General features: G+C 70.8%; 57 protein-coding genes (2 of these 57 running past the window's edge). 31 read left to right on the forward strand and 26 right to left on the reverse strand.

The window, feature by feature from the left end:
• The 11 genes from OG509_RS23970 to OG509_RS24020 all read left to right on the forward strand — a co-directional run.
• Positions 1-249, forward strand: the 3' portion of a protein-coding gene (locus tag OG509_RS23970) for a TadE/TadG family type IV pilus assembly protein (protein WP_406184530.1). It extends 156 nt beyond the left edge of the window; 249 of the gene's 405 nt are visible here — the last part of the coding sequence; its start codon lies off the left edge, out of view; the stop codon is at positions 247-249.
• Position 250: 1 nt separating this feature from the next.
• The gene (locus tag OG509_RS23975; RefSeq protein WP_406184531.1) at positions 251-619 is read left to right on the forward strand and encodes a TadE/TadG family type IV pilus assembly protein; all 369 of its coding nucleotides are present in this window, start codon (positions 251-253) and stop codon (positions 617-619) included.
• Positions 616-1,962: a CpaF family protein gene (locus OG509_RS23980; RefSeq protein WP_030159511.1), complete on the forward strand. Its 1,347-nt coding sequence runs from the start codon at positions 616-618 to the stop codon at positions 1,960-1,962. Before OG509_RS23975 ends, OG509_RS23980 begins: the two co-directional genes overlap by 4 nt.
• The gene (locus OG509_RS23985) at positions 1,959-2,897 is read left to right on the forward strand and encodes a type II secretion system F family protein (RefSeq protein WP_406184532.1); all 939 of its coding nucleotides are present in this window, start codon (positions 1,959-1,961) and stop codon (positions 2,895-2,897) included. The genes OG509_RS23980 and OG509_RS23985 overlap by 4 nt, the downstream gene beginning before the upstream one ends.
• A gap of 13 nt (positions 2,898-2,910) precedes the next feature.
• Positions 2,911-3,804, forward strand: coding sequence for a DUF5936 domain-containing protein (locus OG509_RS23990; protein ID WP_406184533.1), 894 nt, complete (start codon positions 2,911-2,913; stop codon positions 3,802-3,804).
• 3 nt (positions 3,805-3,807) lie between these two features.
• Positions 3,808-5,010 carry a sensor histidine kinase gene (locus OG509_RS23995; RefSeq protein WP_406184534.1) on the forward strand — a complete coding sequence of 401 codons (1,203 nt, stop codon included), beginning with the start codon at positions 3,808-3,810 and terminating at the stop codon, positions 5,008-5,010.
• Entirely contained in the window at positions 5,007-5,693 is a 687-nt protein-coding gene (locus OG509_RS24000) for a response regulator (RefSeq protein WP_385579963.1), read from the forward strand. Before OG509_RS23995 ends, OG509_RS24000 begins: the two co-directional genes overlap by 4 nt.
• Positions 5,694-5,803: 110 nt before the next feature.
• A complete protein-coding gene (locus tag OG509_RS24005) occupies positions 5,804-6,004 on the forward strand; it encodes a hypothetical protein (protein ID WP_406184536.1) in 201 nt (66 codons plus the stop codon).
• Positions 6,001-6,642 (forward strand): pilus assembly protein TadG-related protein, encoded by a 642-nt coding sequence (locus OG509_RS24010; RefSeq protein ID WP_406184537.1) that lies wholly within the window; start codon positions 6,001-6,003, stop codon positions 6,640-6,642. The genes OG509_RS24005 and OG509_RS24010 overlap by 4 nt, the downstream gene beginning before the upstream one ends.
• 28 nt (positions 6,643-6,670) lie before the next feature.
• On the forward strand, positions 6,671-7,258 hold the full coding sequence (locus OG509_RS24015) for a hypothetical protein (protein WP_406184538.1): 588 nt from the start codon (positions 6,671-6,673) through the stop codon (positions 7,256-7,258).
• A 4-nt stretch (positions 7,259-7,262) separates the two neighbouring features.
• Complete coding sequence (locus OG509_RS24020; protein WP_406184539.1) at positions 7,263-7,910, forward strand: OmpA family protein; 648 nt, start codon at positions 7,263-7,265, stop codon at positions 7,908-7,910.
• Here OG509_RS24020 and OG509_RS24025 read toward each other — a convergent pair.
• Positions 7,907-8,461 (reverse strand): TetR/AcrR family transcriptional regulator, encoded by a 555-nt coding sequence (locus OG509_RS24025; protein ID WP_406184540.1) that lies wholly within the window; start codon positions 8,459-8,461, stop codon positions 7,907-7,909. The two genes, OG509_RS24020 and OG509_RS24025, sit on opposite strands and share 4 nt — an antisense overlap.
• 96 nt (positions 8,462-8,557) lie before the next feature.
• Here OG509_RS24025 and OG509_RS24030 point away from each other — a divergent pair, with 96 nt between their 5' ends.
• The 3 genes from OG509_RS24030 (at position 8,558) to OG509_RS24040 (ending at position 11,241) form a co-directional block, all read left to right on the forward strand.
• Positions 8,558-8,983: a nuclear transport factor 2 family protein gene (locus OG509_RS24030; RefSeq protein WP_406184541.1), complete on the forward strand. Its 426-nt coding sequence runs from the start codon at positions 8,558-8,560 to the stop codon at positions 8,981-8,983.
• 88 nt (positions 8,984-9,071) lie between these two features.
• Positions 9,072-9,896, forward strand: a complete 825-nt coding sequence (locus OG509_RS24035) for an alpha/beta fold hydrolase (protein WP_406184543.1) — start codon at positions 9,072-9,074, stop codon at positions 9,894-9,896.
• 274 nt (positions 9,897-10,170) lie between these two features.
• Complete coding sequence (locus tag OG509_RS24040) at positions 10,171-11,241, forward strand: beta-propeller fold lactonase family protein (protein WP_406184544.1); 1,071 nt, start codon at positions 10,171-10,173, stop codon at positions 11,239-11,241.
• Positions 11,242-11,432: 191 nt separating this feature from the next.
• On the opposite strand, the gene OG509_RS24045 is transcribed toward OG509_RS24040, so the two are convergent.
• Together OG509_RS24045 and OG509_RS24050 are read right to left on the reverse strand one after the other, a co-directional pair.
• The gene (locus tag OG509_RS24045) at positions 11,433-11,630 is read right to left on the reverse strand and encodes a hypothetical protein (RefSeq protein WP_406184545.1); all 198 of its coding nucleotides are present in this window, start codon (positions 11,628-11,630) and stop codon (positions 11,433-11,435) included.
• A 9-nt stretch (positions 11,631-11,639) separates the two neighbouring features.
• Positions 11,640-12,491, reverse strand: coding sequence for a DUF5753 domain-containing protein (locus tag OG509_RS24050; protein ID WP_406184546.1), 852 nt, complete (start codon positions 12,489-12,491; stop codon positions 11,640-11,642).
• A gap of 207 nt (positions 12,492-12,698) precedes the next feature.
• On the opposite strand from OG509_RS24050, the gene OG509_RS24055 reads away from it, so the two are divergent.
• A complete protein-coding gene (locus OG509_RS24055) occupies positions 12,699-13,217 on the forward strand; it encodes an ATP-binding protein (RefSeq protein ID WP_406184547.1) in 519 nt (172 codons plus the stop codon).
• Positions 13,218-13,273: 56 nt separating this feature from the next.
• Here the strand turns inward: OG509_RS24055 and OG509_RS24060 are convergent, their stop codons facing one another.
• Together OG509_RS24060 and OG509_RS24065 are read right to left on the reverse strand one after the other, a co-directional pair.
• Complete coding sequence (locus OG509_RS24060; protein ID WP_406184548.1) at positions 13,274-14,281, reverse strand: SGNH/GDSL hydrolase family protein; 1,008 nt, start codon at positions 14,279-14,281, stop codon at positions 13,274-13,276.
• A gap of 159 nt (positions 14,282-14,440) precedes the next feature.
• Positions 14,441-15,019: a TetR/AcrR family transcriptional regulator gene (locus OG509_RS24065; RefSeq protein WP_406184549.1), complete on the reverse strand. Its 579-nt coding sequence runs from the start codon at positions 15,017-15,019 to the stop codon at positions 14,441-14,443.
• Between the two features lie 118 nt (positions 15,020-15,137).
• Between OG509_RS24065 and OG509_RS24070 the strand changes: the two genes are divergently transcribed.
• From OG509_RS24070 to OG509_RS24085, 4 genes are all read left to right on the forward strand, one after another.
• Positions 15,138-16,727, forward strand: coding sequence for an MDR family MFS transporter (locus tag OG509_RS24070; RefSeq protein WP_406184550.1), 1,590 nt, complete (start codon positions 15,138-15,140; stop codon positions 16,725-16,727).
• A 293-nt stretch (positions 16,728-17,020) separates the two neighbouring features.
• Positions 17,021-17,863, forward strand: coding sequence for a polysaccharide deacetylase family protein (locus OG509_RS24075; RefSeq protein WP_406184551.1), 843 nt, complete (start codon positions 17,021-17,023; stop codon positions 17,861-17,863).
• Between the two features lie 163 nt (positions 17,864-18,026).
• Positions 18,027-18,347, forward strand: a complete 321-nt coding sequence (locus tag OG509_RS24080; protein ID WP_406184552.1) for a nuclear transport factor 2 family protein — start codon at positions 18,027-18,029, stop codon at positions 18,345-18,347.
• Between the two features lie 91 nt (positions 18,348-18,438).
• The gene (locus OG509_RS24085; protein ID WP_406184554.1) at positions 18,439-19,065 is read left to right on the forward strand and encodes a hypothetical protein; all 627 of its coding nucleotides are present in this window, start codon (positions 18,439-18,441) and stop codon (positions 19,063-19,065) included.
• Positions 19,066-19,289: 224 nt separating this feature from the next.
• On the opposite strand, the gene OG509_RS24090 is transcribed toward OG509_RS24085, so the two are convergent.
• The 3 genes from OG509_RS24090 to OG509_RS24100 form a co-directional block, all read right to left on the reverse strand.
• On the reverse strand, positions 19,290-20,576 hold the full coding sequence (locus tag OG509_RS24090; protein WP_406184556.1) for an ABC transporter substrate-binding protein: 1,287 nt from the start codon (positions 20,574-20,576) through the stop codon (positions 19,290-19,292).
• Between the two features lie 271 nt (positions 20,577-20,847).
• Positions 20,848-21,465, reverse strand: coding sequence for an SMI1/KNR4 family protein (locus OG509_RS24095; RefSeq protein ID WP_406184558.1), 618 nt, complete (start codon positions 21,463-21,465; stop codon positions 20,848-20,850).
• Between the two features lie 59 nt (positions 21,466-21,524).
• Positions 21,525-21,902: a DUF192 domain-containing protein gene (locus tag OG509_RS24100; RefSeq protein WP_406184560.1), complete on the reverse strand. Its 378-nt coding sequence runs from the start codon at positions 21,900-21,902 to the stop codon at positions 21,525-21,527.
• Positions 21,903-21,972: 70 nt separating this feature from the next.
• On the opposite strand from OG509_RS24100, the gene OG509_RS24105 reads away from it, so the two are divergent.
• A complete protein-coding gene (locus OG509_RS24105) occupies positions 21,973-22,722 on the forward strand; it encodes a prepilin peptidase (protein ID WP_406184561.1) in 750 nt (249 codons plus the stop codon).
• Positions 22,723-22,853: 131 nt separating this feature from the next.
• Here OG509_RS24105 and mgrA read toward each other — a convergent pair whose 3' ends face one another.
• Positions 22,854-23,891 (reverse strand): L-glyceraldehyde 3-phosphate reductase, encoded by a 1,038-nt coding sequence (gene mgrA, locus OG509_RS24110; RefSeq protein WP_406184562.1) that lies wholly within the window; start codon positions 23,889-23,891, stop codon positions 22,854-22,856.
• A 127-nt stretch (positions 23,892-24,018) separates the two neighbouring features.
• Between mgrA and OG509_RS24115 the strand changes: the two genes are divergently transcribed.
• From OG509_RS24115 to OG509_RS24135, 5 genes are all read left to right on the forward strand, one after another.
• Entirely contained in the window at positions 24,019-24,780 is a 762-nt protein-coding gene (locus OG509_RS24115) for an isoprenyl transferase (RefSeq protein ID WP_030159549.1), read from the forward strand.
• Positions 24,781-25,098: 318 nt separating this feature from the next.
• Positions 25,099-26,415 carry a PhoH family protein gene (locus OG509_RS24120; protein WP_406184564.1) on the forward strand — a complete coding sequence of 439 codons (1,317 nt, stop codon included), beginning with the start codon at positions 25,099-25,101 and terminating at the stop codon, positions 26,413-26,415.
• A gap of 426 nt (positions 26,416-26,841) precedes the next feature.
• The gene (locus OG509_RS24125; protein ID WP_406184565.1) at positions 26,842-27,543 is read left to right on the forward strand and encodes a transglycosylase SLT domain-containing protein; all 702 of its coding nucleotides are present in this window, start codon (positions 26,842-26,844) and stop codon (positions 27,541-27,543) included.
• A gap of 108 nt (positions 27,544-27,651) precedes the next feature.
• Positions 27,652-29,064 carry an AI-2E family transporter gene (locus OG509_RS24130; RefSeq protein ID WP_406184566.1) on the forward strand — a complete coding sequence of 471 codons (1,413 nt, stop codon included), beginning with the start codon at positions 27,652-27,654 and terminating at the stop codon, positions 29,062-29,064.
• Entirely contained in the window at positions 29,048-29,731 is a 684-nt protein-coding gene (locus OG509_RS24135) for a hypothetical protein (protein ID WP_406184568.1), read from the forward strand. Before OG509_RS24130 ends, OG509_RS24135 begins: the two co-directional genes overlap by 17 nt.
• Before the next feature lie 72 nt (positions 29,732-29,803).
• Here the strand turns inward: OG509_RS24135 and OG509_RS24140 are convergent, their stop codons facing one another.
• Together OG509_RS24140 and OG509_RS24145 are read right to left on the reverse strand one after the other, a co-directional pair.
• Complete coding sequence (locus tag OG509_RS24140; RefSeq protein WP_406184569.1) at positions 29,804-30,343, reverse strand: alkyl hydroperoxide reductase; 540 nt, start codon at positions 30,341-30,343, stop codon at positions 29,804-29,806.
• Positions 30,344-30,346: 3 nt separating this feature from the next.
• Positions 30,347-30,901, reverse strand: coding sequence for a peroxiredoxin (locus tag OG509_RS24145; protein WP_030159560.1), 555 nt, complete (start codon positions 30,899-30,901; stop codon positions 30,347-30,349).
• Between the two features lie 247 nt (positions 30,902-31,148).
• Here OG509_RS24145 and OG509_RS24150 point away from each other — a divergent pair, with 247 nt between their 5' ends.
• On the forward strand, positions 31,149-32,096 hold the full coding sequence (locus OG509_RS24150; protein WP_406184571.1) for a hydrogen peroxide-inducible genes activator: 948 nt from the start codon (positions 31,149-31,151) through the stop codon (positions 32,094-32,096).
• Positions 32,097-32,162: 66 nt separating this feature from the next.
• Here the strand turns inward: OG509_RS24150 and OG509_RS24155 are convergent, their stop codons facing one another.
• The 5 genes from OG509_RS24155 to OG509_RS24175 all read right to left on the reverse strand — a co-directional run bounded on the left by OG509_RS24155 (position 32,163) and on the right by OG509_RS24175 (position 37,021).
• Positions 32,163-34,520 carry an FtsX-like permease family protein gene (locus tag OG509_RS24155; RefSeq protein WP_406184573.1) on the reverse strand — a complete coding sequence of 786 codons (2,358 nt, stop codon included), beginning with the start codon at positions 34,518-34,520 and terminating at the stop codon, positions 32,163-32,165.
• Positions 34,517-35,212 (reverse strand): ABC transporter ATP-binding protein, encoded by a 696-nt coding sequence (locus tag OG509_RS24160; protein ID WP_406184575.1) that lies wholly within the window; start codon positions 35,210-35,212, stop codon positions 34,517-34,519. Before OG509_RS24160 ends, OG509_RS24155 begins: the two co-directional genes overlap by 4 nt.
• Positions 35,209-35,733, reverse strand: coding sequence for a PadR family transcriptional regulator (locus OG509_RS24165; protein WP_406184577.1), 525 nt, complete (start codon positions 35,731-35,733; stop codon positions 35,209-35,211). Before OG509_RS24165 ends, OG509_RS24160 begins: the two co-directional genes overlap by 4 nt.
• Positions 35,734-35,840: 107 nt before the next feature.
• Positions 35,841-36,116 carry a hypothetical protein gene (locus OG509_RS24170; RefSeq protein WP_385580035.1) on the reverse strand — a complete coding sequence of 92 codons (276 nt, stop codon included), beginning with the start codon at positions 36,114-36,116 and terminating at the stop codon, positions 35,841-35,843.
• Positions 36,113-37,021, reverse strand: a complete 909-nt coding sequence (locus OG509_RS24175) for an SPFH domain-containing protein (protein ID WP_406184579.1) — start codon at positions 37,019-37,021, stop codon at positions 36,113-36,115. The genes OG509_RS24170 and OG509_RS24175 overlap by 4 nt, the downstream gene beginning before the upstream one ends.
• A gap of 233 nt (positions 37,022-37,254) precedes the next feature.
• Between OG509_RS24175 and OG509_RS24180 the strand changes: the two genes are divergently transcribed.
• On the forward strand, positions 37,255-39,495 hold the full coding sequence (locus OG509_RS24180) for a transglycosylase domain-containing protein (RefSeq protein ID WP_406184581.1): 2,241 nt from the start codon (positions 37,255-37,257) through the stop codon (positions 39,493-39,495).
• Between the two features lie 95 nt (positions 39,496-39,590).
• On the opposite strand, the gene OG509_RS24185 is transcribed toward OG509_RS24180, so the two are convergent.
• The 3 genes from OG509_RS24185 to OG509_RS24195 all read right to left on the reverse strand — a co-directional run bounded on the left by OG509_RS24185 (position 39,591) and on the right by OG509_RS24195 (position 44,496).
• The gene (locus tag OG509_RS24185; RefSeq protein WP_406184582.1) at positions 39,591-42,041 is read right to left on the reverse strand and encodes a SpoIIE family protein phosphatase; all 2,451 of its coding nucleotides are present in this window, start codon (positions 42,039-42,041) and stop codon (positions 39,591-39,593) included.
• Positions 42,042-42,293: 252 nt separating this feature from the next.
• Positions 42,294-42,989 carry a DUF402 domain-containing protein gene (locus tag OG509_RS24190; RefSeq protein ID WP_406184583.1) on the reverse strand — a complete coding sequence of 232 codons (696 nt, stop codon included), beginning with the start codon at positions 42,987-42,989 and terminating at the stop codon, positions 42,294-42,296.
• 103 nt (positions 42,990-43,092) lie between these two features.
• Positions 43,093-44,496: a class II fumarate hydratase gene (locus OG509_RS24195; RefSeq protein WP_406184585.1), complete on the reverse strand. Its 1,404-nt coding sequence runs from the start codon at positions 44,494-44,496 to the stop codon at positions 43,093-43,095.
• Between the two features lie 105 nt (positions 44,497-44,601).
• Between OG509_RS24195 and OG509_RS24200 the strand changes: the two genes are divergently transcribed.
• Positions 44,602-46,131, forward strand: a complete 1,530-nt coding sequence (locus tag OG509_RS24200) for a ricin-type beta-trefoil lectin domain protein (RefSeq protein ID WP_406184586.1) — start codon at positions 44,602-44,604, stop codon at positions 46,129-46,131.
• Between the two features lie 71 nt (positions 46,132-46,202).
• Here OG509_RS24200 and OG509_RS24205 read toward each other — a convergent pair whose 3' ends face one another.
• Entirely contained in the window at positions 46,203-46,973 is a 771-nt protein-coding gene (locus OG509_RS24205) for a glycerophosphodiester phosphodiesterase (RefSeq protein ID WP_406184587.1), read from the reverse strand.
• A gap of 175 nt (positions 46,974-47,148) precedes the next feature.
• Complete coding sequence (locus OG509_RS24210) at positions 47,149-48,816, reverse strand: fumarate hydratase (protein ID WP_406184589.1); 1,668 nt, start codon at positions 48,814-48,816, stop codon at positions 47,149-47,151.
• A gap of 160 nt (positions 48,817-48,976) precedes the next feature.
• On the opposite strand from OG509_RS24210, the gene OG509_RS24215 reads away from it, so the two are divergent.
• Together OG509_RS24215 and OG509_RS24220 are read left to right on the forward strand one after the other, a co-directional pair.
• The gene (locus OG509_RS24215; RefSeq protein ID WP_406184591.1) at positions 48,977-49,660 is read left to right on the forward strand and encodes a DUF1707 domain-containing protein; all 684 of its coding nucleotides are present in this window, start codon (positions 48,977-48,979) and stop codon (positions 49,658-49,660) included.
• Positions 49,661-49,867: 207 nt separating this feature from the next.
• Complete coding sequence (locus tag OG509_RS24220) at positions 49,868-50,266, forward strand: WhiB family transcriptional regulator (RefSeq protein ID WP_390786554.1); 399 nt, start codon at positions 49,868-49,870, stop codon at positions 50,264-50,266.
• A 104-nt stretch (positions 50,267-50,370) separates the two neighbouring features.
• Here OG509_RS24220 and glpX read toward each other — a convergent pair whose 3' ends face one another.
• Positions 50,371-51,402: a class II fructose-bisphosphatase gene (gene glpX / locus OG509_RS24225; protein ID WP_030159594.1), complete on the reverse strand. Its 1,032-nt coding sequence runs from the start codon at positions 51,400-51,402 to the stop codon at positions 50,371-50,373.
• Positions 51,403-51,626: 224 nt separating this feature from the next.
• Between glpX and OG509_RS24230 the strand changes: the two genes are divergently transcribed.
• Positions 51,627-52,154, forward strand: coding sequence for a DUF4245 domain-containing protein (locus tag OG509_RS24230; protein ID WP_387282146.1), 528 nt, complete (start codon positions 51,627-51,629; stop codon positions 52,152-52,154).
• 79 nt (positions 52,155-52,233) lie between these two features.
• On the opposite strand, the gene OG509_RS24235 is transcribed toward OG509_RS24230, so the two are convergent.
• The 4 genes from OG509_RS24235 to OG509_RS24250 all read right to left on the reverse strand — a co-directional run.
• Complete coding sequence (locus OG509_RS24235; protein WP_406184592.1) at positions 52,234-52,824, reverse strand: malonic semialdehyde reductase; 591 nt, start codon at positions 52,822-52,824, stop codon at positions 52,234-52,236.
• A gap of 119 nt (positions 52,825-52,943) precedes the next feature.
• A complete protein-coding gene (locus OG509_RS24240) occupies positions 52,944-53,180 on the reverse strand; it encodes an exodeoxyribonuclease VII small subunit (RefSeq protein ID WP_406184593.1) in 237 nt (78 codons plus the stop codon).
• A 61-nt stretch (positions 53,181-53,241) separates the two neighbouring features.
• Complete coding sequence (xseA, locus tag OG509_RS24245) at positions 53,242-54,462, reverse strand: exodeoxyribonuclease VII large subunit (RefSeq protein WP_406184594.1); 1,221 nt, start codon at positions 54,460-54,462, stop codon at positions 53,242-53,244.
• Between the two features lie 45 nt (positions 54,463-54,507).
• Positions 54,508-55,836: the 3' portion of an APC family permease gene (locus OG509_RS24250; protein ID WP_406184596.1), read on the reverse strand. The gene runs 54 nt beyond the window's last position; the window shows 1,329 of its 1,383 coding nt (coding positions 55-1,383); the start codon falls outside the window, past its right edge; it ends in the stop codon at positions 54,508-54,510.

Here is a 55,836-nt window from a genome sequence, read left to right on the forward strand (position 1 = left end):
GCGTTCTCCCTGGCGGGCAACGCGGCGGACGAGGCGGCGCGGGTGGGCGCGGTGCACGGCGGCGGGGCGTGTGACGCCGCAGCCCGGCGGCACGTCGGGGGCGCCTGGAACATGGGCGTGGAGTGCGGTGAGGCGGGCGACGTCTACAAGGCGACCGTCAAGCTCAAGCTCCCGGTCTTCTTCCCGGGCCTCGACATCGGCATCCCGATCACGGGCGAGGGCGGCTCCGCGAAGGAAGAGGAGGACTGAGGTGAAACGAGACCGGGACCGGGGCCAAGTGGCCCTGGAGTACATCGGCTTCATCCCGATCCTGCTGTTCGTCGCACTGTGCGGGATCCAGCTCGGCTGGGTCGCGTACGTGGAGCAGCAGGCCGACACGGCCGCCCGTACCGCGGCCCGCGTGGAGGCCCGCAAGGGCGAGGGCGGGGAGGCCGCCGGCAAGGCGGCGATCCGGCCGAGCCTCGCCTCGCTCGCGCAGATCGACGTCGCCGCGTCGCGCGACGCCGTCACCGCGACGGCCCGCATCACCGTCAAGTCGATCGTGCCCGGCCTGGACTCCTACACGGCCGAGCGCACGGCCGTCATGCCCAACGACGACCCGAGCGGAGCCCGTCCATGAGCCTGCGTTCCCGGGTCAACACCCCCGACGACCGGCACAGTCCGCGCGAGGACGGCCGGCTGGTCTCCGCGTACCGGGCGAAGCTGCTGGAGGAGATCGACCTCGCCGAGATGTCGGCGCTCGCGCCCGCCGAGCGCCGCGCCCGGCTGGAACGCGTACTCGGGCACATCATCAGCCGCGAGGGCCCGGTCCTGTCCACCGTCGAGCGGGCGCAGCTGATCCGCCGGGTCGTGGACGAGGCGCTCGGCCTCGGCGTGCTCGAACCGCTCCTCGAAGACGCCTCGATCTCCGAGATCATGGTCAACGGCCCGGACCAGATCTTCGTCGAACGCGCCGGCCGCGTCGAGCAGCTGCCCCTGCGCTTCGCCTCGCACGAGCAGCTGATGCAGACCATCGAGCGCATCGTCTCCACCGTCAACCGCCGTGTGGACGAGGCGAATCCGATGGTCGACGCCCGGCTGCCCAGCGGCGAGCGCGTCAACGTGATCATCCCGCCGCTGTCCCTGACCGGGGCCACCCTCACGATCCGCCGCTTCCCGCGCGCCTTCACCCTGCACGAGATGATCGGCCTCGGCTCGCTGGACGCACAGATGCTCCTGCTGCTGTCCGGGCTGGTCCAGGCGAAGATGAACGTCATCGTGTCCGGGGCCACCGGCACCGGGAAGACCACGCTCCTCAACGCCCTCTCCGGTCTGATCCCGGAGGGCGAGCGGATCATCACGATCGAGGACTCGGCGGAGCTCCAGCTCCAGCAGGCCCACGTCATCCGCCTCGAATCCCGCCCGGCGAACGTGGAGGGCAAGGGCCGGATCACCATCCGCGACCTCGTACGCAACTCCCTGCGCATGCGCCCCGACCGCATCATCGTCGGCGAGGTGCGCGGCGGCGAGACCCTCGACATGCTCCAGGCGATGTCCACCGGCCACGACGGCTCCCTGGCCACCGTCCACGCGAACAGCGCCGAGGACGCGCTCATGCGCCTGCAGACCCTCGCCTCGATGTCCGAGGTTGAGGTCCCCTTCGAGGCCCTCCAGGACCAGATCAACAGCGCGGTGAACGTGGTCGTCCAGCTGACCCGCTTCGGCGACGGCTCGCGCCGCCTCACGGAGATCGCCATCCTCGACTCGCACGGTCGCGAGCCCTTCCGCATCACCACCGTCTGCCGGTTCGCCGCCCAGCCGATGAGCGCCGACGGCCGCGTCCACGGCCACTTCGAGTACCACCCGCTGCCGCGCCGCATCGCGGACCGCCTCTACATGAACAACCAGCCGATCCCACAGGCCTTCGGGGTCGCCATGTCCGACGACCAGCTCGCCACCCGCATCACCCGGACCGTCCTGTGAACCCACTGATCCTCCTCACCCTCGGCGTCACACTGCTGGCCTGCGTCCTCGTGGTCGCGGGCGTCCAGGCGTACGCCGCCGGCCGCGCCCAGCGCGCCGCCCTCATCGAACGCCTCGCCGCGGAAGGCGCACCGGAGCAGGCGGGCCGCAGGCGCCGCTTCCCCGGGGTGGACCGGCGCCTGCGCCGGACCGCGCTCGGCAAGCGGATCGAGGTGAAGCTGGCCGTGACCGGCCTGGACCTCACCCCCGGCGAGTTCTTCGTCTACGTGCTGATGTCGGTCGCCGGGGTGTGGCTGGTCGCGGCCAGCTTCCTGGCCCCGTTCTTCGGCCCGGTGGCAGGCCTGATCGGCCTGTGGGCGGCCGACGCCTTCCTCAACTGGCAGCGGGCCCGCCGCAACGAACGCTTCATCAACCAGCTGCCCGAGCTCGCCCGCATCCTCGCCAACGCCACCCAGGCCGGGCTGGCCCTCCGTACGGCCATCGCCATAGCGGCGGACGAGCTGGAGGCACCGGCGGGCGAGGAACTCTCGCGCGTCGCCGACCGCCTCGCCGTCGGCCACTCCATCGAGGAGGCGCTGGGCGAGATCGCCGAACGGCTGCCCTCCCGCGAGCTCGTCGTCCTGGTCTCCACCCTCGTACTGTCCGCGCGGGCGGGCGGCGCGATCGTCGGCAGCCTGCGCAACCTGACCGTGACGCTGGAGCAGCGCAAGGAGACGCGGCGCGAGGTCCGCACCCAGCTCTCCCAAGTGACCGTGACGGCCTATCTGGTGCCGGCGATCGGGCTCGGCTCACTGCTGCTGGTGAACGCGATGATGCCGGGCGCCCTGGACCGGATGACCGGCGCGTTCATCGGCCAGACGGCGGTGCTGGTGGCGATCGGGCTCTTCACGCTGGGCTTCGTACTGATCCGCCGGCTCTCGAAGATCGACGTGTGAGGGGGCGACGGACATGACGGCTCTGCTGCTGGCGCTGCTGTTGGGGGTGTCGGTCTTCGGCGTCTTCCACGGCGTCCGCCTCTACCGCGCCGAGGTGAAACTGCCGAGCGACCTCGCACTGGCCCTGGAGGTCGGCGCCACCCGTACGACGGCCGTCGGCTCGGCCGTCGACCGGCTGGGCATCCGCTGGGCGCCGCTCGTGCTGCGCCTGATGGGCCCGAACCGGGTCGCCCGCAAGCGCCGCCAGATCGACCTGGCGGGCAATCCGGCGGGCCTGACGATAGACCGGTACGCGGCGCGCCGCGCGGTGTACGGGTTCCTCGGCGCGCTCGGCGCCTTCTCGATGCTGATCAACGGCCAGCTCGTACCGGCCCTGCTGATGGTCGCGTTCGGCCTGTTCTGGATCGAGGTCGGCCTGTGGTCGGCGATCCGGGTCCGCCGCGACCACATCGAGCGGACGCTGCCGGACTTCCTGGACGTACTCGCGGTCGTGGTCAGCGCGGGGCTCGGCTTCCGGCAGGCGCTGGAGCGGGTGGCCGCCAAGTACGACGGCCCCTGGTCGGACGAGGTCCGGATCACCTTGCAGCAGATGGACATGGGCGTCAGCCGCCGCCAGGCCTTCGACGAGCTGCGCCGGCGCAACGACTCCGAGCAGGTGGCGCAGTTCGTGACCGCGCTGCTGCAGGGCGAGGAGCTGGGCTCGCCCATCGTCGACACGCTGATCGCGATCGCCGAGGACATGCGCCGTACGGACGCCCAGAACGCCCGCCGGCGGGCGGCCCGGGCGGTCCCGAAGGCCACCTTCGCGGTGACCATGTTCATGCTGCCGGGAACGCTGATCCTGCTGGTCTGCGGCTTCGTGTACGGCGCGGACGTCGACTTCGGCGCGCTGCTCGGGGGCGGGTGAACCATGGCGGTCCTCCACCTCCCCCTGGCGGGGCTGTCCGTACGCGCGACGACGGCACGGGAACCGTCCCCCTCCCCGGCACTCCAGTCCCATGCGCTCCAGGCGCTCTCCCGCCGGGTCTTCGCGTTCCGGATGGTGATGATCGGCCTGGGCGCGCCGCTGGCGCTGGGGCGCACGGCGGCCGGCGGGCCCATGTACCTGGTGGGCGGCGCGATCCTGCTCACCTTCATGCTCTCGTACGTACTCTTCCGCGACTGGGAGCGCTTCGGGCCGCTGCTGCTGCGCCACCGGTGGCTGCTGGCCCCGGACCTGGCCTGCTGCGGGCTGCTGCTGGTCACGGCGAGGCCCGAGTCGCCGCTCGGCTTCGCCGTGCTCTGCACACCGCTGGTGGCCGGGCTGGTCTACGGGTGGCGCGGCTCGGCGGTCTACGCGGCCCTGGCGGCGATGGCCGTGGCCGCCGTGGCCGGCGGCCTGACCCTGCCGGCGCTGTGCCTGCTGGCGGGCGCGGCCGGTGCCTCGCTGCGGGACCTCCTCTTCCGCTTCGGCGCGGCGAGCCAGGCCCTGACGGAGACGCGGGCCCGGCTGGCGGTGGCCGAGGCGGTACGCGCCGAACGGGACCACCTGGCCCGCGAGATGCACGACTCGGTGGCGAAGACCCTGCACGGCCTGGCCCTGGCGGCGGACGCCCTCGCCCGCACCACAGACCCGGCGACCGTGCGCCGCCAGGCATTCTTCCTCTCCGGCGCGGCCCGCGCGGCGGCGGCGGAATCCCGGGCACTGCTGACGGAGCTGCGGGGGGAGCCTGCGGGGGTCTCGCTGGCGGCCGAACTCCCGGTCCTGGTCGGCGAGGACGCGGAACTCCGCACGACGGGCGTCCTCCCGGTGGTGCCTCCGGGGACGGCGCACCACATCCTGTCCATCACCTCGGAGGCCCTGGAGAACGCCCGCCGCCACGCGGGAGCCTCGCGGGTGCGCGTCTCGGCGGCGGCGGAGGCGGGGGCGTTCACCCTGACCGTCGAGGACGACGGCTGCGGCCTCCCGCCGGACGCCCTGCACCGCAGGGGCCGCTACGGCCTGCGCGGCATGACGGAACGCGCGTCGCAGATCGGCGCCCGCCTCCGGATCGAAGCCCGGCCATCCGGTCCCGGGACGGTGGTCCGCCTGGACCTCCCGCTCGCGGCCCCGACCCCGGAGGGGAGCCCGTGACGCCGCTCCGCGTTCTGATCGCCGACGACAACCCGGTGGTACGGGCGGGCCTGACGTCCCTGCTGGCGACGGCCGGGGACATGGAGGTCGTGGCCCAGGCGGCGGACGGCCGCGAGGCCCTGAGCCTGACCCGCCGGCACGCCCCGGACGTGATCCTGCTGGACGTGCGCATGCCGGGCGTCGACGGCATCTCGGCCCTGCCGCACCTCGTACAGCTGGCGCCCGTACTGATGCTGACGTACAGCCGGGAATCGGAGGTCGTCCGAGAAGCGCTCCTGCTGGGCGCGGGCGGCTACCTGGTCCACGGCGAATTCACGCCGGAGGACCTGGTCCGCGCGGTCCAGGGCGTCCGCGAGGGGAGGGCCCATTTCACGCCGACGGCGGCGAGCGCGCTTCTCGCGGAACTCCGCACCTCTTCGCAACCGCAACGAACTGTGGCACGCTCTCCTGAGCGACTGCACAACTCGGTTCTCTTCGGCCTGAGTTCGAGGGAGGTGGAGATCATGGATCTCATCGCGTCCGGGATGAGCAACCAGCAGATCGCGGCCACCTGCTTCATCAGCGAGAAGACGGTGAAGAACCACATCAACCGCATCTTCGCGAAGCTCCAGAGCACGAGCCGCAGCGAGGCGATAGCGCGCTGGCTGGGAACGGCCCGTCCAGGGGTGAGCGGCCATGGGTAGACGGAGTGCGCAGTGGGTCCGTAATTGGGCCCCGGGACCCTTGGTTATCACCGGTAACTCCCCGTACGGTCCGCAAACCAACAGCGCCACCGGCCCGGGAGGGAACCCCCATGTTGCAGAACACCCTGGCGAGGATGCGGAAGCGGTACGAAACGAACGGCACCCGGGACCGAGGCCAGACGGCCTTCGAATACCTGGGCATCATCCTGGTGGTCGTAGTGATCATCGGCGCAATCGTCGGCACGGGCATCGGCCAGACGATCACCAACCGGATCGCCGCAGCGGTCACCGCGGTCACCGCCGGGAAGTGATCCCGGCGAAGTTTGACGAGCGGGGACAAGCCTTCCCCATCTACATCGTGCTGGTGGCAGGGATGCTCTTCGCCGCATTCGCCTTCTTCGTCTTCGGGCAGGCGGCACTCACGCGCAGTAATGCGCAGGGTGCCGCCGACGCTGCTGCCCTCGCGGCTGCGCGTGATGCCCGAGATCACTTGGTCCCGGGCCTGGACTTCGCGAAGTTCGAACCCGAGGACTGGGAGAGGATCCTTCGTGGGGAGCTGCTGGACTCGACCGGTGCCTGCGCGGAAGCGAGCAGCTTCGCGGCCAAGAACGACGCGTCGGCGACCTGCACTCCGCGGCCGCGCGAGTTCGCGGTCGCGGTGACGACCAATGGGACGGTGGGGAAGTCGGTCGTCCCGGGTACTGACAGCGTGCACGGGCAGGCAAAGGCGACCGCGGCTATCGAGCCGCGCTGCACTCTGGACGCCGCTCCCGCGCCTGCCCCCACCCCGTCCCCGACCGCTACCCAGGGCCCCACTCCGGCGCCGACCCCGGCGCTGCCGGTGACGTTCAAGTGCAAGGGGGGAAAGGCCCTGGTGCTGGACCCTTTGAAGCCCGACCCCTGGCGCAAGCTGGCCAGGACCCTGTTTGACGTGCGCTTGGTCGATTGACAGTGGATGAGAGAAGGAAGCGGCATAGATGAGCACTCGGCACTCGGTGAAGGTCCGCGGGGGAGCGGCCGCAGTAGCCGTGGCGGTTCTGGCGATCACGATGGCCGGATGCGGAGGGGGCGACGACAACAAGCCCAAGGGGCCCCAGAGTCCGTCGTCGAATTCCCAGGGAGCCGCACCTCAGCCGCAGGCACCCAGCGGCAGCCCAGCGCCCACGCCGACCGAAGTGCTCGCCACCGTCAACGGCGAGAGCGGCATGACCCTCACCATCAACTCGGCGGTGCGTGACGCGGGCGGCTTCCTCACGGTCAGCGGCCAGCTGAAGAACACCGGCAGTCAGGCCTTCGCCAGTACTGCGGCGTGGCGGGGCAATGAACTCAACAGCAGTGGAGCCTCGGTCGCGGGTGTCACCTTGGTCGACAAGGCGGGCAAGAAGCGGTACTACGTGCTGCGGGACACCGACGGCAGATGTCTGTGCACGACCGGGCTGACCGTCATCGATGCCGGCCAGACGGTGCCCTTCTTCGCCCAGTTCCCGGTGCCTCCGAACAACACCACTCAGGTGGACTTCAACCTCCCCACCTTCGCCACGGCGACCATCAAAATCTCCGGGTGACCCCATGAATAAACGCCACCGCGTCTCCGCTGCGACAGCAGTCGTCGGTCTCGTCATCGCCGGCGCCCATCTGCTGGGTGCGACCAGCGCCTACGCCGACGACGTGAAGCCGTCCGCACCTCCCGGCACGGAACCCTCCGCCGCCGCGCCGGTGCCCATCGACTCCAACGCGCCCGGCCTGAAGATCCCCCAGGGCGGAACCCTGGCTCCGATCAAGGTGCTGGACATCGCCGAGGTCGTCGAAGACCTCGGCGGTGAGCAGCGGCGGCAGGAGACCAATCAGACCGTCATGATGGCCCTGCAGTCCGAGGTGCTCTTCCCTGAGAACAGCGCCGTCTTCAACGCCCAGGCCGCAGCCCGGATACAGGCCATCGCCAACGAGATCAACACGCAGAAGGCGACCCGCGTCCGGGTCTTCGGGTTCACCGACGACCAGGGCAGCTACGAGCACGGCAAGGAACTCTCCAAGCAGCGCGCCGACGCCGTCCAGGCCGAGCTCGCCAAGACCGTCACCAGCACCGGCGTCATCTACGACGTACGCGGCTACAGCGAGGACTATCCGATCGCCGACAACGGCACCGAGGAAGGCCGCAAGAAGAACCGCCGGGTCGAGATCACCTTCCCCCGCACCACCCCCGCCGGCGGCAACTAGGGCCTGCTCCCGGCCCGCATCAGCGCCGACGCCGCCGCCCCCGCGCGGCGGGCCGGCTCCGGGCCGGGGTCCAGGGCCGCCACCACCGTCGCGCCCTCGACCAGGATCAGCAGCTGGTCCGCCAGGGCAGGACGCCCGGGCCCGGCGGCCTCCGCCAGCAGCGCCCGCAGCTCCGCCTTGTGGCGGCGTACGACGTCCAGCACCGCGGCGGGGCCGGTACCCAGCTCCCCGTACGCGTTCAGGAACGCACAGCCCCGGAAGTCCGGCTCCGAGAACCACTGCGCCAGCCACTCGAAGACCGCCTCGACCGCCCCGTCCGGATCGGCGGCCTCCGCCACCGCGCCGCGAAGGCTCGCAGTCCAGCGCCGGTCGCGGCGGTCGAGGTAGGCCGTGACCAGGGCTTCCTTGGCCGGGAAGACCTTGTAGAGCCGCTTGAGCGGCACGCCCGACTCCGTGCGGATGCGGTCCATGCCGACGGCCTGGATGCCCTCGGCGTAGAACAGCACCTCCGCCGCGTCCAGCAGCCGCGTCCGGGCCTCTTCGTCGTCCATGAAGGCAGCGTAGCTCAGGATCGCTTGCGTCGAGAACGACCGTTCTCTAGAGTCGAGAACGACCGTTCTCTAATTCTCTCCACCGAGGTGACCGCCATGGCCGACCCCGCCGTCGTACGCCCGCCCCTCCCGCCCTTCACCGAGGAGACCGCCCGCGCCAAGGTCCAGGCCGCCGAGGACGCCTGGAACAGCCGCGACCCCGAGCGCGTCGCCCTCGCCTACACCGAGAACTCGTTCTGGCGAAACCGCGACCGCTTCCTCAGCGGCCGGGACGAGATCCGCGAGTTCCTCGCCGAGAAGTGGGAGCGCGAGCTCGACTACCGGCTCCGCAAGGAGCTGTGGGCCTACACCGGAAACCGGATCTCCGTCCGCTTCGAGTACGAGTGGCACGACGCCTCCGGCCAGTGGTGGCGCAGCCACGGCAACGAGCAGTGGGAGTTCGACGGCAACGGGCTGATGCGCCGCCGCGAGGCCAGCATCAACGACATCCCGATCACCCCCGAGGACCGCCGCCTCACCTGATCCGCGGCCAGGTGTGCCGCCCCCCGCCCCGCGGTATGTGTCTGCGCGAGCACTCAAACCCCCGGACCCCCCCGTGAGGAGACTCGGCATGGCGGCACGGGCTCGCGTGAACGGCGTGGACCTCTACTACGAGGTCATGGGCGAGGGCGAGCCCCTGGTCCTCGTCCACGGCTCGTGGGTCGACCACGAGACCTGGCAACTCGTGGTCCCCCGCCTCGCGCGGTCGTTCCGCGTACTGGTCTATGACCGGCGCGGCCACAGCCGTAGCGAGCGCCCGCCGGGCCAGGGCAGCCGGCGCCAGGACGAGGACGACCTCGCGTCCCTCATCGAGATCCTCGGCGCCCCGGCCCACGTGGCCGCGAACTCCTTCGGCGCCTCGACCGCCCTCGGCCTCGCCACCCGCCGCCCCGAGCTGCTGCGCAGCCTGACCGCGCACGAGCCCCCGCTCATGGGCGTTGTGGGCGACGGGGACCGGGAGCTCCGCCCGGTGCTCCAGGCGATGGAGGCCGCCCTCGACGGCGTCCTCACGGCCCTGCGCGCGGGCGAGGACCGGGCGGGGGCGCAGCGGTTCGTGGACGAGGTCGTCATCGGCCCCGGCGCCTGGGAGCAACTGCCGGACCGAGCGCGCGAGACGCTCACCGCGAACGCCCCCACGTTCGCGGACGAACACGGCGACCCGGACTGGGCGCGCCTCGACCTCACCCGCCTGGCCGGCTTCCCGGGCCCCGCGCTGCTGACGTTCGGCAGCGAGAGCCCGCCGTGGTTCCCGGTGATCGTCGGCAAGCTCGCGACCGCGCTCGGCGGCCGGGCGCGGATGCGGACGCTGGTGGGGGACGGCCACGTCCCCCACCTCACCCACCCCGACCGCTACGCCGACGACCTCACCGAGTTCATCGCCGCCTCGGCCTCCTGAGCGGCGTCGGAGCGTGGGGCCGCTCGTCCTGTCTCGGGTCGTGTTGCCCGCGTTCACTTCATCGGGCGGGTGGCCCCCGGACACCCCCTAGGACTTGCGTAAGACCTGATAGGCCGTCTGTGCAGTTCGGAAATGTCCACCGGCCGAGCCTGCCAGGCAGGACTCCACGCCTGACTCGATGATGTTGGCGGCAGTCGCCGCTGGGCGCACAGCTCGGCGGCGGATCTGGGCCCAGGGCCCGGGAAGCGCGAGACGCGACAGGCAGGAGATGCCCATGAACACCACCTCAGCTGAGTGTGCCGAGAACGCCGCCCAGTATTCGGTCAAGAGATCGAGACGGGCGCGACGGCAACACCGTGCCTGGGTGGTGGGCGCCGCGGCTGTGTTGTGCACGGCGCTGCTGCCCGGCATCACCCTGCACGCCTCTGCGGACTCGCACGCCGATCGCGCTTACGTGGCCAACGCCGACGGCGACACGGTGTCGGTGATCGATCTCAAGACCAAGAAGGTCACCGACACCATCGCCGTTGGCGACGCCCCTGTCGACGTCGCGGTGGACCCGACCCGGAGCCGCGCCTACGTGACCAACGCCGGCGACGACAACGTGTCGGTGATCGACACCAAGACCAACGAGGTCATCGCCAGCATCCCCGTCGGCGACAAGCCGCGCGACGTGGCGGTTGACCCGGCCCGGGGCCGCGCCTACGTGACCAACAACGGTGATGACAACGTGTCGGTGATCGACACCAAGACCAACAACGTCATCGCCACCATTGCCGTCGGCGACGTTCCCTGGGGTGTGGCACTGGACGTAGCCCGGAACCGCGCTTTCGTGACCAACCAGCAGAGCGGTTCGGTATCGGTGATCGACACCAATACCTACACGGTGATCACCTCCATTCCCGTAGGCCTCGCCCCACGCGGTGTGGCGGTGGACTCGAAGCGTGCCCGCGTCGACGTGGCCAACCAGTCGAGTGACACCGTGTCGGTGATCAATTCCAACAGCAACCTCGTCACCGCCACCATTCCCGTCGGCGACGGACCGTTCGCGGTGGCGGAAGACCCCACCCGTGCTCTCGCCTACGTGGCCAACGTCTTCAACAGCACGGTGTCGGTGATCAACACCACGTCCAACGCCGTGATCGCCACGATCCACGTCGGCAACGGCCCGAGCGGGATCGCCTTGGACCGGAGAGGTGACCGTGTCTACGTGACCAACTACGACGACGACAACGTGTCGGTGATCAACGCCAGGACCGACACGGTCGTCGACACCATTCCCGTCGGCGACGGACCGATTGGAATCGACATCCTTCCCGGTGCTTCGCAGGCGAAGCACCCGTAAGACCGGACGTAGCGGCGCCCGGCTTCTTACGGTGGCCTGCCCGGCCCGACCCCCGGAGCCCGGATCTTCTCCGGAACCGGCCTTGAACTGGGTGCAGTCCGCCCGCTGACCCGGTGTGACGGCCGGGACAGCGGGCGGCGGCAGGTCGGTGCGGGCACCCGCCGCATCCGCCGCGGCCTGCCATAAGCGCCCTAGTCGGCCAGCAGGTGATCGGCCTTGCCGGCCTTGATGTCCCGGATCATTTGCCGGAGCGCGTCCGCCGTGTCGCTGAGGTACGCCGCCTCCTGACCCGCCACAGCGATGTAACTCCGCCCTTCCCCGTCCACCCCGATCCGGTAGCAGCTCGCCCCTTCGCCGCAGAAGGCTTCCTCCCACGTGATGTCGGCCATCGTGTCCCCTCAGAGTTCGCGAGCCAGTCGGTGGATGAAGTCCCGCGATGGGCTCGGCGGCAGGCTGATCCGCTCCATCCAGTCCAACTGGGCACGGTATTTCGATAGTTGCGCCTCGGTGTGCAGGAATTCGGCGCCGTGCGCGCTGTCGATCTGCACGGTATCGAGTTGCGGCACCGGCCCCTCCAGGTAGTTGACCGTCTGGCCCGCGCCCGGGAACCCCTCCGCCTCGAAGGTCAGGACGCGCAGGACGACGTTGTCCCGTTCCGATGCGCGGAGCAGGTGTTCCAACTGTGCCCGCGCCACCTTGCGCCCACCGAACCGCATGCGCAGCGCCGCCTCGTGGACGACCGCAACGTACTCGGGTGCCGACTCCCTTTCCAGTACCTGCTGGCGCTCCAGCCGGTGGGCCAGGCGCAACGCGACCTCCTGATCCGGGAGGGCGGGCACGACGAATCGGAACAGGGCGAGGGCGTGATCGCTGGTCTGGAGGAGCCCGGGAACATGAACCGAGTGGGTGCACCGCATGCGAGTGGCGCGGGCTTCCATCTCGGCGATGTCGAGCATCGCGGCCGACAGTGAGCCCCGGTAGCGCTCCCACCAGCCACGCCCCTGTGGCTGCGCCATGGAGACGAGTGCGCTGATGTACGGCTCGTCCGCGCAGTCGCAATGACAGGCCAGCGTCCGCAGTCGCTCCTCGCTGATGGCCCGGATGCCCTGCTCGATCGCGGAGATCTTGGAACGGTCGATGCCGAGAAGTCCTGCTGCGGATACGGCGGATACGTCAGCGGCCAGCCTCAATCTGCGCAGCTCGGCGCCCAGTCGCTTCTGTCGTTCGGTCGGCAAGGTCCGTTCGGCCATGGAAGCAGTCTGCCGTGTCGCGGTTACTCGCAGCCAGGGGTGGGTCAATCACCTTGATCAGGTGGTCAATTGTCCACCCGACTCGCTACATTGGGTAACGCACCGCTCACGCAACGGGAGTTGAAGTGCATTGCCGCGGCATGCTCATGCCCAGGCGACGGGCCACCACCCCACGGCGGAGCCACTCGCAACCACAGGGAGTTCGCGATGCTCAATCCCTTCATGCAGTCGACCCAGAGCCGATTCGACGTCTGTCCGAGCACGCCACCCGCGCCCGACGGGGAAGTGCCGCCCTCGCCGGATGCGCTGATGTGCAGCCTGACCGTGCCCGGGGAGGCGTACAGCGGGCAGATCGCGCGGCGGACCGTACGGTCCGTACTCCACGCACATCGGCTCGATGCGCTTGCCGTCGCCGCCGAGCAAGTCACCGGCGAACTGCTCGCCGCCTCCTGGCACTTGGATCCCGGGCGCAGTCTCTACCTCTCCGTCCGGTACCGGGACGACGCGCTGCGGCTCACCGCTTACGACGGGCACGCGACCCACTCCCACCCTCGGCTCGCCGCCCACTGCGAGGCGCGGCGGCGGGCCACCCTGCGTCTGATGGCCGCCGTCGTGCGCGAGTGCGGCGGGTCCTGGGGCTTCGGCGAGTCCCGCGAACCCGGCGGCGGCACCCGCACCTGGGCAACCCTCCCCCGAGCCGGTGCGCTCGGTTACCTCGCCGCCTGACCCCTGACCCTGACAGTGAGGATCCCCCCCCCAGGCCCGAACGCCATCCCGGGGGGTCATCTCCTCGTTGCCCCCAATCCCGTCAGGGCTTGGGTGACCAAGTCTGCCTGGTGGGTGGTGCCTTGGAGGTTGGGGTGGAGGACCGTGCAGGCTTCGCCGGTGGCGGGGATTCTGCGGCAGAGGTCGGAGGGCGGGTCGGTCTGGGTGCCAGAGCCGGTGAGGTTGTCCTTGATGCCGTACATCCACCGCTGGTCCGCCGCCGCGCAGACGCCGTGGCCGGTGCTGGAGGTGTACGTGTCCACGTAGACGGCGCCGGCGCGTTGCGCCTGGGTGCGCAGGACGGTGTTGACCCGGCGTTCCAGGGCGTCGAGGAAGGGCATGTCCCCCTTGGTGATGGTGCCGAGCTGACGCCAGGACCCGAAGGAGCAGCCGGTGCTGTCGGCGACGACGGCCGGGTATCCGACGACCGCCACCTTGGCGTGGGGTGCCCGGGTCCGGATGTCCTTGAGGGTGGTGGCGAAGTCCGCTTCCAGGGCGGCCATTCGGCCGTCGAGCCAGCTGGTGCCGGAGCCGCGGGTGTAGTGGGTGGAGCAGGGGCTGCCGGTTCCGAAGGACGCGATGCCCTGCTCGACGCACTTCGTGACGATGTCGACGAAGCCGACGGAGTTGCCGCCGATCCCGAGGGTGACGAGGTCCGTGGCGGCGGTGACGGCCTTGATCTGGGCCGGCCGGGCGGACCAGCCGGCCTTGGGCGGCACGGACGGGGGGCCGGTGAACTCGGTCTGTGGCTCCAGGACGCCGGCTCTGACCTCGGCGGCCGAACAAGTGACGTCGGTGAGGCGGACGTTGAGACGGCGGGCGGTCTGCTGCGGATAGCTGAGGGTGGAGCGGCCGCAGCCGTCATCGGCGGCCCAGGGCCGGACGAAGGCGCCCGCGCTGTACGAGTCGCCGAGCGCGGTGTAGTCGAGCGGAGCGGGGGGTGGTGCGGCCGTGGCCGGGGCGGTGGTGGTCAGGGTCATGAGGGCGAGGGCGCTCATGAGTGCGTACCTGGCGCGGAATGGCATGGCGGCGTCCTTGGCTCAGGCGCCGTACCGGCCGATCCGGGTGGCGCACATCACTCAAGGTAGCCGTTTTGATTACGGAGAGTAGTGTTCAGGTGTCCAAACCCCCGGATCGGGTGAACAGCCGGCCGTGACGGTCAAGAAGTAGGCCGGCCTCCGTCCTCAGGACGCCTGGTGGGCCTGGGTGATGAGCTCCGTCGCGACCTCCAGGGCCGCCAGTCGGGTCTCCTCCGGGTCGCCCTCCACGTGCTGGAGGAACATCATCCCCGCGTGCAGGGTGAACAGTGCGCTCACGCACCGCACCTGGTCCGTCAGCGGCCCGTCCTCGGTCCGCAACAGCTCCACCAGCGTGAACAGTCGGCGCTTGACGGTCTCGCCGATGCTCAGCTCCCGCATCGTCGCCTGGTTCTCCTGCATGAAGCGGTACAGCGGCGCGCCCGCCGCCATCGCCTCGCTGTAGCGCCGCAGCACCTCGCGCTTCGTCTCCAGCGTCCGCGGCTGCTGCTTCGCCCAGTCGATCAGCTCGTCTATCGGCCTGGTCAGGTCCTCGAAGACGCTGATGATGATGTCTTCCTTGGTCTTGAAGTGGTAGTACAGCGCCGCCTTCGTCACCTCAAGCCGCTCCGCGATCTCGCGCAGCGAAGTCTTCTCGTACCCCTGCTCGGCGAAGAGTTCCAGTGCGACGTCCTGGATGCGCTGGCGCGTGTTGCCGCGGCGCGCCTGCGGACTGCTGCTGGACATGGCTCTCCCCAAACTACTTACTTGACGCCCGGCTAGTGACGGGTCTACCTTCCCCAGTGTAGTCAACTAGCCGGGCGGCAAGTAAGGGTCCGGAGCGCATGGGTAAACGGGGAGTGACATGGCTGAAAACACAAACACGGCGGAGATCTCTGAGGAGGTGAAGCCGCGCAGCGTCCGTGTCGTCCTCATGGCTCTCATGATCGCAATGCTCCTCGCCATGCTCGACAACATGATCATCGGTACGGCGATGCCGACGATCGTCGGCGAGCTCGGCGGCCTGGAGCACCTCTCCTGGGTGGTCACCGCGTACACGCTGGCCACCGCCGCCTCCACCCCCATCTGGGGCAAGATCGGCGACATGTACGGGCGGAAGGGCTCCTTCCTCACCTCCATCGTGATCTTCCTGATCGGCTCCGCGCTCAGCGGCATGGCCCAGGACATGGCCCAGCTGATCGGCTTCCGTGCCGTCCAGGGCCTCGGTGCCGGCGGTCTGATGGTCGGTGTCATGGCGATCATCGGCGACCTGATCCCGCCCCGTGAGCGCGGCAAGTACCAGGGCATGATGGCCGGTGTGATGGCCCTCGCCATGATCGGCGGACCGCTGGTCGGCGGCACCATCACCGACCACCTGGGCTGGCGCTGGTCCTTCTACATCAACCTGCCGCTCGGCGCCGTCGCGCTCGCGATGGTCACCGCCGTCCTGCACCTGCCGAAGAAGACCGGGGCGCAGCGGCCGAAGATCGACTACCTGGGTGCGGCCCTGCTGACCGTCGCCATCACCTCCACCGTGCTCGTCACGACCTGGGGCGGCACCGAGTACGCCTGGGGCTCCGGCCAGATCATCGGCCTGATCGTCGTCGGCATCCTGTCGATCGCCGCCTTCCTCTTCGTCGAGACCAAGGCCGCCGAGCCGGTCATGCCGCTGCACATCTTCCGCAGCCGCAACTTCACGCTCATGTCGGTCATCGGCTTCCTCGTCGGCTTCGCGATGTTCGGCGGCGTGCTCTACCTCCCGCTCTTCCAGCAGTCGGTCCAGGGCGCCTCCGCCACCAACTCCGGCCTGCTGCTCCTGCCGATGCTGCTCTCGATGATGGTCGTCTCGCTGATCGCGGGCCGGGTCACCACCAGCAGCGGCAAGTACAAGATCTTCCCGATCATCGGCGGCGCGCTCATGGTCGTGGGGCTCTTCCTGCTCTCCCAGATGGACACCGACACCAGCCGTCTGATGTCCGGCGTCTACATGGCCATCCTCGGTGCCGGCCTCGGCTTCCTGATGCAGATCACCATGCTGGTCGCGCAGAACAGCGTGGACATGAAGGACATGGGCGTCGCGTCCTCCTCGGCCACCCTCTTCCGTACGCTCGGCGGCTCGTTCGGCGTGGCCCTGATGGGCTCGCTGTTCACCAGCCAGGTCACCCAGACCATGACCGACCGGCTGGGTCCGGGTGCCGCCAAGGCCGCGGGCTCGGCCCAGCTCGACGCGGCCAGCCTGGCCAAGCTGGAGCCGACGATCCGCGACGCCTACCAGCACGCGGTCGCCGCCGGTACGCACTCGGCGTTCCTCCTCGGCGCGGTTGTCGCCGTACTGGGCTTCGTGGCGGCCTGGTTCGTCAAGGAGGTCCCGCTGCGGGGCGCGGGTCCGGCCAAGGCCGACGACGCGGCCGACGACAACGCGGCGCAGGCCCAGGCGGCGTCCCTCGCCCACTGATCACTCGCTCACCAGCCCGGCCCCGGCGGACCTTCCGCCGGGGCCGGGTTTTTTCATGGGCTGAAGCCGTGGCTCGTGGGGTAGGTGAGTACGTGTGATGCAGGGGAGGTTGATCTGGTTCCGTCCTGTTTCAGGTGGGGTCCAAATCGGGAGGATCAAGGACCAAGGTCCTATTAGCTGGATTTTATGGGGGAATTGGCGGGAACCCGTCTGCTTCACCGGTCGTCCTGGAAGGCAGAGCGCACACAGAAACGGACGGGGAACGGACGGGGAGGGGACGGTTCATGGGCTTCATGGCGCGCGCGAACAGGCAGGGCATCCGGGCCGGGGCGGTCGTCGTGGCGGCAGCCGCCGCGGTGGCCGGGACGGTGTGGGGAGTGGCAACCCTCGTCGGACCGGGCCAGGGGACCGGACAGCAGCCCGCGCACGAGAACGTGTCACGCCGGACCGGCAGCCCCGACGACGGTGCGAAGAACGACGGCGCGAAGAACGGTGGCGCGCCGCAGTCGCGAATACCCGACGGCATAGCCCACGCCTCCGAAAGCGGAGGCAATGCGGTCAACATCACCATCGACGACGGCCCGGACCCCCAGTGGACCCCCAAGGTCCTCGACGTACTGAAGAAGTACGACGTGAAGGCGACCTTCTGCATGATCGGACCGCAGGCCAAGGCCCACCCCGACCTGGTCAAGCGCGTCGTCGCGGCCGGCCACCGGCTCTGCGACCACACCATGGACCACAACACGGCCATGGACAAGAAGCCCGTCGCCTACCAGGAGCAGCAGATCCTGGAGGCGAAGAAGATGATCGAGGACGCGGCGGGCGGCGGCGCCGAGGTGGAGTACTACCGCGCCCCCGGCGGCGCGTTCACCCCCGACAGCCGCCGCATCGCCGCCGCGAACGGCATGCGCCCGCTCGGATGGAACGTCGACACCAAGGACTTCGGGAAGCCCGGCGTCGCCGCCATCGTCAACGCGGTCAAGAGCGAGATGGGCAACGGCCCGACCGTCCTGTTCCACGACGGTGGCGGCAACCGCTCCCAGACCGTCGCGGCCCTCGACCAGGTGCTGGACTGGCTGAAGGACCAGGGCCGCCCCACCGGATTCCCCGTCCGCACCGCCCCGGATGGCTCCTGACACGCCGTCCGGTGGCGAACGGGTGAAGGTCGCCGCCCCGGCGCCGCCCGCGGTGTTCCCTGGTCGTGTACGCAGCCCCGCACGGAGTTCGTACGCAGCCCGTACGAGATCCGTACGCAGCCCTCGTACGGGAGAGCCCGTACGACCGCCCCAGGAGGCCCCCGTGATTTCACCGGACCAGTTGTCCGACCCCGCCGTCCGCGCCTTCGTCATCGCCGTCAACGCCGGCGACCGCAGCGCCTTCCAGGCCGCCCTCACCCCGGGCGCGACCATGTCCGACGACGGTTCGGACCGGGACATCGCCCAGTGGGCCGAGAAGGAGATCTTCTCCTCCGGCGGGCACATGGAGGTCGACAAGGAGTCCGACGGCGGCCTCGCCCTCATCGTCAACTACCGCAACGACACCTGGGGCGAGATGCGCACCGCCTGGCGGTTCGTCACCGAAGGCGGCCGCATCAGCCGCTTCGAGACGGGTCAGGCCTGAGCCGCAGCCCGCGTCGTCCGCGGCGGATCCCGTACGGGTGAAAGCGCGCCCCGCCTCGTTTCAGCCCGCCGCGGTCCCCGTTGGGCCGGGCATGAAGCGCACCCGTACCGCCGTTCTCGCCCTCGCGACCGCCGCGGCGGCCCTCGCCCCGGTCCTCGGCCAGGCCGCCGCCACCGCCGCGGACGGCACGTACCTCCAGGACCCGGCAGGCGGCGAGAAGGCGATGAAGTCGCAGTGGACCAAGGACGAGATGCACAAGGTGGAAGGGCAGTTCCGCTTCTACCCCGGAGTGCAGTACAAGACGGTCACCCGCCCCGGCCCCTCGGGCGCCCCCGACTTTGAGCGGAAGGTCGCCGACCCCAAGACCCTCGCGTGGCAGCCGTCGTTCGACTTCGGCTGGGCGGTGTCGGACTCGACGCTGGTGAAGAAGGCCGTGACCACCAAGGACGGCAAGCACCCGATCGTCGTGCACGCCGTGCTGCGGCGCTCCTCGGACCACGCCAAGGCGGTCGAGGTGCACCAGGAGCTGGCCGACCGGCCGGCGACGGGGCGCGCCAAGGTCCCGGGCGGCAAGCGGATCGCCTGCGACACGGGTGAGTACACGGTGGAGTGGTCGGTCACGCGCTCGGGCTACGGGACGCTCACGGGCACGCTGCGCTGGGACTCCAGCTGCGAGCAGTACCGGACGGCGTTCTCGAATGAGAACGGCAAGGTCTGACCCTGAGGCGGGGGAAAGAGGGAAAGAAGGGGAGGGGAGAAGAGGGAGAGGGCCGGCCGCCCCGCGCACCTTGTGGGTGGTCGGTGGCGACTGGTCCGCGGCCTTGGATCAAGAGCCGTAGCAGCCATTCTGTCGCACGGGGTGGGGTGAGACAGGGTCGAAAGTCCCGTGTCGGACGGGATGTTCAGCAGTTTCAGCAGTTTCCGCAGTCGGCGCCGCTTCGGTCAGTGCTTCTTCCTGGTCTCCTCGTTCGCCTTGGCGGCGATCTCCTCCAGGACGCTCTTCGCGTCGCCGTTCGGCTCCACGGCACGGCCGATGTTGCGCTTGATGGTGTCGCTGACCGTCACCCACGACGGGTCGTTCACCGGGTACAACTGCGCACCGCGCAGAGCGGTCAGGAAGAACTGGTCGTTGCTGTCGAGGCCGCTGCCGGAGGGGTTGCGGGAGGCCGAGACGGTCGACGGCAGCAGGTGGTAGCGGCCCGCGAAGTCCGTCAGGTTCTTGTCCTGGTAGATGAAGTCCAGGAACTTGCCGATCTCCACGCGCTTGCCGTGTTGCTTGAACGCCATCATCCAGTCGGCGACGCCCACGGCCGGCGTGCTCTCCCCGGAGCCGAGGGTGTCCGAGACCGGCATGGGCGCGGTGCGGACGTCGATGCCCTTGGCGCGGGCCTCGTGCAGGAGCTGCGGATAGCCGTTCAGCATGCCGACCTCGCCGCGGGTGAACGCGGCGAATGCGTCGGCGCGGTTGAGCTGGGACGGCGGAACGGGCCCGGTCAGGCCGGGGCCGACCAGGTTGTCCTTGAGCCAGCGGAAGGTCTGGATGTTCTGGTCGGAGGCCAGGTTGTAGTTGCCGCTGCTGTCGGCGTAGCCGCCGCCGTTGCTGAGCTCCCAGATCATCGCCTCGGCGTGCGCCTCCTCCGGGCCCAGGGGGAGGGCGTACGGGTACTTCACGCCCTTCTCCTTGAGCGCCTTGGCGGCGGACTTCAGGTCGGACCAGTTCTTGGGCTCGCTGACGCCGGCCTGCTTGAAGAGGCCCTGGTTGTAGAAGAGGAGCCGGCTGCTCGCCACCCAGGGCAGGCCGTAGAGGGTGCTGCCGACGGAGCCGGCCTCGGCCAGCGGCTGGAGGAAGTTCGCCTCGGCGGTGACCGAGAGGAGTTCGTCCGCGGAATAGAGCTTGTCCTGAGCCGCGAAGTCCGAGTACGAGCCCATGAGGGCCATGTCCGGCGCATTGCCGGTCTTGACCATACGGGAGACCTCGCGGTCGATGTCGGCCCAGGGCAGGAGCTGGACCTCGACCTTGATACCGGGGTTGGCGTTGGTGAAATCCTTCGTCACCTTGTCCCAGAAGGCCTTGGAACTGGTGGCCTGGGTGTCCCCGTATTCCGCGGCGACCAGGTGGAGCGTACCGCTGTCACCTGCACTGTTGCCTGAATCGCCGCATCCGGACAGTGGTATCAGCAGACCGAGCACGACCGCGGTCGTACTCGGGCCGAAGATTCTTCGTTGCACGGGTGTATTCCCCTGAATTTCTTTTGAGTCCCGTTACTACTTATGAGTTGCTCCGGGCTGGGGTGTCCGTCCGTGGCCCGTTGGCCGGAATTCTCTCCTGCGTGGGGGCGGTTGATTCCATTGGGGCGGAACTTGTGGTCAATGCTCCAAGTGCGGCTTTTCCGGCTGGTGTTTTCCGATATGTGATCAACAAATCGGACGCGCGTAGACATGCCGAATGGCCCGATTCCAGCCCATTGGGGCTGTGGAACGGGTCGGGGTCCGGATCAGGTCAGTCGGCGAACTCGCCCGCGTACGGGTCGGGCTCACCCGTCTCGGGGTTGCGGCCCTCCTGCCAGCGGCGCTGGGCCTTGCGCCAGTGCACGAAGCTGAGGTGCCCGCCGTCCCAGAAGGTGATGCTGACCGGGCTCATGTCGAACTCGTCGGAGCAGAGCCGGTACAGGAACTCCGCCATGCCGTACGGGTAGACGGCGAAGGCGTCGGCGGTGTGCCGGCCGACCACCAGGACGGGCCAGCGGTCCGGATCGGGGTCGGAGGTGAGCCAGCAGAGGATGTCGGAGCCGCCGGTGACCCCCCACGCGATGATCGACTCGGGGTCGAAGCCGAAGGCGGCCCGGCCGCCCTCCGCCTCCCAGAGCTGGCGGGCGTTGGAGGTCTCCTCGCCCATCTCGGCCGGGTCCCACTGGAGACCGGGCTTGGGGAGGGGGAGGAGGATGCTGGCCTCGCCGTTGATGGAGCCGGCGCCGAAGCGGCCCATGAAGGCGATGAAATCGGCCGGGAACCGGGTGTGCCAGGCGGCTTCGGCAGCCGGCCAGTCGATGTCCTCGTCGGCGCCGTGCGTCGCCGGCATGATCTGCTCCAGCGCCTTGATCCGCGCGTTCTCCGTCATGCCGCTCCCCTGAGACCCCAGCTCAACCGCCCCAACCTACCGCCGGGGCCGCGCGGAGCCTAGTGGCGGCCCAGAGGCGTCCCGCCGTCCGGTCCCTCGATGGCCAGCCGGGCCCCGACGCGCAGGCCCCAGGCGGCCATGGCACCGGCCTCGGCCTCCAGGACGTGCCGGGAGCGGAGCCGGGGGAGGCCGAGGCGGTTCGGGGGCATGGTGGTCAGGGCGATGACGCGCAGGCGGCGGTCGAGGTACGCCACGTCGATCGCGAACCGCATCCGGAACGTGTGCACGCTGCCGGCCGGGGTGAGGAGCAGGGCGGCGCCCGGTATGCCGTCGCGGCCGAGGAGCCCGCGGGTGCGGGCGCGGTAGGAGGCCGCGATCTCCAGGGGTACCGCCGGCAGGTCCGGCCCGAGCCGGAGGAGGCCGTTGCTGGTGGTCATGGCGGCAGGGTAGGGGTGGTTGGGCCCCCGGGCCCATGCAGGTGCCGGTGTCTGCGCCTACGGTCGGCGGATGGGCCTGTTCGTGATCACCGCCGCCGCGGTCGCCTACGGGGTGGCCGCGGGGCTGCTGCTGCCGCGGGCGGCGTACCGCCTGTCGGTCGAGCCGGACGCCGCGTGGCGCGACCGCTGCCCCGAGGGCCACCCCATCCCCGGCTGGCTGGGCCTACCGCACTGCCGCGACGCCGGACACGCCGCGCCCGCCCGCCCTCGCCATGTGTACGGAGTGGGCCTCGGGTGGGCCGCCGGGATCGCCGGGGTGGTGTGCGGGGGGCTGGCGTGGGCCGGTGGGGGGCGGCCCGAGGGGGTCGTGTTCGTGGCGGCGGTGCCGGTGCTGCTCCTGCTCGGGATCGTGGACCTCGCCGTACAGCGGCTGCCCGATGTGCTGACCCTCCCCCTCGCCGGAGCCCTGGCCGCCGGGCTCGGGGGCGCGGCCCTCGTACCCGGCGCCGGGGGGTCCTGGACGGGGGCGCTGATCGGCGGGGGCGCGCTCGCGGGGGCGTACCTCCTGCTGTACCTCATCAACCCCGCCGGCCTGGGCTTCGGCGACGTCAAGCTGGCGCTGGCGCTCGGGGTCACTCTTGGGTGGTACGGCTGGGGGGTATGGGCCGCCGGAGCCTTCCTCGGGTTCCTCTACGGCGCCCTGTACGGGCTCGCCCTTGTGCTGCGGGGCCCCGGAGGCCGCCGGACGGCGTTCGCGTTCGGCCCCTTCATGGCCGCCGGAGCCCTCACCGGAGTGCTGCTGGGCGGTTTCGGAGCGTAATCATCTTGCGCCGATGCACGCATCAGGCTTTACGAAGGGTTATGGTGGAACCCCCCCCTCGGGCCGGTCCGTATCCCCCCCACGGACCGGCCCGTTTTTTGTTTCCACCACCCCACGCGCAAAAGCGCAGGTCAGCCGCGCTGGGCCCAGATGTTCGTGCCGGGGGTGGACACCGCGAAGGAGTCGATCTCCTTCAGCTCCTCCTCCGACAGCGGCGCACCGCCCAGTGCCGCCACGTTCTGCTCCAGCTGGGACACGCTCGAAGCGCCGATCAGCGCCGAGGTCATCCGCTCGTCCCGGAGCACCCAGTTCAGCGCCAGCTGCGCCAGCGACTGCCCGCGGCGCGCCGCGATCTCGTTCAGGCCGGCCAGGCGGCGGACCACGTCGTCCGAGAGCAGATCCGGGCTCAGGGACTTGCCCGCGGCCGCCCGGGAGCCCTCCGGGATGCCCTTCAGGTACTTGCCGGTCAGCAGCCCCTGCGCGAGCGGCGCGAAGGAGATGCAGCCCATGCCGGCCTCCTCCAGGGTGTCCAGCAGCCCGTCCTCCTCCGTCCAGCGGTTGATCATGGAGTACGAGGGCTGGTGGATGAGCGGGCGGATGCCCATCTCGCGCAGGATCCGCGCCGCCTCGGCCGTCTGCTCGGCCGTGTACGAGGACACGCCCACGTACAGCGCCTTGCCCTGCTGGACCGCGGACGCGAGCGCGCCCATGGTCTCCTCCAGCGGGGTCTCCGGGTCGAAGCGGTGCGAGTAGAAGATGTCGACGTAGTCCACGCCCATGCGCTTCAGCGAGGCGTCGAGCGAGCTCATCAGGTACTTGCGGCTGCCCCACTCGCCGTACGGCCCCTCGTGCATGAAGTAGCCGGCCTTGGTGGAGAGGATCAGCTCGTCGCGGTACGGGGCGAAGTCCTGTGCGAAGAGCTTCCCGAAGTTCAGCTCGGCCGATCCGGGGGGCGGGCCGTAGTTGTTCGCCAGGTCGAAGTGGGTGACGCCGAGGTCGAAGGCCCGGCGCAGGATCGCCCGCTGGGACTCCAGGGACTTGTCGTCGCCGAAGTTGTGCCAGAGGCCGAGGGAGATGGCGGGGAGCTTGAGGCCGCTGTGGCCGGTGCGCCGGTAGTCCATGGAGTCGTAGCGCGAGGGCTCTGCCCGATAGGGATTGTTATCAGTCACGTTGTCCTCCCTATCACGGACTTGTGACAGACCGAGTTGGGTACCCGATCCCGCCGCGCAGTAATGTGGCGGACCGGGGGAGGACCGCAATTCGCACGGGGGCATTGCACGGAGGGGCTCGAAGATCGTGAAGCTGCGCGACCTGGTGTACAGGCTCTACGCACGCCGGGTGGAAGGCCGCCTCGACCATGACGCGTCGCCCAAGCACATCGGCGTGATCCTGGACGGGAACAGGCGCTGGGCGAAGGCGTCCGGAGGTACGACGGAGCAGGGCCATCAGGCGGGGGCCGACAAGATCTCCGAGATGCTGGGCTGGTGCACCGAGACGGACGTCGAGGTCGTCACCCTGTGGATGCTGTCCACGGACAACCTGGACCGGCCGGAGGTCGAGCTCCGCCCGCTGCTCAACATCATCGAGAACACCGTCCGGGGCCTCGCCGCGGACGGCCGCTGGCGCGTCCACCACGTGGGCAACCTCGACATCCTGCCCGCGCAGACCCAGTCCGTGCTCAAGGAGGCCGAGCAGGCCACCCACGACGTGGACGGGATACTGGTCAACGTCGCCGTCGGCTACGGCGGCCGCCAGGAGATCGCCGACGCGGTCCGCTCGCTGCTGCTGGAGCACGCGGAGAAGGGCACCTCCTTCGAGGAGCTCGCCGAGATCCTCGACATCGACCACATCGCCGAGCACCTCTACACGCGCGGCCAGCCGGACCCGGACCTCGTGATCCGCACCAGCGGTGAGCAGCGGCTGTCCGGATTCATGCTGTGGCAGAGCGCGCACTCGGAGTACTACTTCTGCGAGGTGTTCTGGCCGGCCTTCCGCAAGGTCGACTTCCTGCGGGCACTGCGCGATTACGCCGCCCGCCACCGGCGCTACGGAGCCTGACGGCCGGGCGGGCTGACGCCCCCTCGGCCCCGGCCGTCCCCCCTGCAAGGCCTTCACCAGGGATTCACCGAGCGTCCGTCATATGCCATGGCATGGCCGGGCCTGATCGGGGAATATCCCTTTCAGGTCGATGCCCGATCCACGGGTGTCGAGTCTCAGCGGGCGACATGGGGTCGTCCGCCCGGGAGGCCCTTTGCACCAGGACGCACGTGCGGTTCGCACGGACGGAGTGGGAGGGCCGGAAATCGGCCCCGCAGGGGTGCCGATGACCGGTCCGGTCTTCATGGCCCGACCTCTTCCGAGGGGGTACGTCCTTCCGTGGTGACCAGCACAAAGCGCCGCCTGCCCGACAGGCGGACCTATGTCCTCGACACCAGCGTCCTGCTGGCAGACCCCAACGCGATCACGCGCTTCGACGAGCACGAGGTCGTGCTCCCGATCGTGGTGATCACCGAGCTGGAGGCAAAGAGGCACCATCCCGAACTCGGCTACTTCGCCCGTCAGGCCCTGCGCCTGCTCGACGACTTCCGGGTTCGCTACGGTCGCCTCGACGCCCCCATCCCGTTGGGCGATCTCGGCGGCACCCTCCGTGTCGAGCTCAACCACTCCGACCCCGGTGTCCTGCCGGCCGGCTTCCGGTTGGGGGACAACGACTCGCGGATCCTCGCGGTCGCCCGCAATCTCCAGGCCGAGGGCTACGACGTCACGGTCGTCTCGAAGGATCTCCCGCTGCGCATCAAGGCCTCCTCCGTGGGGCTGCTCGCCGAGGAGTACCGGGCGGAGCTCGCGATCACCGATGCCGGCTGGACCGGCATGAGCGAGCTCGCGCTGTCCGGGGAGCAGATCGACCTGCTCTACTCCGAGGAGCGGCTGTACGTACAGGAGGCCGCCGAACTGCCCGTGCACACCGGACTGGTCCTCCAGTCCGAACGCGGCAAGGCCCTGGGCCGGGTCACGCCGGACGGCAACGTGAGGCTCGTACGGGGCGACCGCGAGGCGTTCGGGCTGCACGGCCGCAGCGCCGAGCAGCGCATCGCCCTGGACCTGCTGCTCGACCCGGAGATCGGCATCATCTCCATGGGCGGCCGGGCCGGCACCGGAAAGTCGGCGCTGGCGCTGTGCGCGGGCCTGGAGGCGGTGCTGGAGCGCAGGCAGCACCAGAAGGTGATGGTCTTCCGGCCGCTGTACGCGGTGGGCGGCCAGGACCTCGGCTACCTGCCCGGGGACGCGTCCGAGAAGATGAGCCCCTGGGCGCAGGCGGTCTTCGACACCCTCTCGGCGGTGGCCGGGCGCGAGGTCATCGAGGAGGTGCTGAACCGGGGGATGCTGGAGGTCCTGCCGCTCACGCACATCCGCGGGCGCTCGCTGCACGACGCCTTCGTGATCGTGGACGAGGCGCAGTCGCTGGAGCGCAATGTGCTGCTGACCGTTCTGTCCCGGATCGGTGCGAATTCGCGGGTCGTTCTGACCCACGATGTCGCCCAGCGGGACAATCTGCGGGTCGGCCGGTACGACGGAGTGGTCGCCGTCGTTGAGAAGCTGAAGGGGCATCCTCTCTTCGCGCACGTCACGCTCAACCGCTCCGAGCGCTCCCCGATCGCCGCGCTGGTGACCGAGATGCTCGAATCGCTGTAGCCCCGCAAGGGGGCAAAAACCCCATAGCGGGAAAGCGAGTTGGCGCCGCCCGGCAAAGGCCCGAGAGCCTAGCCGGGCGGCGTCGTGCTGCACAGCCCTTTGGGGAAACCAACGGCAACATGCCAGGTGTGACCTTTCACACGCAATGGAGAATTGCCTTGCGGTGTCGGGGTCCGGCAGAGTCTGTTTTCCGTCAGGCCCCGCATACGGCACACCTGTATCTCCCGTTACTACGACGGGAGGTACGCGCTGCACCACAACTCCAGAGTCGTTCGCCGTATGCCGCCCGAGTCATCACGCGGCAGCCCCCGCAAGGGAGTTGCCCACGGGCCCGCGCCTCCAGTGATCACAGCACCACGGAGGCCAGTGTCGAGGGGCACTATTGCGCCCGCCCGGTCACTGCGGACGCTGCTGGAAGGACACCGTGTGAGCCGGATCTCGGTCCGGGGATTCGCTGTGGCTTCGGCCACCGCAGTCACCACCGTTGGCGCAGTCGTGGGCGTTGCCACTGGCGACCCCGCCGCCTCGAACGATCTCGAGACCACCGCGTCCGGGGCGACCCTCCTCGCCGACATCCCGGTCGGCGAGCAGGCGCAGGTCCAGAACGCGTCCCTGACGCAGCAGGCCGACGCCATCGCCCAGGGCGCCGACACCGACGCCAAGCGTGTCGCCGAGGAAGCCGCCCGCATCCAGGCCGCCGAGGACGCCAAGTCCAAGAAGGCCGAGGCGCAGAAGGCCGCCGACGAGAAGGCGAAGAAGGACCGCGAGGAGAAGGAGCAGATCGCCTCCCGCTCCGCGGCGCGCAGCGCCGGCGACTTCGCCGTCCAGGGCTCCTACACGGTCGCCCAGGTCAAGGACATCGCCCGGCAGATCGTCCCGGCCGGTCAGTTCCAGTGCTTCTCGAACATCATCAACGAGGAGTCCACCTGGAACTACAAGGCCGTGAACTCGTCTTCGGGCGCGTACGGTCTGGTCCAGGCGCTTCCGGGTTCGAAGATGTCCTCGGTCGCCGACGACTGGCGGACCAACCCGGCCACCCAGATCCAGTGGGGCCTCAACTACATGAACGAGCGGTACCACAGCCCGTGTGCGGCCTGGAGCTTCCACCAGGCCAACGGCTGGTACTAGAGCCCGCCTCCGCTCAACCTCGAAGAGCCTCGCACCGTCCTACGGTGCGGGGCTCCTCGCGTGTACGGTCTTTCGAGGTGTGTCCACGGGCGGGGGGAAGGGAAAGACATGGCGAAGAGGGCAGGCTGGATCGGCCGGCTCGGGAACAGGCTGAGCCGGGTGGAGGCGCGGCTCCAGGCGCGGCGTGCCGAGGTCGAGGCGGAGAGCATCGGCGCGGCTGCCGCGGTCCCCGCCACCGCTTCCGGCGCTGGCGGCGCTGCCCCCGCGGGCGCGGGCGCCGCTGCGTCGGCCCCGACGGCCGCGGCACCGACGCCCGGCACACCCGCCGAGCAGCACGGCCACCTCCCGCACCCGCCCGCCCTGCGTGGGCGCCCCGACCCGGTGAGCGTCGTCCCGTGGGGCATGCGGGTCGCCGCCGAGGTCAGCTGGCGGCTCCTGCTGCTCGCCGGGATGCTCTGGGTCGTGATGAAGGTGATCAGCGAAGTCCGCCTGGTCGTCCTCGCCTTCGCCGCCGCCCTGCTCGTCACCGCGCTGCTCCAGCCCTTCGTGGTCCGGCTGCGCCGCCTCGGCCTGCCGCGCGGGCTCGCCACCGCCGTCACCGCGATCCTCGGGTTCGTGGTCATCGGGCTGGTCGGCTGGTTCGTGGTCTGGCAGGTCATGGAGAACCTCGACGACCTCTCCGCCCGGGTCCGGGACGGCATCAACGAGCTCAAACTCTGGGCACTGGACAGTCCGTTCCACGTGACCGAGAAGCAGATCAACGACATCGCGAAGAACCTCAGCGAGACCATCGGCACCAACACCGAGCAGATCACGTCCGCCGGCCTCCAGGGTGTGACCGTCCTCGTCGAGGTGCTCACGGGCATCCTGCTCGCGATGTTCTCGACGCTGTTCCTGCTCTACGACGGCAAGCGCATCTGGATGTGGGTGCAGGGCCTGGTCCCGGCCGCCGCCCGCCCCGGTGTCGCGGGCGCCGGTCCGCGCGCCTGGCGCACGCTGACGGCGTACGTGCGCGGCACGGTGCTCGTCGCGCTCATCGACGCCATCTTCATCGGCCTCGGCATCTACTTCCTCAAGGTGCCGATGGCGGTGCCGCTGGCCGTCTTCATCTTCCTGTTCGCGTTCATCCCGCTCGTCGGCGCGGTGGTCTCCGGCGCCCTCGCGGTGGTCGTCGCCCTGGTGACCCAGGGGCCGTGGACCGCGTTGATGGTGCTGGCCGTGGTGCTGGCGGTGCAGCAGATCGAGGGGCACGTGCTCCAGCCCTTCATCCTGGGCCGGGCGGTACGGGTGCACCCGCTCGCGGTGGTGCTGTCGGTGGCCGCGGGCGGCATGGTCGCGGGCATCGGCGGAGCGGTGGTCGCGGTCCCGCTGGTCGCCGTCACCAACACGGTGGTCGTCTACCTGAGGGCCTACTCCCGGGACCAGCTCCTCCAGGGCGCCGCACCGATCGGGCCCGGCCCGCACGGCTCGACGGCGGCCGAACAGGCCTTCCGGGAGGCCGGGCGTGATCAGCGAGCCTGAGCTCGACGGGGAGTGGGGCACCGGCCGGCCGCCCACGGCGGCCGAGGAGCCCGACACCCCGCGCGAGGGCGTACGGGGGCCTCGTAGGGCCTGGTTATGGGCGCTCGGCGGGGCCGTACTGGCCTCGGCCGTCTGGGCCGGTGTCCTGGGGGCGCAGGATCGTTTCGGCGATGCCGCGCCGCGGATCGCGTACCGGCATGTCGAGGACCTGTGCAAGATGCCGCTGACCGTGGTGTCCGCGTCCACCACACAGCTCACCGGGGGCTACGCGCGCCACAACGAGCACCCCTCGCTCGACTGGGCGTACTGCGCGCACAGCGCCCCGTACGCCGAGGGCCGCCTGTCGTACGGGGCCGAGGTCTCGGTCCAGCTGCACAAGAAGACCGATCCCCGCACGGAGTTCGGCGCGGACCCCTCCGCCCTCATGGGCATGGGGCGCATGGCGAGTTCGGGCGGCGAGGTGGAGCAGGTTCCCGGGCTCGGCGAGCGGGCGCTGCTCACCCGGCGGGTCGGCGGCTCAAGGCTCGAAGTGCTCGACGGCGGCGCCGTGTTCAGCCTCACCGTCGAATGGTACGGAGGGCAGGGCGCCCCGGACCCGGACGAGGCCGCCGTCCAGGCGGCGATGGTCGAGGACATGCGCGCCCTGATGGCGTCCCTGCGCAAGTGAACCGAACGACAGGACCCCCGCGGCCGGGAGCGGCTGCGGGGGTCCTGTCGTTCGGGCGTACGGCCGTGCGTACTACTCGGCGGCGAGGGCGGCCTCGGCGTCGAGGGTGACCGCGACGGCCTGGATCACCGAGGCGATCTTGAAGGCCTCCTGGATCGTCTCGCGGTCGACGCCGGCCTTGCGCAGGACCTGCTCGTGCGAGTCCAGGCACTGGCCGCAGCCGTTGATCGCGGAGACGGCGAGCGACCACAGCTCGAAGTCGACCTTCTCCACGCCCGGGTTGCCGATGACGTTCATCCGCAGGCCCGCCCGCAGCGTGCCGTACTCCGGGTCGGAGAGCAGGTGGCGGGTGCGGTAGAAGACGTTGTTCATCGCCATGATCGCGGCCGCGGACTTGGCGGCGGTGTACGCCTCCGGCGACAGGGCCGCCTTCGCCTCCGGCTCCAGCTCACGCAGGACGCGCGGGGAGCGGGCGGCGATCGCGCAGGACAGGATGGTGCCCCACAGCTGCTGCTGCGAGAGGGTGTCCTGGTTGCCGACGACCGAGCCGAGGTTCAGCTTCAGGTCCTTGGCGAAGTCCGGTATGGCGGACTTGAGGGAGTCGAGGGACATCCGTCACTCACCGGCCAGCAGCGCGCCGGCGTCCAGGGTGCCCTCGCCCTTGTTCCAGTTGCAGGGGCACAGCTCGTCGGTCTGCAGGGCGTCGAGGACCCGCAGGACCTCCTTGGGGTTACGGCCCACGGAACCGGCGGTCACCATCGTGAACTGGATCTCGTTGTTCTGGTCGACGATGAACACGGCGCGCTGCGCGAAGCCGTCCTCGCCCTGCACGCCACAGGCCTGCATGAGCTCGTGCTTGGAGTCGGCCAGCATCGGGAAGGGCAGGTCACGCAGGTCGGCGTGGTCCTTGCGCCAGGCGTGGTGGACGAACTCGGAGTCGCCGGAGACGCCGAGGATCTGGGCGTCGCGGTCCTGGAACTCCTCGTTCAGCTTGCCGAAGGCGGCGATCTCGGTCGGGCAGACGAAGGTGAAGTCCTTCGGCCAGAAGAACACCACGCGCCACTTGCCCTCGTAGGTCTTGTGGTCGATCTGGGCGAACTCGCTGCCGGCTTCGAGCGAGACGCAAGCGGTCAGATCGTAGGTGGGGAACTTGTCACCGACAGTGAGCACGTGCTCTCCTTGCGAGACGGGAAAGTGGCCCTTTTGGGGGCTTTCCCTGAGGGGTTGGACGGTCTCACATGCTGGCACAAGCAGCATTGATCACGGAAATCGCAAACGGTGGTCGCGCTGATCAGGCTTGCCTATCAATGCACCCGTACGGGCAAAGAGCGACGCAGAGTGATCGGTTCGGTGACAGCTACGTGCAGGGTCGGGTGCCACGGCTAATCTGGTGGTGGGTGATCGGAGGTACCTATCAGTGGCGCTGGGCAACAGGGGAGCGAAGCAGGCGACGCTCGCGCAGCTGCGCGCGTTCGCGGCCGTCGCCGAACACCTGCACTTCCGGGACGCCGCCGCGGCGATCGGCATGAGCCAGCCCGCGCTCTCCGGCGCCGTCTCCGCGCTGGAGGAGGCCCTCGGCGTCCAGCTGCTGGAGCGCACCACCCGCAAGGTGCTGCTCTCCCCGGCGGGCGAGCGGATCGCGGCCCGCGCCCGGACGGTACTCGACGCCATGGGCGGGCTGCTGGAAGAGGCCGAGGCCGTACGGGCCCCCTTCACCGGGATCCTGCGGCTCGGGGTGATCCCCACGGTGGCCCCGTACCTGCTGCCGACCGTGCTCGGGCTGTTCCACCGCCGCTATCCCCGGATGGACCTCCAGGTGCACGAGGAGCAGACCTCCTCGCTGCTGGAGGGGCTGGCCGGCGGGCGGCTCGACCTGCTACTGCTCGCGGTGCCGCTCGGCGTTCCCGGGGTCACCGAACTGCCCGTCTTCGACGAGGACTTCGTCCTCCTCGCGCCCCGGGAGCACCCGCTCGCCGGGCGTCGGGACATCCCGCGCGAGGAACTGCTGGGCCTGCAGCTGCTGTTGCTCGACGAGGGGCACTGCCTGCGTGACCAGGCCCTGGACATCTGCCGCGAGGCGGGCCGGCCAGACGGGGCGGCCGTCACCACCACCGCCGCCGGGCTGTCCACCCTCGTACAGCTGGTCGCCGGGGGACTGGGCGTGACCCTGTTGCCGCGCACCGCGCTGCGGCTGGAGACCGCCCGCAACGAGTACCTGGCCACCGGGTACTTCGCCGAGCCCGCGCCCTCGCGGCGGATCGCGCTGGCCATGCGGACGGGGACGGCCCGCCAGGAGGAGTTCCGGGCCATCGCGGGCGCCCTGCGCGAAGCAGTACGCCCGCTCCCGGTGTGGCCGGCCGAATAGCAGGGCGGGCGTACAGGGGCGGGCGTACGGGAGCGGGCGTACGTACGGACTCGCGCGCGCTCGGCGCTACTCCGTGCGCAGGCCGTCCGGACGCATCAGCCGCAGCAGTGGCGGCAGGCTGAGCAGGGTCACCGTGACGGCCACCCCCGCGCCGATGCCGATCATCGAGGCGACCGAGGTCCAGTCGATGCGCACCGGGACGGCGGCCATCCGCATCAGCACCGTGCCCAAGGTCAGCCCGACCAGGGTGGCGAGTCCCAGGCCCAGGCCGATCGGGATGGCGGTCTGCCACAGCACCGACAGGCTGAGCGTGGAGCGCTTCGTACCGAAGGCGACCAGCGAGGCCAGCAGCTTCTTGCGGTCTCGCAACTGCTCCAGCTGCGAGACCAGCAGGCTCGCGCCGATCAGCGTCAGCACGCAGGTGGCCCCGACGAACAGGCCGGTCCGGATGGAGGCGAAGCGGTCGTCGGTGGCGGTCGACTGCAGGGTCATGGGCACGGCCAGCGCGTCCGCCTTGTACGACGCGGTCCGCACCCGCTCGATCGCGTCGGGCGACTCCGGGTCGAGCTTGACGTAGATCTGCGAGGACTGGAAGTCGCCGAGGCCCTCGGGGGCGGCCGCGGGGGTGACGAGCAGACCGCTGCGCAGGGTGCCGTTCGGGTCCTTGCGGGGGGTCACCGTCGGCGCGCCGGCGGGCACGGTCCACGGGACGGCCGCCGGGCCGTCGTTGCCGTAGACGTTCCCGGCGAACAGCTTCTCGCCGGCACGGGTGGCGACGCTGTCGAACCGGTCGCGGTCGGCGGACGGGGGCAGCACGAAGACGTCGCCGTCCTTGCAGGAGGGCAGGGCGCCCAGCTCGGCGAGGGCGGAGCAGCTTCCGATGGTGAGCTGGACCGACAGGCCGTCGGCGGTCCGGGTCGGCGAGGCCGAGGTGGTGCGCAGCGGGAGGACCTTCGTGACGCCCTCGGTGGCGGCGATCTTCCCGGCGAGGGCGTCGACCCGCGCGGGCTCGCTGCTGCGGGTCAGGATCGAGACCGAGGCCCGCGTCGGGTCCTGGCCCGTCTGCGCGGTGTACGAGGCCGAGGTGGCGGCGAAGAGCATCTGGAGGGCGATCGCGCCGGCGACCGCGACCGCGATGCCGTTGACCAGGCGCGCGCCGGTTCCGCCGGCGATCTGGAGCCGCCGGACGGCCAGTTGCCAGGACACCGGTCCGGCGCCGCCGAGCCGGCCGACGCAGCGTTCGAGCACCCAGGGCAGCAGGGTGGTGACGCCGATCAGCAGCAGGACCACACCGGCGGAGACCTGGTACTGGTTGAACCGGCCGCCGTCGTTGCCGCGGCCCGTCATCGGGACCAGCAGGCCGACGCCGGCCAGCGGGAGCAGCAGGCGCCACCAGATCCGGCGCCGGCGCGGGGTGGCCGTACGGACCACGCCCAGCGGCTCGATGACCACGCCGCGCAGGGCGAACAGGGTCACGGCGACGGCCGCTGCGGGCACCGCGACGGCGACGAGGGCGGCCAGCCACGGGGCCGGGTTCAGATCGGCGGGGAAGACGCTGCGCTGGTACAGGGTGAGGGCCGGGGCGAGCTGCCGGGCGACGAGGAAGAAGCCCGTACCGAGGACCAGGCCGATCAGGGATCCGGCGACGGCCTCGCCCGCGGCGATCCGGCGGACCATCCGGGCGTCGGCGCCGACCAGGCGCAGGGCGGCGAGCCGGCGGTCGCGGCGGTCGCCGCCGAAGCGGACGGCGGCCGCGATGAACACGGCGACCGGCATCAGCAGGGCGACGAAGACCAGCACCACGAGCAGGGCGAGGACGGGGTCGAGGGGCCGCTTCTGCTGCTCCTCGCCGAAACCGGTGACCCGGTTGACGTACGGAGCGGTGGCGGCGTCGGCGGCGTACTGCGCGAGCCGGTCGGTGCCCGCGTAGAAGTAGAGGTCGCCGGGGCCGACCAGGCCCGCGTCGCCGATGACCGAGACGATGCGCCCGTCGAGGCGTTCGCGCAGGAGCTTGCCCCCGGAGGTCTTCATCAGCTCGTCGAGGGCGGGGGAGACGGCCAGTTCGCCCGGACCGGGGTACTTCTTCAGTCCGGGTGGCAGGGGGGCGGAGGCGCCCTCGGGCTGCACGAGCAGGCCGTCGACCCCGTACGAGCGGTACGACTGGTCCGCACCGGCGGTGAGCACGGTGTCGGGGCCGGGCCGGCCGGTCTCGCGGGAGGAGTTCACCGAGCGGGCCGCGCCGCGGTCCTCGCGGGCGGACAGGGCGCTGGGCACCGCGCTGGTGATCAGCAGCAGCGCGACGCCGAGGCCGACGCCCATGCCGGTGAGGAGGGTGCGGGTCCAGCCCTCGCGGCCGCCGCCGAAGGCGAAGCGGGCGCCGAGGCCGAGGTCGCGGGCCCGGACCCGGAGCATGCCCCGGCTCATACGGCCCGCTCCATGTCGCGGGACCTGCCGTCGCGTACGACGATCTCGCGGTCGGAGTACGCGGCCACGCGGGTCTCGTGCGTGACGAGGACGACGGCGGCGTTCGCGGACCGGGCGGCCTCGGTCAGCAGCTGCATGACGAGCTCGCCGTTGAGGGAGTCGAGGGCGCCGGTGGGCTCGTCGGCGAAGAGGACGCGCGGGCCGGTGACGAGGGCGCGGGCGACGGCGACGCGCTGGCCCTGGCCGCCGGAGACCTCGCCGGGGCGCTTGCGGCCGAGTTCGGCGACCTCCAGGCGGGCCATCCACTCCAGGGCGGTGTGCTCGGCCTGCTTGCGCTTGACGCCGGTCAGGCGCAGCGGCAGGGCGACGTTCTCGACGCAGGTCAGCTCGGGGACGAGCTGGCCGAACTGGAACACGAAGCCGAACTCGCTGCGGCGCAGCGCGCTGCGCTCGGCGTCGTTCATGGCGGACAGTTCACGGCCGGCGTACGTGATGGTGCCGGAGTCGGGCGGGACGATCCCGGCGAGGCAGTGCAGGAGCGTCGACTTGCCGGATCCCGAGGGGCCCATGACGGCGACGACCTCGCCGGGGTGGATGGAGAAGTCCGCGCCGTCGAGCGCGGCGGTGGACCCGTACGTCTTGCGCAGGTCCGTGGCGGAGAGCAGGGTGCCGGCCGGGGGCGCGGGGCTCATCGGCGGACCTCCCGGGCGAGCTGGTCGAGGCGGGCGGCGGCGAGTTCCAGCCATCGCAGATCCGCTTCGAGGTGGAACAGGGCGTGGTCGCAGACGAGTTGGTCGGCGAGGTCGCCCTTGCGCTTGCGCTGGGTCAGGATGCGCATGAGCCGCAGGTGCTCGGACCGCTGGGTGTCCAGCAGGTCGGCGGCGCTGCGGCCGGTGAGCAGGGCGAGGACGACCTTGGTGTAGAGGGTCGACTGGAGGTACGGCTCGGGCTTCTCGGGCTGGGCGAGCCAGCCGTCGACGTCGGTGATGCCGGCGTCGGTGATGGCGTACCGCTTGCGGTCGGGACCGCCGCCGCTCTCTATCCCCTCGACCTCGACGAGGCCGTTCTTCAGGAGACGGGACATGGTCGAGTAGACCTGGCCGTAGGCGAGGGGCCGGTCGTGGCCGAACTTCTCGTCGAAGGCGCGCTTGAGGTCGTAACCGTGGCGTGGACCGGCCTCCAGGAGGCCGAGGAGCGTGTGACCGATGGACATGCCGAGGACTATACATCCGGTGTATACGCTCGATGTATACCCAGGGTGTAGAGAGGACTTTCGGCCTGCCTCATCGGTCACGCGCCGGGACTTCGGTCCTGATCCGCTCAGGCGTCGGGCGGGACGCGGGGGCGGCCGCGCGGCGGGATCGGGGCCGCGCCGCCCGGGAGGCGGCCGGCTTCGGACAGGGCCCGCCGCAGCAGGAACTCGATCTGCGCGTTGGCGCTGCGCAGCTCCTCGCCCGCCCAGCGGGCGAGGGCGTCGTACACCTGCGGGTCGAGCCGCAGCAGCACCTGCTTGCGCGCCTGCCGCCCGGCCCGTGCGGGCGGCCGCTCCCGGCCCTCGCCCGCCTCGGGCTCCTGCGGCTCGCCGGCGGGGCTCACTGGTAGAGCGTGCCCGTGTTGACGACCGGCTGGGCGGCCCGGTCGCCGCACAGGACCACCATCAGGTTCGACACCATGGCGGCCTTGCGCTCCGGGTCCAGGTCCACGATGTCCTGCTCCGCCAGTCGGGTCAGGGCCAGTTCGACCATGCCCACCGCCCCTTCCACGATCTGCTTGCGGGCCGCCACGACCGCGCCCGCCTGCTGGCGCTGGAGCATCGCGGAGGCGATCTCCGGAGCGTACGCGAGATGCGTGAACCGGGACTCGATGATCCGGACGCCGGCCGCCTCCACCCGGGCGTGCAGTTCGAGCGCCAGCTTCTCGGTGATCTCTTCGGCGTTGCCGCGCAGCGACAGCCCGCCCTCGTCGTGCGCGTCGTACGGGTACTCGATCGCGATGTGCCGGACCGCCGCCTCGGTCTGGGTCTCGACGAACTGCGTGAAGTCCTCCACCTCGAACTTCGCCCGCGCGGTGTCCTCGACCCGCCACACCACGACGGCCGCCAGCTCTATCGGGTTGCCGTAGGCGTCGTTGACCTTCAGGACGGCCGTCTCGTGGTTGCGGACCCGGGTGGAGATCTTCTCCCGCGAGGTGAACGGGTTGACCCAGCGCAGGCCGTCGGTACGGATCGTCCCCCGGTACCGGCCGAACAGCTGGACCACGCGGGCCTCGCCCGGAGCCACCATGTTCAGCCCGCCCATCGCGCACGCCGAGGCGGCGATCAGGAGGATGCCGAGCACGATCAGGGACACGTGCGCCGCCGAGCCCTCGGCGGCCGCGCCGAGGGCGATCAGGGCGGCGCCGGCCGCAGCCCCCAACAGCCCCAGCAGCAGGGCCAGTCCGCCGCCCAGGCTGCGTGCCGTGAACTCCCGTACGTCTCCGGCCATGGCCGTCGCGTTCGTCATGATCTGCCCCCATTGGTTCGGTCGCGGCCGGTCGAGCCGCTTAGCAAAGTGATATCACTTTTTGAGGCCGCCGCAACCCTGCGGGCTTGTCGCGCGTCGGTTCCATTGATGTGGGTGCTGATTCTCACGTCCGAATTGACCGGTATTGGTCATGGTTGGCCAACCTTTGTCACAACCTGCGGTGTTAGCTTTCTGAGCTGACGTCGGGGGGGTAATCGAGCGGAGCGGGAGCGATGGGCCGAGCAGAAGCGCGTAAGGCGCAGCAGCGCAGTGCGCGACGGGCGCCGCGCGGAAGCGCCACCGGGAAGGGGCGTGCCGGCAAGCGGACCGGCATACGTCGCTTCTTCACATGGAAGAAGATCCTCGGGGCCTTCTTCGGGATCATCCTGCTCGGGATGGGCGCACTCGTCGCCCTCTACTTCTACGTGGAAGAGCCCGACCCGAACGCCGACGCCATCAAGCAGAGCAACGTCTACAAGTACGCGGACGGCTCGATCATGGCGCGCGACGGCAAGATGAACCGCGAGATCGTGCCGCTCAGCCGGGTCCCCAAGGACGTCAAGACCGGCTTCATCGCCATCGAGAACAAGTCCTTCTACAAGGACCAGGGCGTCGACTTCCTCGGCATCGCCCGTGGCCTGTTCAACACGGCCACCGGCAAGGGCAAGGCCGGCGGTTCGACGATCACCCAGCAGTACGTCAAGAACTTCTACCTGAACCAGGACCAGACGGCGACCCGCAAGCTCAAGGAGCTCGTGATCTCCCTCAAGGTCGACCGGCGCATGGAGAAGGACGACATCCTTGAGGGGTATCTGAACACCAGCTACTTCGGGCGCGGCGCGTACGGCATCCAGGCCGCCGCCCAGGCCTACTACGGCGTCGACGTCGACAAGCTGACCCTGGAGCAGGGCGCGTACCTCGCGGCCGTCCTCCAGGCGCCCAGCGACTACGACCTGGCGACCGCGGGCCCGAACGGCACGCGGCTGGTCAAGATCCGCTTCAACGGCGTGCTCGACAACATGGTCGAGATGAAGGAGCTGGACCCCGCCAAGCGCAAGGAACTCCAGCTTCCGATGCCGATCAAGCCCAAGGCCGCCCCCGGCATGGAGGGCCAGAAGGGCTACCTGAAGCAGGCCGCGGACGCGGAACTGCGCCGGCAGACCGGCATGAACAGCCAGATGCTGCAGGCCGGTGGCTGGGAGATCACCCTCAACATCGACCCCAAGAAGCAGGCCGCGCTGGAGAAGGCCGTCCAGGACGAGCTGGAGGCCAAGCTCGACCGCAAGGACCGCCCCGTCGACGCGAGCGTGCAGGCCGGCGCCACCTCCGTGGACCCAAAGACCGGCGCGGTCGTCGCGATGTACGGCGGCACCGGGCTCTCCGACCACTGGGCGAGCAACGCACTGCGCCAGGACTTCCAGCCCGGCTCGACCTTCAAGCCGGTCGTGCTCGCCTCCGCACTGGAGCACAAGTCCACGACGCACGACGGCAAGCCGATCACCCCCAACGCCCTCTACGACGGCACCAGCAAGCGCCCGGTCGTCGGCAGTGACACCCCGTTCGCCCCGCAGAACCAGGACAACGCGAACTACGGCGACCCCTTCCTCACCGTCCAGGCGGCCACCAACTCCTCCGTGAACTCGGTGTACGCCCAGATGATCGTGGACGTGGGCCCGCCGAACGTGAAGAAGACGGCGCTGGAGCTCGGGATGAAGGACCGCGAGGGCTGGCCGGCAGACAAGCCGGCCATGTCGCTCGGGACCATGAGCGCCAACACCCTGGAGATGGCCGGCGTCTACGCCACCTTCGACAACCACGGCAAGAGGGTCACCCCGACGCTCATCAAGAGCGCCAAGCACGCCACCCGCGAGTTCAAGCCGGTCGAGTCCGTGGGCTCCCAGGCCATCACCCGCGAGACCGCCGACACGGTGACCAAGGTCCTCACCGGCGTCGTCCAGGACGGCTCCGGCAAGGCCGTGAAGAGCTCCGCCTACGAGGCGGCCGGCAAGACCGGTACCACCGAGTCCAACGTGGCCGCCTGGTTCACCGCGTACACACCGGAACTCGTCACCGTCGTCGCGATGTTCGGCGAAGAGCCCGGCACGGCCAAGCAGGTCACCCTGACCGGTACCGCGGGCGGTGGCCGAGCGGGTGGTTCCAGCTTCCCGGCCGAGATCTGGAAGGCGTACACGCTGGCCGCGCTCAAGGGCGTGGACACCGGCGAGTTCGACCTCTCCGAGGCGAAGATGGGCGCCTCGCAGGCGCCGACCCGCAGCAGCTCCCCGTCCTCGTCGAGCTCCTCGTCCGCCAGCACGCCGTCGGCGCCCGTATCGCCGTCGCAGAACACCCCGGACCCCGGCAAGAGTTCGCCGAACCCGACCAAGAGCACGACCAAGAGCCCGGACCCGACCAAGAGTCCGGACCCGACGAAGAGCCCGGACCCGACGAAGAGCCCGCCGATCACGATCCCGTAGCGCGCCCGTAGCGCCCGTACGGGCCTGTGAACACACCGCCGCCCCGCAGCATCCATGCTGCGGGGCGGCGGTGTGTGTTTCGTGAGCGGGCCCGGTCAGCGCCGGTCCTGCGCCCCCGGCAACGGGAGCTCGAACCAGACCACCTTCCCGCTGCTCAGCCGGGTCGCGCCCCAGCGGCGGGCCATCCGGTTGACCAGGAACAGCCCGCGGCCGCCCTCGTCGGTGTCCCGGGCCCGGCGCTGGCGCGGCAGCTGCGGGGAGTCGTCGCCGACCTCGCAGCGCAGTACGTCCGTCCGCAGCAGACGCAGGGTCACGGGCCGCTCGGCGTACCGCACGGCGTTCGTGACCACCTCGCTGACCAGCAGTTCGAGGGAGTCCTGGAGCTCCTCCAGGCCCCACCGGGTCAGCGCGCGGCGGGCGAACCGGCGGGCGCGGCCCGGAGCGGTCTCCTCCGGGTCCAGGAACCAGTACGCGACGTCGCTGGGCGCGATCCCGTCGAAGCGGGCGGCGAGCAGCGCGATGTCGTCGTCCCGGTCGCCCGGCCCGAGCATGTCCAGGACGTCGTCGCAGAGCGCCTCCAGCGGCGGCGGGTGGTCCAGCCCGGTCAGCTGGGCGGTGGTGGCCAGACGCTCGCGCAGCTGCTCGATGCCGGTCCACACGTCGCGCAGCCGGGATTCGACCAGCCCGTCGGTGTACAGCAGCAGGGTGGCCCCGGCGGGCGCGTCCAGCTCCACGGCCTCGAAGTCCACGCCGCCGACGCCGATGGGCGCGCCGGGGGGTACGCGGAGCACCTCGGCACGGCCGCCGAGGTGCAGGAGCACGGGCGGCGGGTGGCCTGCGTTGGCGATGGTGATCCGGTGCGAGACGGGGTCGTAGACCGCGTACAGGCAGGTGGCCATCCGGTCGGAGCCGAGCCGCTGCGCCTGCTCGTCCAGGTGGTGCAGGACCTCGGCGGGCGGCAGGTCCAGTTGCGCCAGGGTCTGGGCGGTGGTGCGGAGCTGGCCCATGATCGCGGCGGAGGTCATGGAGTGGCCCATGACGTCGCCGACGACGAGCGCGACGCGGCTGCCGGGCAGCGGTATCGCGTCGTACCAGTCGCCGCCGACCCGGGCCGTCTCGGCGGCGGGCAGGTAGCGGGAGGCGAGCCGGACCCCGGTGGGCTGGGGGAGGCTGTCGGGCAGCATGGTGCGCTGGAGCTCGTCGGCGATGTACGCCTCGCGGCCGTACAGGACCGCCTTGTCGATGCCGAGCGCGGTGTGCGTGGCCAGCTGGGCGGCGACCAGGAGGTCGTTCTGCTCGAACGCGGGCCGTTCGGGGCTGCGCAGGAACACCGCCGAGCCGATCACGCGGCGGCGGCCGCGCAGCGGCGCGAGGATGGCCCGCTGGCCGCGCGGTACGGGGTGCTCCGAGCCGAGCAGCTCCGGCAGGGCGTCCTTGGCCCCGGCGGCGGACCCGAACACGGGGCGGACGCCGCGCAGCACCTCGGCGAGGGCCCCGCCGGGGCGGATCTCGCAGAGCTCGGCCGCGGGCAGGTCACCCTGCGGGCCGACCAGCGGCAGCTGGCTGAAGTCGAGCTCGCCGGCGGCCCCCGCGGCCCCGGGAGCCCCTGCGGCCCCCGCGGAATCGGGTCCCGTCAGATCGTCGATCGGCCGGAGCCGGTCGGTGCGGCGCAGCCTTAAAACGACCGGGCCGACGGGACGTTCGTCGCCCACGGGGAGGGGGTCGCGCAGGTAGACGAGGATGGCGTCCGAGAAGGTGGGCACGGTGGCCCGGCACAGGCCGAGGACGATCTCGTCGAGGTCGATGCCGCGGGCGATCCGCCGGGTCGCGGCCCCGACGAACCGCAGCCGGTCACCCTCCCGCCGGGCCACCCCGCCGTCGGCCCCTTGCAGGCCCCCGCCGACCGCACCGTCCGGCGTACCGGCGCCCTGGACGTGCACCTGCGCATGCGCCGCACCACCCTGGCCGCCGAGCGCGTCCGCGCCCTGGCTCTCGCCGGCTCCGGCGCTCTGCCCGGCCGGCTCTACGTCTGCGTCCGCGCCTTCGCGGGGGCGGGAGGCGTCCGGTATCGGCGCCGGGCGGTCCTGCGCCCCTCCGCGGGCCTCGTGGGCCCGGGCGGCGGACTGGCCGGCCGGGTCCTCGCCGTGCGCGGCGTTCCGTGCCGCCTCGCCGTCGCGCCGCCGGGACCCGCCCGCCGCCGCGGCGTCGCGTACGGCGCCCCGGGCCGACTCGGCGCCCTGGCCGCGGCGGCCGGCCGCGCCCGATGCCGCCGTGCCCCGGGCGCGGCCGCGCGCCGGGCGGGGCGTGCCGTCCTGTGGGGCGGGTACGCCCTCGCCGCGCGGGCGTGGGACGTCCGAGCGGACGGGGTCGTCGCCGGGCGCGGCCGAGCCGCGTACGGCCTCGGCCGCGGGGACGGGGGCCTTGCCGTGGCCCAGCTCGTCCGGACAACCGCCGGGGACGGCGGGCATGCCGGGGCCGCCCGGGGCCGGTGTCGCGGCGGCCGCGGCAGGCTGCGGGCCCTCCTGCGAGGTGGGGTACTCCGTCACGCGTGGAATTCCGTCCGTTTGCGCTCGATGTGCGCTGCACTCAACTCGGTCAGTCGCGGTATACCCGCTCAGCGGCGGGGACACCACCGCCCCGCGGTTCCGCGTCCCGCTCGTTACCTCTCGCTCTGCGTTGACCTCCGGTCAAGTCCCGCGTACGGCACGACATTTACGGATTCGGGGCCCAGCGCGCCTCCCGCGCGCGACCTGCGGAGGGAGATCTTACGGTTGAACCCCGGGGGCGCATCAAGGGTCTCATGAGGTCATATGCGCCGGGGTGCGGTCCCAGTCCTCGGGAAGGGCCGGAACTCCCCAGGCGGGATCCGGCCGCCAGTCCTGCCAGCCGTCGGAGAACGGCGCCCCCCAGGCCTTGATCACGTCCACCGCCGCCCGCCCCGCGGCCTGCACCTGGCGGGCCTGTTCCGCGTCCATCAGACCGGCCCGCTGGGCCTGCGCGAACTCGTCCTCGTCGCGCCACTTCCACGTACGGTCGGGGTAGACCGAGATGTCCAGGAAGTGGTCCACGGAATCGACCCCGCCGGTCCACCGGGTCCGCGGCTCCTCAAGGTTCACGTACCAGCTCTTGAACCGCCAGCCGTGGTCCCAGAACAGCCATACCGACCACGGGTCCCCGGGCCGCGCCAGCTTCAGCACGCCGGCGCCGAACCAGCGCGACCGTGCGGTGGTGCGCGGCGCGGTGTACCGGGTGGCGAGCGGCTCCTCGTGGACGGAGGTGCCGTCGGCCAGCACCGGCTTGACGCACTCGGTGCCGGGGGCCATCCACACCGCCAGCAGGTCGGGGGTGTCCTGCACCACCGTCACCGGGCGGCAGATGTGGACCGCGCCCTTCAGGCCCGGGGCGTGATCGCGGTAGCGCCAGAGGATCTGCTCACCCGGCCGCCAGCGGGTGCCCTGTGCGTCGCCGCCCCCGCGGCCTGCGGTACCTGTCATGCGCAGATCTTAGGGCGGGGGCCCCCGCGCCCGCTGCGGTGCAGGTCACGGAGGTGCGCGGGGACGGGAAACGACCGGATCCGGCCCTCCTCCTGTGACGTTTTCAGGGCCGGGTCATCCGCAGGACGTCGAGAGCCTCGTCCAGCTGTTCCAGCGTCAGGTCGCCGCGGTCGACGTACCCGGACTCCAGCACGACCTCCCTGATCGTCTTCCGTTCGGCGAGCGCCTTCTTGGCGACCTTGGCCGCCTCCTCGTAGCCGATGTACCGGTTCAGCGGGGTCACCACGGAGGGGGAGGACTCGGCGAACTCCCTGGCCCGCGCCACGTTCGCGGTGATCCCGTCCACCGTGCGGTCGGCCAGCAGGCGACTCGCGTTGCCGAGCAGCCGGATCGATTCCAGCAGGTTCTTGGCCATCACGGGGAGCATCACATTGAGCTCGAAATTGCCGGCCGCGCCCGCCACGGCGACGGTCGTGTCGTTCCCGGTCACCTGTGCGGCGACCATGAGTACGGCCTCCGGGATCACCGGATTGACCTTCCCGGGCATGATCGAGGAGCCCGGCTGGAGATCGGGCAGATTGATTTCGGCCAATCCCGTGCGCGGTCCCGAGGCCATCCAGCGCAGATCGTTGGAAATCTTGGTCAGGGAGACGGCGATCGTACGGAGCATCCCCGAGGTCTCCACCAGCGCGTCCCGCGCCCCCTGGGCCTCGAAGTGGTTGCGGGCCTCGGTCAGCGGCAGCCCGGTCGCGGCGGCCACCTCGGCGATCACGGCCGCGGAGAACCCGGGCGGCGTGTTGATCCCGGTGCCCACCGCGGTCCCGCCCAGCGGCAGTTCGGCGAGCCGGGGCAGGGCCGCGCGCAGCCGCTCGACGCCGTAGCGCACCTGGGCGGCGTACCCGCCGAACTCCTGGCCCAAGGTCACCGGGGTGGCGTCCATCAGGTGCGTCCGGCCCGCCTTGACCACCTCCGCGAACTCGGCGGCCTTGCGCTCCAGGGTGGCGGCGAGGTGCTCCAGGGCCGGGATCAGCTCGCGGGTGACGGCGGCGGTCGCGGCGATGTGGATGGACGACGGAAACACGTCGTTGGAGCTCTGCGAGGCGTTGACGTGGTCGTTGGGGTGGACCTCGCGGCCGAGCCGCTCGCCGGCCAGGGTCGCGATGACCTCGTTGGTGTTCATGTTGGACGAGGTGCCGGACCCGGTCTGGAACACGTCGACGGGGAAGTGCTCGTCCCAGCGGCCCTCGGCCACCTCGGAGGCGGCGGACCGGATCGCGTCGGCGACGTCCTCGTCCACCACCCCCAGCTTCGCGTTCACCGCGGCGGCCGCGGCCTTGACGAGGGCGAGCGCCTCGATGTGGGCGCGCTCCAGGCGCTGCCCGGAGACGGGGAAGTTCTCCACCGCGCGCTGGGTCTGAGCTCGCCATTTGGCGTGCGCGGGGACCCGTACCTCGCCCATCGAGTCGTGCTCGATCCGGTAGGCGTCCTGATTCTGATCGTCGGTCATGTTCGTTGCCTCCTCAAAAAGTTGAGCAATTGTCTTGTTCGAAGTGTTCCCAAGTCCCCTACCGGCCAGTAAATACCGTGGGTAACACCGACAGGGGAGACGTTCATGACACGTGTACGTACGAGACCCAGGCTCAGATCTACCTTCGCCGCCGTCGCGGCGATCGCGGCCGCCCTCGGGGGCGTCACCGCCATCACCCCCATGGCCCAGGCGGCGACCACCCCCGCGGCGGCCGCCACCCCGCTCTCGCCCGAGCTGGAGGCCGTCCGCGCGGCGGAGGCCGTCAAGATCTACGGCGACCCGGCGATCCGTCCGCTGAACGAGCGCAAGACCGGCCTGATCTCGCTCGGCGACAGCGAGATTTCGGGCGAGGGCGTGGGCAACTACGACCCGGCGACCAACACCCCGAACAACCAGTGCCACCGCTCGCCGGACTCCGCGATCCACCGCACCGGCATCCCGGCCGACCTGACCTTCAACGTCGCCTGCTCCGGCGGCTACACCGGCAACATCCGGATCGGCGGCAGCAAGCAGTACGCCGACGAGCTCGTGCAGAGCGACAGCCTGGCCATCAAGGCCCGCAACACGAAGATCAAGATGGTGCTGCTGGTCGCCGGAGCCAACGACGACCTCCAGTTCGGCCCGGTCATGACCGACTGCGTGACCCGCTGGGTGCTCAGCCAGGGCACCTGCGAGCCCAAGTACGGGCCGGGCTGGCAGGCGCGCGTGGACGGTCTGAAGCCCAAGGTCGAGGCGACGGTCGCCGACCTCAGGACCGTCATGCGCGACGCGGGCTACGCCGACTCCGACTACAAGCTCGTCGTGATGGGCTACCCCAGCCCCATCGGCCCCGACTTCTACGACAACCCGAACTTCCCCGGCAAGCTCCCCGGAGGCTGTGCCGGCTACGACTCCGACGCCGCCTGGGGCCGCAACTACGCGGTGCCCACCTTCGAGAAGGGCATGCGCGCGGCGGCGCTGGCCTCGGGGGCCACGTACCTGGACAACTCGCGGCTCTTCCAGGGCCACGAGGTCTGCATGGAGGACACCTGGGCCCGCGGCCTCTACCTGGACCTCGGGGACCACTTCCCGTGGGACGAGAACACCGCCCGCCAGTCCTTCCACCCCAACTACCGGGGCCACGGCGCGTTCGCGTCCTGCCTGACCCAGCTCTACGACTCGGGCCTGCGCGAGGCCTCCTGCGCCGACCCGGCGAGCACCGGAACGCCCGTCCTGCAGGCCGGGGCCTGGGACTCCCTCTACGCGCCGCTGAAGAACGAGGCGACCGGCAACTGCCTCGACGCGAAGGGCGGATCCAGCGCGAACGAGACGGCCGTCCTGGGCTGGGACTGCCACGGCGGCCGCAACCAGGGCTGGTGGTACGACGCGGCCCGCAAGTCGGTCCACATCGAGCTGACCCACGACCGCTGCCTGGACGCCCCCGGCGCCAACTACGGCGCGGGCACCGGCCTGATCATCTGGAACTGCCACGGCGGCGCGAACCAGAGCTGGGTCCGCGACGGCGCCACCCTCCGCCCCGCGGCCGCCCCGGGCATGTGCCTGACCGTGGCCGCCGCCCACGACCAGCTGCGCCTGCAGACCTGCAACGGCTCGGCGACGCAGCGCTTCGCGTAATCCCGCCCCGCAGCACCCGCACCCCCACACCCGGCCGGCACACCCACCCGGCCGGGTGTTCTCGTCCGGGCTCACAACTGCCGCAGATACTCGCGAACTTCCCGGGGCCGGTTGGTGATGAGCGTGTCCACACCCAGGCGGACGCAGAGCTCCACGTCCTCCGGCTCGTCGACCGTCCAGACGCGTACCCGCAGCCCCTTGGCCTTCAGGCGCGCCACCAGACCCGGGTCCTTGCGCAGCAGATCGATGCCGGGCCCGGCATGCCCGGCGAACGGCGGCCGGGCGGGCCGCAGCCGCCGCTCGATGAGGTACACGGCGGGCAGGCCGGGAGCCAGCCGGTTCAGCCGGACCAGGGCGTTGCGGGAGAAGCTCATGACCTCGACCCGGCCGTCGGAGCCGTCGGCGAGCCCGTGCTCCTTGAGGACCCGTACGAGCTCGGCCTCCAGGCGCCCGCCGGCGCGGGTGGGGTGCTTGGTCTCCACGGCCAGTCCGACGGGCCGGTCGGCGGACAGCGCCTCCTTGAGCAGGTCCTCGAAGAGCAGCACCTGCGCCCCGCGGTGCACCTCGCCCTTCCAGCCGCCGAAGTCGAGCCCGGCCAGCTCCTCGTACGTCATGGCGGAGACGACCCCGCGCCCGTCGGAGGTCCGTTCCACCCGCCGGTCGTGCACGCACACGAGCCGCCCGTCGGCACTCAGCCGCACATCGCACTCCAGTGCGTCGGCGCCGTCGTCGATGGCCTGCCGATAGGCCTCGATGGTGTGCTCGGGGTGGTCGTGAGAAGCCCCGCGATGGGCGATGACCCGCACATCGCGGGCGGCGCGGAGGGAGGACGGCTCAGTCATGCCCCAGACGTTATCCGGATGCGGTGACCGGCCCGGTACGGGACCCCGCACCGATGGCTGAACAGTTCACGACACCGCACTGCGAGCCCTGCCCCGAGTGCCGGTTCGAGGCGGGTTGCACTGGAGAGAGCCCCCGGCGGGTGCCAGGGGCTCTCCGTGGGTGATGCGGCCGGGATCAGCCGAGGCCGGGGCCGCGGACCGGGATGCTGGTGAAGGTCGGGGCCGGGGCCGGGTTCTGGAAGAAGTCGTTGCCCTTGTCGTCCACGACGATGAACGCCGGGAAGTCCTCGACCTCGATCTTCCAGACCGCCTCCATGCCGAGCTCCTCGTACTCCAGGACCTCGACCTTCTTGATGCAGTCCTGGGCCAGGCGCGCCGCCGGGCCGCCGATCGAGCCGAGGTAGAAGCCGCCGTGCGTGCCGCACGCGTCCGTCACCTGCTGCGAGCGGTTGCCCTTGGCCAGCATGACCTTGGAGCCGCCCGCCGCCTGGAACTGCTCGACGTACGAGTCCATCCGGCCGGCCGTGGTCGGGCCGAAGGAGCCCGAGGCGTAGCCCTCGGGGGTCTTCGCCGGGCCGGCGTAGTAGACCGGGTGGTCCTTCAGGTACTGCGGCATCTCCGCGCCCGAGTCCAGCAGCTCCTTGATCTTGGCGTGCGCGATGTCGCGCGCCACGACCAGCGGGCCGGTCAGGGAGAGGCGGGTCTTCACCGGGTGCTGGGTGAGCGTGGCGAGGATGTCTGCCATCGGCTGGTTCAGGTCGATCGACACCACGTCCGACGAGTCGTTCAGGTGCTCGTCCGTCGTCTCCGGCAGGAAGCGGGCCGGGTCGCGCTCCAGCTGCTCCAGGAAGACGCCCTCCGCGGTGATCTTCGCGGTCGCCTGGCGGTCCGCCGAGCAGGACACGGCGATCGCGACCGGCAGCGACGCGCCGTGGCGCGGGAGCCGCACGACGCGCACGTCGTGGCAGAAGTACTTGCCGCCGAACTGCGCGCCGATGCCGATCTTCTGGGTGAGTTCGAAGACCTGCTGTTCGAGGTCGACATCGCGGAAGCCGTGGCCCAGGGGGGAGCCTTCCGTGGGGAGCTCGTCCAGGTAGTGGGCCGAGGCGTACTTCGCCGTCTTGAGCGCGTGCTCCGCCGAGGTGCCGCCGACCACGATCGCCAGGTGGTAGGGCGGGCAGGCCGCCGTACCGAGGGAGCGGATCTTCTCCTCCAGGAACTTCATCATGGAGGCCTCGTTGAGGACCGCCTTCGTCTCCTGGTAGAGGAAGGACTTGTTGGCCGAGCCGCCGCCCTTGGCCATGAAGAGGAACTTGTACGCGCCGCCGTCGGTCGCGTACAGCTCGATCTGCGCGGGCAGGTTCGAGCCGGTGTTCTTCTCCTCCCACATGGTGAGCGGGGCCATCTGCGAGTAGCGCAGGTTCAGCTGCGTGTACGCGTCGTAGATGCCGCGCGAGAGGGCCGCCTCGTCTCCGCCCTCCGTCAGCACGTTCTGGCCGCGCTTGCCCATCACGATCGCCGTGCCCGTGTCCTGGCACATCGGCAGGACGCCGGCCGCCGCGATGTTCGCGTTCTTGAGCAGGTCGAGCGCGACGAACTTGTCGTTCGACGAGGCCTCGGGGTCGTCGATGATCCGGCGCAGCTGCGCGAGGTGCGCGGGGCGCAGGAAGTGCTGGATGTCGTGGATGGCCTCTTCGGCGAGCTTGCGCAGCGCCTCGGGCTCGACCTTGAGGAACGTACGGCCGTCGGCCTCGAAGGTCGAGACGCCCTCCGAGGTCACCAGCCGGTAGGGGGTGGTGTCCTCGCCCAGGGGCAGCAGGTCGGTGTACGCAAACTCTGGCATGACGGCAGTCATTCCTCACTCGGCAGACGGCGCTGGCGACCATTTGGCAGCGCGGCTATCCAGCGTAGGACCTCCGTGCCGGGCCGTGTCTGTGAGGTAAGGCTCACTGTCAACTGCGGACGACTATCGCGATCTATCGCGTATCGCTATGCTGGCTGACGTGGACCTGGAAAAGAAGCCTGCCGCGCCTGCCGCTGCCCCCGCCGAACTGCGGGCCTCCGATGCCGATCGCGACCGGATCGCGCACATCCTGGCCGACGCCCTCGCCGAGGGCCGGCTGACCGCCGACGAGCACTCCGAGCGGCTGGATTCGCTGTACGCCGTGAAGACCGTCGGGGAGCTGGAGGTGCTGGTACGGGACCTCCCTGCGCCCGGCGGCCCGGCCGCGGCGGCGCCCGCGTACGGACAGCATCCGGCCCCGGGTCCGGCCGCCGCCGGCCAGGCCGCGGTCTCGGAGACCGTGGTCGCGGTGTGCAGCAGTTCCACCCGCAAGGGCCGCTGGCGGCCCGGCGCGCACACCCGTGTGGTCTGTGTCCTCGGCGACGTCACCATCGACCTCACCGAGGCCGTCTTCGAGCAGCAGGTCACCGAGATCGACGTGACGAGCGTGCTGGGCAACGTCGAGATCACGGTCCCGGAGAACGTGACGCTCCGCGGCTACGGCAGCGGGGTCCTCGGCAACTTCGAGGTGCACGGCGAGGGCCGCGCCGACACCACCGACCCGAGCGCCCCGGTCGTGATCATCCGCGGCTTCGCCCTGCTGGGCAACATCGAGGCCCGGCCCAAGCTCGGCGCCCGCCTGGTCGACCTGGCCCTGAAGCTGCGCAAGCGCCTCCAGGGGTAGTCGGGGCCCGGGGGCCCCGCCGCCCGGAGCGGCTGTGACGGAATCCGGCCGGCGTGCGCGGGCACGTGACGGCATATGCAGGCGTCGCGTTTCGGTCGAACTTCGGCGGGGCGGCGCCCTTGCCCCACGCAGTGCATAGGGGCGCGCACAGCGGGTAGGGACAGGTGCATCGTCTCTCGCTTGCGTATACGTCGTCAGGAGTAGGCCGTGCCGCATCCGCCGCATCAGTCCCTGCAGGTAGCCGCCGTACCGAGCCTTCAGGCGCGTCCGGCCGCCGTACCGAAGCCGCGGGTGCCGGCGAGGGAAGATGACGGCCCATGGCACGCGGAGGCGGTGTGCCGCCGGGACGAGGCGGGGCTGTTCTTCGCCCCCTCCAAGGAACCGACGGCTGCCCGGCTCTCCCGCGAGGAGGCCGCGAAGCGGGTCTGCGCGCGCTGCCCCGTGATGGTCGCCTGCCGCGAGCACGCACTGCTCCAGCCCGAGCCGTACGGGGTGTGGGGCGGGCTCACCGCGGCCGAGCGCCGCGTGGTGCTGGCCCGCCGCAGGCGCCGGGCGGCCGAACTGCGCCAGGCGCAGGGGGCCGGGCCGATAGCCGCCGCGGGCTGAGCCCCGTACGTACGCAAGCGAGAGGGGCGCCACCGCCGCACGCGGTGGCGCCCCTCTCGCTGCCGGGGACCGCCTGAAGGCCTGCCCTGAAGGCCTGCCCGCTCCTACTGGGCGCGGTCGAAGTCGATCGCGCTGTACGCGCGCAGCTTCGACAGGCGGTGCGTCGAGTCGATCTGCCGGATCGTGCCCGACTTCGAGCGCATGACCAGCGAGGACGTGGTCGCGGTCTCCGAGCGGTAGTGGACGCCGCGCAGCAGCTCGCCGTCCGTGATGCCGGTGGCGACGAAGAAGACGTTGTCGCCGGAGACCAGGTCGTTGGTGTGCAGGACCCGGTCCAGGTCGTGGCCCGCGTCGATGGCCTTCTGGCGCTCGGCCTCGTCCTTCGGCCACAGCTTGCCCTGGATCGTGCCGCCGAGGCACTTGATGGCGCAGGCCGAGATGATGCCCTCGGGGGTGCCGCCGATGCCGAGGAGCAGGTCCACGCCGGTGCCCTCGCGCACCGCCATGACCGAGCCCGCGACGTCGCCGTCCGAGATGAACTTGATCCGGGCGCCCGTCTCGCGGATCTCCTTGACGATGCCCTCGTGGCGGGGGCGGTCCAGGATGATCACCGTGACGTCCTCGACGGCCATGTTCTTGGCCTTGGCGACGCGGCGGATGTTGACGGAGACCGGCGCGTTGATGTCGACGAAGTCGGCGGCCTCGGGGCCGGTGACCAGCTTCTCCATGTAGAAGACCGCGGACGGGTCGAACATGGTGCCGCGGTCGGCGGCGGCCAGGACGGCGATGGCGTTCGGCATGCCCTTGGCGTTCAGCGTCGTGCCGTCGATCGGGTCGACCGCGATGTCCACCTCGGCGCCGGTGCCGTCGCCGACCCGCTCGCCGTTGAACAGCATCGGGGCTTCGTCCTTCTCGCCCTCGCCGATGACGACGACGCCGTTCATCGAGACGGTGGAGATCAGGGTTCGCATCGCGTTGACCGCGGCGCCGTCGGCGCCGAGCTTGTCGCCGCGCCCGACCCACCGGCCCGCGGCCATGGCGGCGGCCTCGGTCACCCGGACGAGTTCCAGGGCGAGGTTGCGGTCGGGGGCCTCCGGAGAGACTTCGAGCTGGGGCGGCAGGTTGTGCTCGGTCATCGGAGCGCACCTTTCTGTACGGCGACGGCCGGGAAGTGAGGGTGCTGGAACTCTATCGGTACGTCGACAAATTGAGCAGACCGGGTCACGTATGAGCGCCGTATCGGTCAGACGTTTGGCGTGAGCGGACATCTTGCGGAACATCTCGCGGGCCCGTGCGGGCGCCGCGCCGACCCCGGCGGAGATCACTCCCGGTCATGGGGGACGATGGTGGCGTGGCAGGTATGAAGGGCAAGCAGACGGTCTGGGACATGGTCCGGTCGCTGGCGGTGATCGGTATCGTCGTCGCGGGCATCTACATCTTCGTCCCACATGACGAGAAGGCCGATCCGACACACGTGGTCGACTACCGGGTGGAGACGATCACCGCGCGGCGCGCGGCGCCGTATCCGGTGGCAGCGCCGGTGGGGCTCCCGGCGCAGTGGCGCGCGACCTCGGTGACGTACGACCGCAAGGCCGCGAACGCCTGGCACCTGGGCTTCCTGGACCCGAAGGGGCAGTACGTCGCGATCGAGCAGTCCAGCGACGCCTCGGCCAAGCACCTGGCGGGCGTCACCCAGAACGCGAAGGCCACCGGGCAGACGCAGCAGATCGGCGACCTGGTCTGGGAGCGCTGGGAGGGCGAGAAGTACGACGCCCTCGTACGGCAGGAGCAGGGGTACGCGACGGTGGTGACCGGCACGGCCTCGTTCGAGGACCTGGGCGCGATGGTGGCGGCGCTGGAGTTCAAGCAGGGCGCCGCGCAGCAGTAAGCAGCAGTGGTCCGAATGACATGCGAGAAGGCCGCTCCCCGGGATACCGGGGAGCGGCCTTCTCGCATGTCATTCGGACTCAGACGGTGGTGATGACCTCGTCGAAGCCCAGGCGCGGGGAGCGGTCGAACCAGGCGTCCTCGCCCGGCTTGCCGATGTTGACGACCATGATCGGGGTGTGGTCGGCGTCCAGGAACTCCTTCTGGATGCCGGCGAGGTCCGCGCCGGTCATCGGGCCCGCGGCCAGGCCGGCGGCGCGGACGCCCACGATGAAGTACGCGGCCTGAAGGGCGCCGTTCACCAGGGCGGACTGCTCACGCACCGGGCGCTCGGAGAAGAACATGTCCTTGGCCGGCGGGAAGTGCGGCAGCAGGCGCGGCAGCTCCTCGTGGAACTCGTTGTCCGCGGAGAGGATCGCGACGAGCGGCGCGGCGGCGGTCTTGGCCTGGTTGCCCTCGGCCATGTGCTTCACCAGGCGCTCGCGGGCCTCGGGGGAACGGACCAGGGTGATGCGCAGCGGGGTGCCGTTGAAGGCGGTGGGGCCGAACTTCACCAGGTCGTAGATCGCCTGGACCTGCTCCTCGGTCACCGGCTCGTCGGAGAACGAGTTGGCGGTGCGGGCCTCGCGGAACAGCAGGTCCTGAGCGGCGGAGTCGAGAACGAGAGACATCGGAAAGCCTTCTTCCATACATGCGGGGGGTGAAGCGATGCCTCGACTCTAAGCCGGAAGTTGTAGAACTTTCAACTAAATCGGCTTGAGAATGACTCACGTCACGTTTGGCCCGCCGCTCAGGCGTCCCCCTCGTCACCCCCGCCGGCCCCCGCTTCGCGGGCCGCCAGTGCCGAGTCGAGTCGGGCACGGGCGCCTTCCAGCCAGTGCCGGCAGACCTGTGCGAGTTCTTCGCCGCGCTCCCAGAGCGCGAGGGAGTCCTCCAGTGACGTGCCGCCGGCCTCCAGCTTGCGGACGACCTCGATGAGCTCGTCCCGGGCCTGCTCGTACCCCAACGAGGTATTGGTTTCCGTCATTCCCGTTCCGCCTTATGTGTGCAGTGCATCGAATATGTTCCGGGTGCTCGGGCCGGCCGGCTCACTCGGCGCCCGGCCCCGCCACCCGTACGGAGAACTCACCCTCCGCCACCCGCGCCCGCAGCACCTCGTCCCCCGAGACCTCCTCCGGCGAGCGCACCACGTGCCCGTCCGCCCGCTGGAGTACGGCGTACCCGCGCTCCAGCGTCGCCGCCGGGGACAGCGCCACCACCCGGGCCAGGGTGTGCGCCAGCTCCGAATCGGCCCGGTCCAGCAGGTGCCCCAGCGTCCGCCGGGTGCGCCCCAGCAGGGCCTCCAGCTCGGCCTCGCGGGTCTCCACCATCCGCTGCGGATGGACGAAGACCGGCCGGGCCAGCGCGTGCGCGAGCCCCCGCTCCTCCCGGTCGAGCAGCCCGCGCACCGCCCGGAGCCCCCGGCCCTGGAGCTGGCGTACCCGCTCCAGCTCCTCGCCCACGTCCGGGACCACCTTCTTCGCCGCGTCCGTGGGCGTGGAGGCCCGCAGGTCCGCGACGAGGTCCAGCAGCGGGGAGTCCGGCTCGTGCCCGATCGCCGAGACCACGGGCGTACGGGCCGCCGCGACCGTCCGTACGACCTCCTCGTCGGAGAACGGCAGCAGGTCCTCCACGCTGCCGCCGCCGCGGGCCACGATGATCACGTCGACCTCGTCCAGGGCGTCGAGCTCCTTGACCGCCCGGATCACCTGGGGCACCGCGTTCACCCCCTGGACCGCCACGTTCCGGACCTCGAAGCGGACCGCGGGCCAGCGCCGCCGGGCGTTCTCCAGTACGTCGCGCTCGGCCGCCGAGGCCCGCCCGACCACCAGCCCGATCAGCTGCGGCAGGAAGGGCAGCGGCTTCTTGCGATCCAGCGCGAACAGGCCCTCGGAGGCGAGCGAGCGCTTGAGCTTCTCCAGCCGCGCGAGCAGCTCGCCGATGCCGACGGGCCGTATCTCGGTCGCCCGCAGCGACAGCTGCCCGCGCGGGGCGTACCACTCCGGCTTGGCCAGGACGACGACCCGCGCGCCCTCCGTCACCGCGTCCGCGACCTCGTCGAAGACCTGGCGGTAGCAGGTGACGCTGAGCGAGATGTCGTGCGAGGGGTCGCGCAGCGTCAGGAAGACCACCCCCGCCCCCGGCCGCCGCGAGAGCTGCGTGATCTGCCCCTCCACCCACACCTGGCCCAGCCGGTCGATCCAGCCCCCGATGAGCCGGGACACCTGGCCGACCGGCAGCGGCGCGTCAGCCGACGTATTCAGACCCATGTACGCAGGCTATCCGCCCGCGCCGACAGCCACACTGACGCCGTCTCAGGGGCCGTCGGTGGTGTCGGGATCCGGCCGGTCGCGGCGGGTCCCCTGGACGACGAGGACCGCCAGGCCCGCCGCCAGCCAGACCGCGCCGACCAGCTGCGCCGTCCAGGCCGCCTCGACGATCACCGCGATCGTCACCGCCGCGCCCAGCACCGGCATCAGCAGGTGCTTCCACCAGATCGGCGCGCCCGCCCCGCGCTGCACCACGAACCAGCCGACCACCGAGGCGTGCAGCAGCGTGAACGCCACCAGCGCGCCCACGTCCACCACCGAGACCAGCTGGTCGAGCCCTTCGTCGCGGCGGGCCGCCCACACCGCCGCGACCAGCGTGATCGTCGCCGCCGCCAGCAGCGCCGGCCGCGGGGTCCCGTCCCAGGTGCGCGCCAGCGCCCCCGGCAACCGCCGCTCGCGGGCCATCGCGAACACCAGCCGGCCCGCCGCCGCCTGCCCCGCCAGCGCCGCGAACGCAGCCCCGATCGCCTTGCTGACGGCGACCAGGTCGTGCAGCCAGGTCCCGACCGAGGACTCCACCGCGGTGTAGAACGCCGGGCCCTGCTGCCCCGGATCGGCCGCCAGCTGCGCCGAGGACACCGGCATCAGCAGCGCCGCCAGGTAGCTCTGCACGACGAACAGCACCCCGGCCAGCGCCAGGCAGAACAGCACCGCCCGCGCCACCCGCGCCGAGCCCCCCGTCACCTCCTCCGCGAAGGAGGCGATCGCGTCGAAGCCGAGGTACGACAGGACCGCCACCGACACCGCGCCCAGGACCGCCGCCGGGGAGAAGCCCAGCGCGCCGTCCCCGGTCAGCGGCGACAGCCAGCCGCGCTGCGCCCCGCCCTGGACCAGTACCGTCACCGCGGTCACCACGAAGACCAGCAGCACCACGATCTCCATCGCCAGCACCGCGAAGCCCACGCGCGCGGCCGCCCGTACGCCCCACAGGTTCAGCGCGGTGGTCACCAGCACCGCCAGCGCCGTCCACACCCACCGCGAGACCTCCGGGACCAGCGCGTTCATCGCGATGCCGGAGAAGAGGTAGGCGACCGCCGGGATCAGCAGGTAGTCGAGCATCGCCATCCAGCCGGCGATCAGCCCGGCGCCCTCGCCGAGCCCCTTGCGGGCGTACGTGAAGACCGAGCCGGCCTGCGGGGCCACCTGGACCATCTGCGCGTACGAGAAGGCCGTGAAGGCCATCGCGACCGTCGCGCAGAGGTAGACGAGCGCGACGGCGCCCTGCGATTTCGCGTCGAGCGTGCCGAAGACCCCGACCGGGGCCATGGGGGCGATGAACAGGAGCCCGTACACGACCAGGTCCCGGAATCCGAG

This window comes from Streptomyces sp. NBC_01006, from assembly GCF_045162725.1.
Taxonomy (GTDB): Bacteria; Actinomycetota; Actinomycetes; order Streptomycetales; family Streptomycetaceae; genus Streptomyces.

Coding starts and splice junctions, on each gene's coding strand:
- OG509_RS24180 (WP_406184581.1), top strand. CDS start 37,255: ATGGGCCGAGCAGAAGCGCGTAAGGCGCAGCAGCGCAGTGCGCGACGG.
- OG509_RS24015 (WP_406184538.1), top strand. CDS start 6,671: ATGAGCACTCGGCACTCGGTGAAGGTCCGCGGGGGAGCGGCCGCAGTA.
- OG509_RS24200 (WP_406184586.1), top strand. CDS start 44,602: ATGACACGTGTACGTACGAGACCCAGGCTCAGATCTACCTTCGCCGCC.
- OG509_RS24240 (WP_406184593.1), bottom strand. CDS start 53,180: ATGACGGAAACCAATACCTCGTTGGGGTACGAGCAGGCCCGGGACGAG.
- OG509_RS24070 (WP_406184550.1), top strand. CDS start 15,138: ATGGCTGAAAACACAAACACGGCGGAGATCTCTGAGGAGGTGAAGCCG.
- OG509_RS24035 (WP_406184543.1), top strand. CDS start 9,072: ATGGCGGCACGGGCTCGCGTGAACGGCGTGGACCTCTACTACGAGGTC.
- OG509_RS24095 (WP_406184558.1), bottom strand. CDS start 21,465: ATGACGGAGAACGCGCGGATCAAGGCGCTGGAGCAGATCATGCCGGCG.
- OG509_RS24155 (WP_406184573.1), bottom strand. CDS start 34,520: ATGAGCCGGGGCATGCTCCGGGTCCGGGCCCGCGACCTCGGCCTCGGC.
- OG509_RS24235 (WP_406184592.1), bottom strand. CDS start 52,824: ATGTCTCTCGTTCTCGACTCCGCCGCTCAGGACCTGCTGTTCCGCGAG.
- OG509_RS23990 (WP_406184533.1), top strand. CDS start 2,911: ATGACGGCTCTGCTGCTGGCGCTGCTGTTGGGGGTGTCGGTCTTCGGC.
- OG509_RS24055 (WP_406184547.1), top strand. CDS start 12,699: ATGCTCAATCCCTTCATGCAGTCGACCCAGAGCCGATTCGACGTCTGT.
- OG509_RS24230 (WP_387282146.1), top strand. CDS start 51,627: ATGAAGGGCAAGCAGACGGTCTGGGACATGGTCCGGTCGCTGGCGGTG.
- OG509_RS23980 (WP_030159511.1), top strand. CDS start 616: ATGAGCCTGCGTTCCCGGGTCAACACCCCCGACGACCGGCACAGTCCG.
- glpX (WP_030159594.1), bottom strand. CDS start 51,402: ATGACCGAGCACAACCTGCCGCCCCAGCTCGAAGTCTCTCCGGAGGCC.
- OG509_RS23995 (WP_406184534.1), top strand. CDS start 3,808: ATGGCGGTCCTCCACCTCCCCCTGGCGGGGCTGTCCGTACGCGCGACG.
- OG509_RS24085 (WP_406184554.1), top strand. CDS start 18,439: ATGAAGCGCACCCGTACCGCCGTTCTCGCCCTCGCGACCGCCGCGGCG.
- OG509_RS24065 (WP_406184549.1), bottom strand. CDS start 15,019: ATGTCCAGCAGCAGTCCGCAGGCGCGCCGCGGCAACACGCGCCAGCGC.
- OG509_RS24025 (WP_406184540.1), bottom strand. CDS start 8,461: ATGGACGACGAAGAGGCCCGGACGCGGCTGCTGGACGCGGCGGAGGTG.
- OG509_RS24045 (WP_406184545.1), bottom strand. CDS start 11,630: ATGGCCGACATCACGTGGGAGGAAGCCTTCTGCGGCGAAGGGGCGAGC.
- OG509_RS24100 (WP_406184560.1), bottom strand. CDS start 21,902: ATGACCACCAGCAACGGCCTCCTCCGGCTCGGGCCGGACCTGCCGGCG.
- OG509_RS24165 (WP_406184577.1), bottom strand. CDS start 35,733: ATGTCCATCGGTCACACGCTCCTCGGCCTCCTGGAGGCCGGTCCACGC.
- OG509_RS24190 (WP_406184583.1), bottom strand. CDS start 42,989: ATGACAGGTACCGCAGGCCGCGGGGGCGGCGACGCACAGGGCACCCGC.
- OG509_RS24050 (WP_406184546.1), bottom strand. CDS start 12,491: ATGGCCGAACGGACCTTGCCGACCGAACGACAGAAGCGACTGGGCGCC.
- OG509_RS24175 (WP_406184579.1), bottom strand. CDS start 37,021: ATGACGAACGCGACGGCCATGGCCGGAGACGTACGGGAGTTCACGGCA.
- OG509_RS24005 (WP_406184536.1), top strand. CDS start 5,804: ATGTTGCAGAACACCCTGGCGAGGATGCGGAAGCGGTACGAAACGAAC.
- OG509_RS24140 (WP_406184569.1), bottom strand. CDS start 30,343: ATGTCCCTCGACTCCCTCAAGTCCGCCATACCGGACTTCGCCAAGGAC.
- OG509_RS24205 (WP_406184587.1), bottom strand. CDS start 46,973: ATGACTGAGCCGTCCTCCCTCCGCGCCGCCCGCGATGTGCGGGTCATC.
- OG509_RS24160 (WP_406184575.1), bottom strand. CDS start 35,212: ATGAGCCCCGCGCCCCCGGCCGGCACCCTGCTCTCCGCCACGGACCTG.
- OG509_RS24075 (WP_406184551.1), top strand. CDS start 17,021: ATGGCGCGCGCGAACAGGCAGGGCATCCGGGCCGGGGCGGTCGTCGTG.
- OG509_RS24020 (WP_406184539.1), top strand. CDS start 7,263: ATGAATAAACGCCACCGCGTCTCCGCTGCGACAGCAGTCGTCGGTCTC.
- OG509_RS24210 (WP_406184589.1), bottom strand. CDS start 48,816: ATGCCAGAGTTTGCGTACACCGACCTGCTGCCCCTGGGCGAGGACACC.
- OG509_RS24130 (WP_406184566.1), top strand. CDS start 27,652: ATGGCGAAGAGGGCAGGCTGGATCGGCCGGCTCGGGAACAGGCTGAGC.
- OG509_RS24030 (WP_406184541.1), top strand. CDS start 8,558: ATGGCCGACCCCGCCGTCGTACGCCCGCCCCTCCCGCCCTTCACCGAG.
- xseA (WP_406184594.1), bottom strand. CDS start 54,462: ATGGGTCTGAATACGTCGGCTGACGCGCCGCTGCCGGTCGGCCAGGTG.
- OG509_RS24040 (WP_406184544.1), top strand. CDS start 10,171: ATGAACACCACCTCAGCTGAGTGTGCCGAGAACGCCGCCCAGTATTCG.
- OG509_RS24105 (WP_406184561.1), top strand. CDS start 21,973: ATGGGCCTGTTCGTGATCACCGCCGCCGCGGTCGCCTACGGGGTGGCC.
- OG509_RS24195 (WP_406184585.1), bottom strand. CDS start 44,496: ATGACCGACGATCAGAATCAGGACGCCTACCGGATCGAGCACGACTCG.
- OG509_RS24060 (WP_406184548.1), bottom strand. CDS start 14,281: ATGCCATTCCGCGCCAGGTACGCACTCATGAGCGCCCTCGCCCTCATG.